The organism is Desulfovibrio desulfopostgatei, assembly GCF_053570645.1.
Genome location: NZ_JBRBQS010000002.1, coordinates 939,221 through 996,891, shown reverse-complemented (window position 1 = coordinate 996,891; position 57,671 = coordinate 939,221). Strand labels below are relative to the sequence as shown.

45 protein-coding genes, 2 tRNA genes and 1 pseudogene (2 of these 48 running past the window's edge) are annotated in these 57,671 nt (G+C 58.6%); 29 read left to right on the top strand and 19 right to left on the bottom strand.

Annotated elements, in window-relative coordinates:
• Positions 1–8,781 carry the 5' portion of an amino acid adenylation domain-containing protein gene (locus ACUZ9Q_RS04420; protein WP_449247404.1) on the bottom strand. 8,043 nt of this gene lie to the left of the window's left edge, so 8,781 of the gene's 16,824 nt are visible here — the first part of the coding sequence; its start codon is at positions 8,779–8,781; its stop codon lies off the left edge, out of view.
• Between the two features lie 237 nt (positions 8,782–9,018).
• Here ACUZ9Q_RS04420 and ACUZ9Q_RS04415 point away from each other — a divergent pair, with 237 nt between their 5' ends.
• The 11 genes from ACUZ9Q_RS04415 (at position 9,019) to ACUZ9Q_RS04365 (ending at position 21,259) form a co-directional block, all read left to right on the top strand.
• The gene (locus tag ACUZ9Q_RS04415) at positions 9,019–10,155 is read left to right on the top strand and encodes a KamA family radical SAM protein (protein ID WP_215647061.1); all 1,137 of its coding nucleotides are present in this window, start codon (positions 9,019–9,021) and stop codon (positions 10,153–10,155) included.
• 9 nt (positions 10,156–10,164) lie between these two features.
• Positions 10,165–10,881: a thioesterase II family protein gene (locus ACUZ9Q_RS04410; protein ID WP_300553123.1), complete on the top strand. Its 717-nt coding sequence runs from the start codon at positions 10,165–10,167 to the stop codon at positions 10,879–10,881.
• A 60-nt stretch (positions 10,882–10,941) separates the two neighbouring features.
• Positions 10,942–11,628: a 4'-phosphopantetheinyl transferase family protein gene (locus ACUZ9Q_RS04405; protein ID WP_449247403.1), complete on the top strand. Its 687-nt coding sequence runs from the start codon at positions 10,942–10,944 to the stop codon at positions 11,626–11,628.
• A gap of 281 nt (positions 11,629–11,909) precedes the next feature.
• The gene (locus ACUZ9Q_RS04400) at positions 11,910–13,043 is read left to right on the top strand and encodes an ABC transporter substrate-binding protein (RefSeq protein ID WP_215647064.1); all 1,134 of its coding nucleotides are present in this window, start codon (positions 11,910–11,912) and stop codon (positions 13,041–13,043) included.
• A 40-nt stretch (positions 13,044–13,083) separates the two neighbouring features.
• A complete protein-coding gene (locus ACUZ9Q_RS04395; RefSeq protein ID WP_192111309.1) occupies positions 13,084–13,707 on the top strand; it encodes a YcjF family protein in 624 nt (207 codons plus the stop codon).
• Between the two features lie 283 nt (positions 13,708–13,990).
• Entirely contained in the window at positions 13,991–15,673 is a 1,683-nt protein-coding gene (locus ACUZ9Q_RS04390) for an ATP-binding cassette domain-containing protein (protein WP_449247402.1), read from the top strand.
• A complete protein-coding gene (locus ACUZ9Q_RS04385; protein ID WP_215647067.1) occupies positions 15,670–16,161 on the top strand; it encodes a hypothetical protein in 492 nt (163 codons plus the stop codon). Before ACUZ9Q_RS04390 ends, ACUZ9Q_RS04385 begins: the two co-directional genes overlap by 4 nt.
• The gene (locus tag ACUZ9Q_RS04380) at positions 16,158–17,468 is read left to right on the top strand and encodes an SPFH domain-containing protein (RefSeq protein WP_449247401.1); all 1,311 of its coding nucleotides are present in this window, start codon (positions 16,158–16,160) and stop codon (positions 17,466–17,468) included. The genes ACUZ9Q_RS04385 and ACUZ9Q_RS04380 overlap by 4 nt, the downstream gene beginning before the upstream one ends.
• 11 nt (positions 17,469–17,479) lie before the next feature.
• The gene (locus ACUZ9Q_RS04375; protein WP_192112106.1) at positions 17,480–17,647 is read left to right on the top strand and encodes a hypothetical protein; all 168 of its coding nucleotides are present in this window, start codon (positions 17,480–17,482) and stop codon (positions 17,645–17,647) included.
• Positions 17,648–17,701: 54 nt separating this feature from the next.
• On the top strand, positions 17,702–18,847 hold the full coding sequence (locus tag ACUZ9Q_RS04370; RefSeq protein ID WP_227117747.1) for an ABC transporter substrate binding protein: 1,146 nt from the start codon (positions 17,702–17,704) through the stop codon (positions 18,845–18,847).
• 9 nt (positions 18,848–18,856) lie between these two features.
• Positions 18,857–21,259 (top strand): MFS transporter, encoded by a 2,403-nt coding sequence (locus ACUZ9Q_RS04365; RefSeq protein WP_449247400.1) that lies wholly within the window; start codon positions 18,857–18,859, stop codon positions 21,257–21,259.
• Here the strand turns inward: ACUZ9Q_RS04365 and ACUZ9Q_RS04360 are convergent.
• Both ACUZ9Q_RS04360 and ACUZ9Q_RS04355 read right to left on the bottom strand, forming a co-directional pair.
• Positions 21,240–22,109, bottom strand: a complete 870-nt coding sequence (locus ACUZ9Q_RS04360; protein WP_449247399.1) for a formyltransferase family protein — start codon at positions 22,107–22,109, stop codon at positions 21,240–21,242. The two genes, ACUZ9Q_RS04365 and ACUZ9Q_RS04360, sit on opposite strands and share 20 nt — an antisense overlap.
• A 95-nt stretch (positions 22,110–22,204) precedes the next feature.
• Positions 22,205–22,906 carry a M15 family metallopeptidase gene (locus ACUZ9Q_RS04355; RefSeq protein WP_449247398.1) on the bottom strand — a complete coding sequence of 234 codons (702 nt, stop codon included), beginning with the start codon at positions 22,904–22,906 and terminating at the stop codon, positions 22,205–22,207.
• 167 nt (positions 22,907–23,073) lie between these two features.
• On the opposite strand from ACUZ9Q_RS04355, the gene selD reads away from it, so the two are divergent.
• The 6 genes from selD to lon all read left to right on the top strand — a co-directional run bounded on the left by selD (position 23,074) and on the right by lon (position 30,572).
• On the top strand, positions 23,074–24,132 hold the full coding sequence (selD, locus tag ACUZ9Q_RS04350) for a selenide, water dikinase SelD (RefSeq protein WP_192111302.1): 1,059 nt from the start codon (positions 23,074–23,076) through the stop codon (positions 24,130–24,132).
• 245 nt (positions 24,133–24,377) lie between these two features.
• A tRNA-Leu gene (locus ACUZ9Q_RS04345) sits at positions 24,378–24,461 on the top strand.
• A gap of 28 nt (positions 24,462–24,489) precedes the next feature.
• Positions 24,490–25,833 (top strand): trigger factor, encoded by a 1,344-nt coding sequence (tig, locus tag ACUZ9Q_RS04340; RefSeq protein ID WP_297894689.1) that lies wholly within the window; start codon positions 24,490–24,492, stop codon positions 25,831–25,833.
• Between the two features lie 97 nt (positions 25,834–25,930).
• Positions 25,931–26,539, top strand: coding sequence for an ATP-dependent Clp endopeptidase proteolytic subunit ClpP (gene clpP / locus ACUZ9Q_RS04335; protein ID WP_192111300.1), 609 nt, complete (start codon positions 25,931–25,933; stop codon positions 26,537–26,539).
• Between the two features lies 1 nt (position 26,540).
• On the top strand, positions 26,541–27,833 hold the full coding sequence (clpX, locus tag ACUZ9Q_RS04330; protein ID WP_192111299.1) for an ATP-dependent Clp protease ATP-binding subunit ClpX: 1,293 nt from the start codon (positions 26,541–26,543) through the stop codon (positions 27,831–27,833).
• A 300-nt stretch (positions 27,834–28,133) separates the two neighbouring features.
• Positions 28,134–30,572 carry an endopeptidase La gene (gene lon / locus ACUZ9Q_RS04325; protein WP_192111298.1) on the top strand — a complete coding sequence of 813 codons (2,439 nt, stop codon included), beginning with the start codon at positions 28,134–28,136 and terminating at the stop codon, positions 30,570–30,572.
• Between the two features lie 103 nt (positions 30,573–30,675).
• On the opposite strand, the gene ACUZ9Q_RS04320 is transcribed toward lon, so the two are convergent.
• The 3 genes from ACUZ9Q_RS04320 to ACUZ9Q_RS04310 are packed head-to-tail and all read right to left on the bottom strand — an operon-like array spanning position 30,676 to position 33,319.
• A complete protein-coding gene (locus ACUZ9Q_RS04320) occupies positions 30,676–31,377 on the bottom strand; it encodes a hypothetical protein (protein ID WP_449247396.1) in 702 nt (233 codons plus the stop codon).
• Positions 31,371–31,934, bottom strand: a complete 564-nt coding sequence (locus ACUZ9Q_RS04315; protein ID WP_449247395.1) for a bifunctional adenosylcobinamide kinase/adenosylcobinamide-phosphate guanylyltransferase — start codon at positions 31,932–31,934, stop codon at positions 31,371–31,373. Before ACUZ9Q_RS04315 ends, ACUZ9Q_RS04320 begins: the two co-directional genes overlap by 7 nt.
• Positions 31,934–33,319, bottom strand: a complete 1,386-nt coding sequence (locus ACUZ9Q_RS04310; RefSeq protein ID WP_227117762.1) for a hypothetical protein — start codon at positions 33,317–33,319, stop codon at positions 31,934–31,936. The genes ACUZ9Q_RS04315 and ACUZ9Q_RS04310 overlap by 1 nt, the downstream gene beginning before the upstream one ends.
• A gap of 247 nt (positions 33,320–33,566) precedes the next feature.
• On the opposite strand from ACUZ9Q_RS04310, the gene thiD reads away from it, so the two are divergent.
• The 4 genes from thiD to truA all read left to right on the top strand — a co-directional run bounded on the left by thiD (position 33,567) and on the right by truA (position 36,968).
• Complete coding sequence (thiD, locus tag ACUZ9Q_RS04305) at positions 33,567–34,370, top strand: bifunctional hydroxymethylpyrimidine kinase/phosphomethylpyrimidine kinase (RefSeq protein WP_449247394.1); 804 nt, start codon at positions 33,567–33,569, stop codon at positions 34,368–34,370.
• Positions 34,371–34,490: 120 nt separating this feature from the next.
• A complete protein-coding gene (gene fliJ / locus ACUZ9Q_RS04300; RefSeq protein ID WP_192111293.1) occupies positions 34,491–34,928 on the top strand; it encodes a flagellar export protein FliJ in 438 nt (145 codons plus the stop codon).
• Positions 34,885–36,189 carry a MotE family protein gene (locus tag ACUZ9Q_RS04295; RefSeq protein ID WP_256185854.1) on the top strand — a complete coding sequence of 435 codons (1,305 nt, stop codon included), beginning with the start codon at positions 34,885–34,887 and terminating at the stop codon, positions 36,187–36,189. The genes fliJ and ACUZ9Q_RS04295 overlap by 44 nt, the downstream gene beginning before the upstream one ends.
• The gene (gene truA / locus ACUZ9Q_RS04290; RefSeq protein ID WP_192111292.1) at positions 36,189–36,968 is read left to right on the top strand and encodes a tRNA pseudouridine(38-40) synthase TruA; all 780 of its coding nucleotides are present in this window, start codon (positions 36,189–36,191) and stop codon (positions 36,966–36,968) included. Before ACUZ9Q_RS04295 ends, truA begins: the two co-directional genes overlap by 1 nt.
• 105 nt (positions 36,969–37,073) lie before the next feature.
• Here truA and ACUZ9Q_RS04285 read toward each other — a convergent pair whose 3' ends face one another.
• The 13 genes and pseudogenes from ACUZ9Q_RS04285 to flgF all read right to left on the bottom strand — a co-directional run bounded on the left by ACUZ9Q_RS04285 (position 37,074) and on the right by flgF (position 49,560).
• On the bottom strand, positions 37,074–38,201 hold the full coding sequence (locus ACUZ9Q_RS04285; RefSeq protein WP_297146589.1) for a methyl-accepting chemotaxis protein: 1,128 nt from the start codon (positions 38,199–38,201) through the stop codon (positions 37,074–37,076).
• Positions 38,202–38,297: 96 nt separating this feature from the next.
• Positions 38,298–38,825 (bottom strand): annotated as a pseudogene (locus ACUZ9Q_RS04280) (MCP four helix bundle domain-containing protein); the annotation flags it as partial.
• Positions 38,826–39,173: 348 nt separating this feature from the next.
• Complete coding sequence (locus ACUZ9Q_RS04275; RefSeq protein ID WP_192111290.1) at positions 39,174–39,593, bottom strand: hypothetical protein; 420 nt, start codon at positions 39,591–39,593, stop codon at positions 39,174–39,176.
• A 142-nt stretch (positions 39,594–39,735) separates the two neighbouring features.
• Positions 39,736–40,731, bottom strand: a complete 996-nt coding sequence (locus tag ACUZ9Q_RS04270) for a hypothetical protein (protein WP_449247393.1) — start codon at positions 40,729–40,731, stop codon at positions 39,736–39,738.
• Between the two features lie 89 nt (positions 40,732–40,820).
• Positions 40,821–41,456, bottom strand: a complete 636-nt coding sequence (locus ACUZ9Q_RS04265) for an HAD family hydrolase (RefSeq protein ID WP_192111288.1) — start codon at positions 41,454–41,456, stop codon at positions 40,821–40,823.
• A 79-nt stretch (positions 41,457–41,535) separates the two neighbouring features.
• Positions 41,536–42,135 (bottom strand): acyltransferase, encoded by a 600-nt coding sequence (locus ACUZ9Q_RS04260; protein ID WP_449248130.1) that lies wholly within the window; start codon positions 42,133–42,135, stop codon positions 41,536–41,538.
• A 180-nt stretch (positions 42,136–42,315) separates the two neighbouring features.
• Positions 42,316–43,086 (bottom strand): 3-deoxy-manno-octulosonate cytidylyltransferase, encoded by a 771-nt coding sequence (locus ACUZ9Q_RS04255; protein WP_022658329.1) that lies wholly within the window; start codon positions 43,084–43,086, stop codon positions 42,316–42,318.
• A 105-nt stretch (positions 43,087–43,191) separates the two neighbouring features.
• A complete protein-coding gene (locus ACUZ9Q_RS04250) occupies positions 43,192–44,106 on the bottom strand; it encodes an NAD-dependent epimerase/dehydratase family protein (RefSeq protein WP_215647080.1) in 915 nt (304 codons plus the stop codon).
• A 2-nt stretch (positions 44,107–44,108) separates the two neighbouring features.
• Positions 44,109–44,900: an HpcH/HpaI aldolase family protein gene (locus ACUZ9Q_RS04245; RefSeq protein ID WP_192111286.1), complete on the bottom strand. Its 792-nt coding sequence runs from the start codon at positions 44,898–44,900 to the stop codon at positions 44,109–44,111.
• 904 nt (positions 44,901–45,804) lie between these two features.
• The gene (locus ACUZ9Q_RS04240; protein WP_192111285.1) at positions 45,805–46,524 is read right to left on the bottom strand and encodes a flagellar basal body L-ring protein FlgH; all 720 of its coding nucleotides are present in this window, start codon (positions 46,522–46,524) and stop codon (positions 45,805–45,807) included.
• 27 nt (positions 46,525–46,551) lie between these two features.
• Complete coding sequence (gene flgA, locus ACUZ9Q_RS04235) at positions 46,552–47,781, bottom strand: flagellar basal body P-ring formation chaperone FlgA (protein WP_192111284.1); 1,230 nt, start codon at positions 47,779–47,781, stop codon at positions 46,552–46,554.
• Positions 47,782–47,920: 139 nt separating this feature from the next.
• Entirely contained in the window at positions 47,921–48,706 is a 786-nt protein-coding gene (gene flgG / locus ACUZ9Q_RS04230; protein ID WP_192111283.1) for a flagellar basal-body rod protein FlgG, read from the bottom strand.
• 59 nt (positions 48,707–48,765) lie between these two features.
• Entirely contained in the window at positions 48,766–49,560 is a 795-nt protein-coding gene (gene flgF, locus ACUZ9Q_RS04225; protein WP_192111282.1) for a flagellar basal-body rod protein FlgF, read from the bottom strand.
• 492 nt (positions 49,561–50,052) lie between these two features.
• Between flgF and ACUZ9Q_RS04220 the strand changes: the two genes are divergently transcribed.
• The 8 genes from ACUZ9Q_RS04220 to ACUZ9Q_RS04185 form a co-directional block, all read left to right on the top strand.
• Positions 50,053–50,139, top strand: a tRNA-Leu gene (locus ACUZ9Q_RS04220).
• A 647-nt stretch (positions 50,140–50,786) separates the two neighbouring features.
• Positions 50,787–51,968 carry a helix-turn-helix domain-containing protein gene (locus ACUZ9Q_RS04215; protein ID WP_449247392.1) on the top strand — a complete coding sequence of 394 codons (1,182 nt, stop codon included), beginning with the start codon at positions 50,787–50,789 and terminating at the stop codon, positions 51,966–51,968.
• Between the two features lie 24 nt (positions 51,969–51,992).
• Positions 51,993–53,066 (top strand): DotH/IcmK family type IV secretion protein, encoded by a 1,074-nt coding sequence (locus ACUZ9Q_RS04210; RefSeq protein WP_449247391.1) that lies wholly within the window; start codon positions 51,993–51,995, stop codon positions 53,064–53,066.
• Positions 53,063–54,178 (top strand): DotG/IcmE/VirB10 family protein, encoded by a 1,116-nt coding sequence (locus tag ACUZ9Q_RS04205; RefSeq protein WP_449247390.1) that lies wholly within the window; start codon positions 53,063–53,065, stop codon positions 54,176–54,178. The genes ACUZ9Q_RS04210 and ACUZ9Q_RS04205 overlap by 4 nt, the downstream gene beginning before the upstream one ends.
• 3 nt (positions 54,179–54,181) lie before the next feature.
• Positions 54,182–54,688 carry a hypothetical protein gene (locus ACUZ9Q_RS04200; protein ID WP_449247389.1) on the top strand — a complete coding sequence of 169 codons (507 nt, stop codon included), beginning with the start codon at positions 54,182–54,184 and terminating at the stop codon, positions 54,686–54,688.
• Positions 54,689–54,702: 14 nt separating this feature from the next.
• On the top strand, positions 54,703–55,101 hold the full coding sequence (locus ACUZ9Q_RS04195; RefSeq protein ID WP_449247388.1) for a hypothetical protein: 399 nt from the start codon (positions 54,703–54,705) through the stop codon (positions 55,099–55,101).
• 11 nt (positions 55,102–55,112) lie between these two features.
• Positions 55,113–55,841 (top strand): DotI/IcmL/TraM family protein, encoded by a 729-nt coding sequence (locus ACUZ9Q_RS04190; RefSeq protein WP_449247387.1) that lies wholly within the window; start codon positions 55,113–55,115, stop codon positions 55,839–55,841.
• Positions 55,842–55,965: 124 nt separating this feature from the next.
• Positions 55,966–57,671: the 5' portion of a hypothetical protein gene (locus tag ACUZ9Q_RS04185; RefSeq protein WP_449247386.1), read on the top strand. It continues 1,288 nt past the right edge of the window; 1,706 of the gene's 2,994 nt are visible here — the first part of the coding sequence; it begins with the start codon at positions 55,966–55,968; its stop codon lies off the right edge, out of view.

The following is a 57,671-nucleotide window of genomic DNA, read 5'->3' as shown; positions in this document are numbered from 1 at the left end:
GCTGGCAAGTTCTGCGCGCTCCCGCGCTGGCAGAATATCCAGTTCGGCCAAGGGTTTTGCATCATCAGCCAGCACGGCGTCCGCAAGGGTCAGCAGGCGCTCCGCCATGCGGCGGACTGTCTGCGGGCTGAACAGCTCGGTGCAGTATTCCACATCCACCGTATAGCCGCCGTCCGCCCGCTCCTTGAAGTAAAAACTCAGGTCAAACTTGCTGCTCTGGTGCGGCAGGGGCAGAGGCTCCATGCACAGGGGCGCACGGCCAAAATTGTTCCAGCTTGCGTCTTCCAGCGCGGCAAACACGTCAAATACGGGATTGCGCGCGGCATTTCTCTCCACCCCCACGGCTTCGATAACTTTTTCAAAGGGGCAGCTTTGCACGGCCAAAGATTTTCTGAATGCGGCATCCACCGTGCCTGCCAACTCGGCAAAGCCGCCCTGCGCGTTCATGCGCGCCCGCACTGCGAGGGTGTTGACAAAGAGGCCCACAACGCCCTGAACCTGCTCATGCTCCCTGTTTGCCGCAGGGCAACCCACAATAATGTCGTCCTGCCCGGTATGGCGGAGCAAAAAGGCATCCACCAGCGCAAGCAGCACGGGAAATACCGTTACCCCGGCCCGCTGGGCCCAGTCCTTGAGGGCGTGGCTGCGCTCAAGCCCCAGATCAAAACTCTGCACGGCCCCTTCAAAACGCTGTACCGCCGGGCGGGGGTAATCCAGCGGCAGGCGCAAACGCTCCGGCAGGGGCGCGAGGTCGCTGCATATCTGCTCAAGCCCTTCCGCCTCCCGCTGCGATTCCCACAGGGCGTAGCTTGCAAAATCCAGATCCAGAGGCCGCCACTGCGGCACACGGCCTTGCAGCACAGCGCCGTAGGCTTCGTTGAGTTCGCGGGTGATAATTTCCGCCGACCAGCCGTCAAATATGATGTGATGGAAGCAGAACACCAGCGCATGGCTGCCGTCCTCCTGCCGGAACAGGGCCACGCGCACCAAGGGCCTTTCCGGCCCCAGAGGCAGGCTCATGCCCAAATAGGCTGCATCGGTAAGGGGCGTATCGTAGCATTCAAGCCGCAGACCGCCAGCAGGGGCAAGGCTTTGCTCCGGTGCATCCAGCGCCACGCGCAGGCGCAGGGCATCGTGCCTTTCCTCAAGCAATGTCAGGGCCTTTTGCAGGGCCACTGCATCCACGGGGCCGCGCAACCGGGCCGCAAAGGGAATCACATAAACCTGACCGCCCTCATGCAGCTTTTGCAGAAACCAGATGCGCTGCTGGGCTGGCGACAGGGGGTAGGCTGCAAGCCCTTCCACTCGCGGAATAACAGCATCCGGCTTTGCCAGACTGCCAATGCGGGCGGCAAGGGCGCGCGGGCTGGGGTAGCCCATCACATCCTCTATGCCCACTGCCACGGAGAGGCTTTTGCTCAACTGCGAGAGCAGACTCATGGCTATCAGGCTGTGCCCGCCAAGCTGGAAAAAATCCGCATCCACAGAATCCACAGGGCAACCAAGCACGGCGGCATAGGCAGCGCGCACGGTTTCCGCCAGAGCCGCCACATCCGGCCCCTGCGGGGCCTGGGCTTGCCCGGCTGCGGCGGCAGCGTCACCGGGCGCATTTTCTACCCCGCCCAGTTCTGCGCCGTCCTGCTCTGCGCCGCCATGTTCTCCTGCGGGCCTTTCTGCGCCTGCCCCAGCGTTGTTCGCCGCTTCTTCCAGCGCAAGGCAGGTACGCGCGCGCCCTGAGGCTGCTGCCGCAAGCACGGCATGCAGCCCATTGCGCAGGGCAAGTGCCCTCTCTTCGGGCAAGCGCTCGGGATCATATAAAAAGCGGAAACGCAGATTCACGCCAGGAATAACCGAAATGCCAAGGGCGTAAGGCAGCTTTTCAAAACCGCGCATGTCGCGCAGTTCAACACGATTGTGATCAAAACTCGTATCCACAGGATAATTTTCAAAGACCATCAGGTGGTCGAGCAGGTTTCTGCCCAGTGTTGCCAGGGGCACATAGCCATAGCGCATCTGTTGCAGGTTCTGCTCTTTCACCTGGGCCAGCAGCGCGCCGAGGGAGTCGCTGGCTGTCCAGCGCGCCCGCAGGGGCAAGGTCTGGATGAACAGCCCCACGGCGGACTCAATGCCCGCCAGCTCCGCCGGACGGCCCGAAGTAACCACGCCAAAGACCACATCGCGGCAGCCATTGTTGGCATTGCCGAGCACAATGGCCCACAGCGTCTGAACAAGGGCGGAGAGCGTCACCGCCTCTGTTTTTGCCAGTTCTTGCAGGCTTGCGCTCAGGGCGGCGTCCAGCTCCAGTTCCACTGTCTGCGGTTCGTCAAATTCCCCGGGGGCGGCAGCGCGGGGAGCCGGTTGGGGCAGCTCAACCACGGTTGGCCCGTTGAAATCCTGCAACAATCCAGCCCAGTAGGCCCGCGCCGCACGCTCATCAAATTGCGCGCGCCAGCGGGAATAGGTCTCCAGCGGGAAAGGCTCCGGCAAACGGCTGTTTTCCGGCCCGCCCTTGGCCCCGGCCAAGGCAAAAAGCTCCCGCAGCAGCACGCCCATGCACCAGCCGTCCATAAGCAGATGGTGGAAGCACCAGCTCATGACCACGCGGTCGGTACCCCGGCGGAAAAAGCGCGCCCGCAGCAGAGGGCCGCGCTGCACGTCAAAGCCGCGCTGCCGTTCCGCGCGCAGCAGGGCCTGTGCTTCAGCCTCGGCCTCGGCCTCCGGCAAGTGGGAAAAGTCGTGAAATTCAAGACTGGTGCGGCCCTTGAGCAATACCACGCGGTAAAATTCGCCCTCCACCGGCATGGGAAAGAGGGAACGCAGGCTTTCGTGCCGCGCGGTGAGCGCTTCCCACGCGCGCATGAGCGCAAAAATATCCACCGGGCCGCGAAAATGAAATTCCACCTGCTGGGTGTAAACCCCTGATTGCGCAAGCAGCGACTGATACAGCAAGGGCGCATGTCCGGCATCCGGCTGCGCAATGCGCTCCACATCCTCCGCACGGCAGCCGCAGGCGGCAAAAATGGCGTCCAGGGTCTGCTGCGGCAGATAGGCGGGCAGGGTCTTCAGAGCCGCAATCCAGCTCTGGAGCAAGCCGGAAACCCAATCATGCGCCAGGCAGTGCGGGCTGAACCACGCCCCGAGGTGCAGGATGCCCTGCTGGTCAAAAAAAACCGAAAGCTCCAGCGGAGCATCCGCCTCCATATCGGCGTGGACAAGCTCGGGGATAAGCCCCGGAGCCAGAGCCGAGAGCATCAGGGAGGCCTCTTCGTCAGGCTGACCCGTCAAACGCCCCAGATAGTTAAAGGCAATCTGGGCCGCATAGCCAAATTCAGCCGGATTTTCCTGCCGCAGATACCCATAGGCATTGCAGTTTTCCGGGCTGAAATGCTGCGCAAGCCACGGGCCGAGGGCTTCGCGGGCCTGCGCGTAGTTCAGGGCAGGCCCAAGCGGCATGGGGCAGACCGCCGTAAACCAGCCAAGGCTGCGGCTGGCGTCAAAGCCCGACAAAAGTTCATCGCGCCCGTGGCTTTCAAGCGTTACGCGCACCGCCGCCTTCTGCCCCTGGGCGTGCAGGGCGCAGGCAAGCGCGGCCAGCAGATCGGCCTTGGCATCGGTGCTGTATTCCTGCCGGAAGCCCTCAAGCTGCGCGGACAGACGGGCACGGCTGGCGGCGCTGTCCCGGCCCCTGTCCCTGCTCTGGGGCAAAAGAGCCCGCAAGGGTTCGCATGGTTCGGCGCAGGCAGCCCGCCACAAGGCGCGCTGTTCCTCAGACGGGAATACCCCGGCGGCGCGCAGCCGCTCAACCTCGCGGGCGCGCAGGGCAAGGCCGTGCGCTTCGCGCTGGGCTTTGCCTGTGCGGCAGTAATGGAGCAAGCCCTGCCGCAGGGTTTCAAGCGAAAGCGCGTCCAGCGCAAGGTGATGCCCCACCAGCAGCAAGAAGCGCCTCTCGCCCTGCCGGGCCAGCATGGCCCCCAGGGTTTTGCCGCATGTTGCATCAAGGCCCGCCGTGATCTCCCCCACCGCCTCGCGCAGCAGGCTTGTCTGCTCCACAGTGTCGGCGAAATCGCGGCAGTGCAGGGTTATTTTTTGCGGTTCGGCCAGCAGCACGGCATGATCCGGCGCAAAGGCCATGCGCAGGGATTCGTGATTTTCCGGCAGGGTTTGCAGCCAGGCTTCAATGCTTGCCGTTGGCACATCCGAGCGAATTTCCAGCGGCAGCAGCATGAAGAACTGCCGCCAGTGGCTGGGATGCGCACCCAGAAAATAGCGGGCAAAAGGCAGCAGGGGAACCTGCTCGCCGGGGGCAACAGGAGTGTAATCCATAACCTGCGTTGCAGATGGGTCGCTGTCGGCGCTTTCCAGCAGGGTGCAGAGGTCGCCAAAACGGGGCATGCGCAAAAAATCCGGCGCGCTCAAGGCGGTTATGCCGCTGCGGCGCAGGATGCCCGTTATCTGGATAGCCTTGATGGAATCGCCGCCATCGCGGAAAAAGTCGCTTTCTTCCTGCACTGCGCTGGAACTGCCGGGGTGCAGTATCTCGCGCCAGGCATCGGCCAATACCTGCCGGGGATTGCGGCGGGCAAGGCCTTCGCTGGCACGTCGCATGCTCTGCGCCAGATCATCCAGCAGGGCCGGGGCATCGGCTATGCAACCCGCGTCGTACTCCAGCACAATGCGCGAAGCCGTGCCTGTTACGAGGGTAAAGCTGGCTGTGAGCTTGCTGGCCCGCAATTCCAGCTCCAGCCTGTTCAGTTCAAGCCCCGGAACTCCCACAGGTTCAAAATGCGCATGCGTTGCCAGAAATTCGGGTACAATATCCGCAGCGCAGTAACGGCTGTGTTCAATGGCCTGCCGCATCTGCCGGGCGGCATCGGCCACTGCGGCGCTGTCTTCAAGGCTGTCAAGGCGCACACGCAGGGGGACGGTGTTGACGTAGAATCCGGCAGCGCAAAATTCGTCCTGCGTTTCGCGCAGCCCCATAGGCACGCCCAGCAACAGTTCTTTTCTGTCAAAGCGGCGGCAGAGTGCGCGCCCCGCCAAGGCCACAAAGCAGGCCAGCACGCTCGCGCCAGAATTTCTTGCCAGAATTTCAAATCCCTGCGCGGTTTCCGCATCAAGATCAACGCCGATCATGGCGCCCTTGCGGCTGGCGGCCCCTGTGGCCGGATTCACAGTGGGCACGGGCGGCGTAAGCACCTCCTGCCAGTAGGCCGCATCATCGGCGCAGGCTGGCGATGCTGCATAGGCAGCCTGCCTGCGGCAAAAAGCCTCCTGCACAGCCAGCAGACCGCACGCGGGCGGCTCGCCCCTCAAGTAACGCAAGGCATTTTGCAGCAGGATTTCAAGGGTTTCGCCATCGCCCGCCACATGGTGCACCAGCACAAGCACCTGAACGCACTGCGGCAAAACAGCGGCCACAAGGCGCACGGGCGGCTCCACACGCAGGTCAAAAGGCGTGTGTATCTGCTGGTCAAAAAATACCGCCGCTTCGCGCGCATCGGCAATGGCCACGCTGCACAGGTAGACCTCGCCCTTGCCCCGCGCAAAATGGGGATTGTCTATATCGCCCGCCACCGTGCAGTGAAAAAGCTCCTGCGCGTTGGCGGCCCTGCGCAGGCCTTCCAGAAAATCCGCAGTTTTGTCGCCCCGCAGTTCAAGCAGCAGGGGCATATTATAGTCAATGGAGCCTTCGTTAACCTGCTGGTAGGCCCAGATGCGGAACTGCCCGGTGCTGAGCGGCGCGCTTTCAATGCCTGCAAGGGCCGACTCCGCACGAACGCCGCCAAGCAGGGATTCCACATCAAACAGCGTTTCACAGATGACAAAACTGCGGAAGGAAATATCAACGTCAAAGGTTTTGCGGATGGCGTGCAGCAACGACATGGCGTTAAGGCTGTTGCCGCCCTGGGCAAAAAAGCTCTTTTCGGGATCATAGGCCCGGCCAAGCACGCGCTCAAATATCTCCAGAAGGCCAGCATGGGGCTTGCGGACACTGCCGCCCTGAGCATCGCCCCGCCGTGCAAGGCTTTGCAGTGCCTTGCGGTCTATCTTGCCTGTGGGGGCAAGAGGCATGGCTTCCAGCACGTGCCAGGCTGAGGGCACCATGTAGGGCGGCAGGCTTGTTCTGCTCCACGAAACCACCGTTTCTATGGATGCGCCGGGCCGCAGCACAAAAAATGCCGCAAGGCTGGCCTGACCTCCCGCATCCTTGACGGCCAGCACAGCCGCCTGACTGACGCTTTCGCAGCTCTCAAGCAGGCAGGCCACCTCGGCCAGCTCCACCCGGTTGCCGCGAATCTTCACCTGATCGTCTGCGCGGCCCAGCAGCAGAATCTCACCCTTGTCCGACCACAAGGCCAGATCGCCGGACGCGTAAAAGCGGGCGTTTCCTTCCTGCGGCAGATGGACAAAACGCTGCTCCGTCATTTCAGGCTTGTTGTGGTAGCCAAGGGCAAGGCTGGCCCCGCCTATCCACAGTTCGCCCGCCATGCCTGCGGGCAGCTCGCGCCCCTCGGCATTGCGGATGGAAAGCGTCACGTTGGGGATGGGGCTGCCCACGCCAATGGGTTGCGGCTCAAAGGGCGAAACTTCCTTCATTGCCGCGCAGACGCAGGTTTCCGTAGGGCCGTAGGCGTTGAAATAACGCAGGCCCTTGGCATAGTGCAGGGCATCGCCCACCACCGGCGGCTCGCCCGCCGTTATGAGCACGCGCAATCCGGGAAAGGGCTCTCCCTCAAAAAGATTGAGGTACGAGGGCGGCAGGGTGACAATGCTGATGTCGTTATCGATCATGTACTGCCGCAACGTCCAGGGGGCGTTGCGGCACTGGTCGCTCACCGGATACAGGGCGGCCCCTGCCAGCAGAGCCATGAACATTTCCGACAGCGAGGCGTCAAAAATGGGCGGCGCAAACTGCAGCACATGGTCATCGGCCTGCACGCCAAAAAGCTCGATCTGCCCCTGGATCATGTTGGCAAAGCCGCCGTGCGGAGCCAGCACGCCCTTGGGCTTGCCTGTGGAGCCGGAGGTGTAGATCAGGTAGGCCCCATCCTCTGCCCGGGGTGCTTGCGGCAAGGGACTTATGGGGGCTTGGCGGTAGGCAAGATCGGCAAGGTCAAGCGTGATGTCTGCCCCGGCGTCTTCCACAATATAGGCCATGCGGTCGGGTGCGGCCTTGGGGTCTATGGGCAGATAGACCGCGCCAAGCCGCTGTATGCCCAGAACAACTTCGGGCAGATTGGCCGTGCGCTGCGCCGCCACAGCCACAATGCCGCCCCGTGCAACGCCCTGCCCTGCCAGCCACGAGGCGCAACGCAGGGAATTTTCGCGCACCTGCGCGTACGAAAGGGAGTTGCCCCATTCGTCCCTGACGGCAACGCGCCCGGCAAAGGCATCCGCCGCCGCGTCAAAAAGTTCGGGCAGGGAACGGATATCATACTTTCTGGCAGGGCCGCTGCGCCATTGCGCGAGTTCCCGCTTTTCTTCTTCCAGCAGATAATCAAGCTGCGGCGGCTCAATGCCAGCGGCAAGCTGGGCCACCACGCTCTCAACGCGGGCGACAAAACGCTCCACATCCCTGTCGCTCAGGTGGTTGCGGCTGTTGCGCACCGTGAGCGAAAAGCAGCCCGAGCGCAGCTCCTGCATGACCAGGGTACCGAAAAGGATCGGCTCCTTGGCGCTGTGCCGCTGCTCCGCCTCGACAATCGGGAATTCTGGCGTGCCGGGAGGTGTATTGGGCAGAAAATTGACAAAGGTATCTGCCAGAAAGGCAAAATTTTTGCCTTCAAGCTGGCGGGCAGCCAGTTGGTAAGGCGTGCGCACATGGCGGTAAAAGGATCCGTTCTGGGCGCTGACGGCCTCCAGCAGCCCTGCAAAGGTATCGTGCGCGGCCACGTTTACCAGCAGTGGCGGCAGCGACATCATGGCCCCCTGCCGCCGGTACAGCACCTTGCGCTCCCCATAGGCCACTGGGGCAAGAGCCACAATGTCCTTTTCTCCGCTCATGAACGACACGATGAGTGCGTAGATGCCTGTAAAAAACACCGCAGGGCTGACCTTGTGGGCGGCAATGAGCGCGGACGTTTCACTCGAGGTTTTTTCTGACAGCACAAACTTCTGGTGGCGGCTCTCGCCAAGCACATCGGGCCGCCCCGGCAGGGCGCGCAGCAGGCGCTTTTCTGGCAGGCGGGCAAGGTGCTCCTGCCAAAAGGTCATGTCTTTCTGAAACCGAGGCGAAGCGCAGTGCGCCTGATCTTCAAGGTAGGCTTCTTCGCAGGAGCACGGCTCGCCAAGTTCTGGCGTTTCACCACGTGCGAGTGCTGTGTAAACGTCCGCAATAACAGCTATGTGAAAAAAGAATGCCAGCCCGTCCAGCACCACGTGCGAGCACTTCATGGCAACGATGCAGCTTGCCTCGCCAGTGATGACAAGGGCATAACGCATAAGGGGATTTTCGACCGGTTCTTCAAAAAACTCGTCGATCATGCGGTCGGCAGCGGCATCGGGGTCCGGCTGCGTAGCGGCGTCCAGGACCCTGAAATCAGGTTCCTGCGGTTCACCCACAAGAAAGTACGGTTCGGCTTCATCCTGACACAGGGAGGCGGCGGGCAGAGGCGTGAAATGCAGGGTGCGCTTGATGGCCTGGCGCAACAAATCGGGATCAAGCAGGGCGTCAATGTGATAACAGCCCCGAATGGAGGTTTCGGCATAGTCGGACAGCGCCGCTTTTGCCGAGAGCCACAGTTCTTTTTGACAACCGGTTAAAGGCACAATCTTTGCCATTCCGTCCCCCACTGCGGCTTTAATGCGCTTAGTGCAATATGGTGGGCAAAATAGCTCACGGCCTGTATATTAGCAAGTTTTACATATACTTTGGGCAGTTTTTGCCGTAAATTCACAAACAGAACGCAAACCGGATATTGAATGCATTTCCTCAACAATAACTCTGTATCCGGTTGTTCTGGAACGTCCAACACACCTGAACAACAGAAAATCCATCCGCAAACAGAGGCCGGAATAATGGACGCTGAACCTTGCTGGAAATGCCTTGACTGGAAAAAGGAACTTGCAAACAACGTCGTCACCATCGACCAGTTGAAGCAATACGCCATCTTCAGTCCACAAGAGGAAGCAACGCTTCGTGAAGTCGCCAAGGTGCACCCGGTCAACATTCCCCGCTATTATCTGAGCCTTATAGATAAAAACGATCCCAATGATCCCATCCGTCGCATGTGCTTTCCTGATGCGGAAGAACTGGTGGTTGCCGGATCCATGGGCGCGACTACTGCCGATCCCTACGGTGATGACAAGCACGACAAGGGCAATGGCGTACTGCATAAATACGACTGCACTGCACTGCTGATCACAACAGAATGCTGCGCCATGCACTGCCGCCACTGCTTTCGCCGCCGTATTGTGGGGCACTCCAGCCAGCAGACCTTGCGCAACTTTGCCGGGGCGCTGCAATACATTGCCGACAATCCCAAGATCAACAACGTCATTCTTTCCGGCGGCGATCCACTGACTCTGGCAACCCCGGTGCTGCAAAAAATGCTGGAGGGGCTGGCCGAGATCGACCATGTGGATTTTGTGCGTATCGGTACGCGCATTCCTGTCACCTACCCGCTGCGCATCTTTGACGACGCCCTCATGGACGCCCTGCGCGCCTTTGCCGAGCGCAAGGCTCTGTACATTGCCACGCACTACAACCATGCGCGAGAGATCACGCTCACCTCGACCGAGGCCATCAAGAGGCTGCGCCTGTGCGGGGCCACCATCAACAATCAGGCGGTGCTGCTGCGCGGCGTCAACGACAGTGTGGAAGACATTGTCGAACTTATGAACCGCCTGCTTTCCATTGGGGTGAACCCGTATTATCTGTACCAGTGCATGCCTGTTTCGCGGGTACGGCACCATTTTCAACTGCCTCTCAAGCAGGGCATTGCCATTGTGGATAAGGCCAAGGCGCAACTCAGCGGCTATGGCAAACGCTTCAAGTACATAATCGGGCACGACATCGGCAAACTGGAAATCTGCGGCATCAGCGAGGGCAATATTGTTCTCAAACAGATGCATGCCCGCATCGGACACGAAGAACAGGCCTCGCGCATCATCATCCAAAAGCTTGCTGACGATGCCGGATGGGTTGAACTGTAGGCGCAACACATGCAACACTCGGCTACAACACTTTTCTGCATTCCCCACGCCGGAGGCAATACCGCCTTTTATGCGAGGTTCAACGAGCTTTTTCCGGCATGGATCACTACAAGACCTCTGGAACTGCCGGGCAAAGGCCGCCGCTGCCGGGAGCGGCTGCTTACCAACATGGAAAGCATGGGGCGCGACCTGCTTGAGCAGATACGCCCCGCCGCCCACACTGGCCCTTACGCCCTTTTTGGCCACAGCATGGGCGGCCTGCTGGCCTTTCTTTGCGCGCGCTTCGCCTGCGATGCGGCACTGCCCTTGCCCAAGGCCCTGTTCATTTCGTCCGCCACCACGCCAGGGCTGATGCGCACCGGGATTTCACGCCCTGTTGATCAGCTTCCCCCAGGCGCGCTGTGGGACTACGTGGCCCGCATGGGCGGCATCCCGCCCGAGATTGCTCAGTCGCAGGATTTCAGAAACTACCTTGAACCTGTGCTCCGCGCTGATTTTATGGCCATCGAGGGCTGGCAGCCCGCCCCCTACAGCCCATTGCCCTTGCCTATCCACACCACCATCGGCAGCCATGACCTCGTTACCGAGGCTGACGCCCTGCAGTGGCAAAACCTGACAGACGCGCAATGCACGGTACGCACCTTCAGCGGCGGCCATTTTTACGTTCAGGACCACTGGCAGGAACTGGCAGACCACATGACCCGCACCCTTCAAACAACGGATTAGGCGGTGCTGGCGCAACGTTTTTGCAATTGGCGCGCGCCGTCCGCCCCGGAAAAATCCATTTTGTGCGTTGGCCTGGAGCTTGAGAATATTGCGGACTGGCCCAGCAAGTGCGCGCCCCACACCACCCCGCAGGAGCAGCAGGAGGCCGGGCGCTACGTACGCATAGAAGATGCGGCGCGGCATCTGGCAGGCAGAGCTTTGGCGCGGCGTTTGCTGCTCGCCGCCTTTGGGCAGAACAGTGCCGCAGAGTTAGCCCGCTCCCCTTACGGCAAGCCCTTCTGCCCCGGAATATCCGCTGATTTTTCCATCAGCCATTCGGGCAGCATGGTGTGGGTGGCCCTTTGCCGCTGCGCAAGCGTGGGCATTGATGTGGAAAGGATGCGCCCTCTGCCCGATGCGGCGGAGCTGACCAGCCAGCTGCATTCGCAGGAGCAAAAAGACCTGCTGTCCCTGCCCCCTGGGGAACTGCAAGCGGCCTTTTACCGCTGCTGGACGCGCAAGGAGGCCGTAATCAAGGCTGTGGGCATGGGCCTGAGCATGCCCTTGCAAAGCTTCAGCGTGCACACCGGGCCGCAAGAGAGCGGCTGGATAGTATCCTTCACTGCAAATGCTGTTCACGGCATGGCTGCAATGCTTGAGGGTGGTGGGCAGTGGACAAGCCGCGACATCAGAATAACAGATGGTTACCAGTGCAGCGTTGCGGCCCATAGCCCCTGCCTGGACGTCGTGGTCCACCTTGCCTGTTGATTCCTGCAACCCGCCAAAAAACATGCAGAAATGCCGATGCGCGCCCCAAATTCATGTGGACGATACCGCTTTTCCTCTGATATGTTGAAACATGCGCGCATGGTTTTGCGCCCGTGTGAAATTCCGGATGGCCCAACGCCGCCAATAGCGCAGATTACCATAAAAAAACGTTTGTCTGCTCTGCACGGATTTTGGAAGAACTCCACTCCAGTTTTGGGGTAGAACCGCCGAGCGGCGGACACTCTGTGTCACCAAGAACGCATCATAGGGTATTTTGTTCCATGAGCAGCAGCCTCGGATCGTTCTTCCCCGCACTTGCCGCAGCACTTTGCTGCGCAGTATGCCTGTGCGCAAATGTGCAGGCAGCCCCCCCGCGCGCGCCTGTGGAACAGATGGCAGCGCCTGCCCCGGCGTCCTCCCAGCCCAAACCCTCGCGCCCCAAGGTTGCGGCCTATTTTGAAGCCGGGCCGTACTGGGAATTTACCCTGCTGCAAAAAGAAATCATCAAGGCCCTGCGGCAACGCGGGGTTGCCGACCGCATCACCCTGCCGGACGAACTGTACATCAGCCCCGGCTGGGATGCCTCTGAGAGCGTTTACCGCGCAGAGGCACGCAAACTGATGCAAAATCCGGATATCGACGTCATCATAAGCATGGGAACAGAGGCCACCAAGGCCCTGCTGGCTGAAAACAACGGCAAAACGCCCATCATGAGCGTTGACGTGGCCGACCCGGCAGGCGCCGGCATTGTGGATCGCGCCACTGGCAAGGGCGCGGCCAACCTGACAATCCGCTACACCAAGGATAAATGGTTCAAGGTCTTTGCCCTGTTTCATGAGGCGCTGCCCTTTCTTCGCCTTGGCATCATGTATCACGACAGCCCCGAGGGCCTTTCATACTCCAATGTGCGGGAAGCGCGCGAAGTTGCGCGCGAGCGTGGCTTTACCCTTGTGGAATACCCCTTTCTGGACAAGGCAGAGAGCATGGAATCGTGCACCAAGGGCGTGGACAGGCTGCTGACCGCTGGCGTGGATGCCTTTTACATTTCGGCCCTCAACTGCTTTGACTGGACGCAGGCCAACCCCCAGGCCATCTTTGACACGCTCAACGCCCACCACATCAAGACCTTTGCGCGCGACGGCAGCGTTCATGTGCGCAGAGGCGCGCTCATGGGGCTTTCGACCCTTGATTATGTTCCTCTTGGCAAATTTTATGCTGACCATATTGCCGCCCAGCTTGGCCTGTTGCCGCCAAATACCCAGCTTGAAACAGCGGCCTACACGCCCAAGATTGCACTGAATCTGGTGACTGCCCAGAAGATGGGCATGGATTTGCCGCTGATTCTGCTCATTTCGGCAGACGAACTCTTTGACGTCACACTGGCGGGCGTTGATAAAACGGCCGTTCCCCAATAGAATTCCCGTAACCCTGAAACCGGCCACAACGAGGTTGCACATGACAAAAGATACGTTGGAAAACAAGGTCGACGGCGTTGAAGATCAGATGGCCTGCCAGGCCGAAACCGCTGCTGAAGCGGAAACGTGCGAACGCGCCTGCCCTTCGGAAGAAGTGGTGGACGCCATCATCCGCAAGCGCGTATACGGCGCTATCGGCATTGGCTTTGTGCCGGTGCCCCTTGTAGATTTTCTGGGTCTCTCCGCCCTCCAGATTGAGCTTATCCACGCACTGGCCGAGGCTCACGGCGTTGAATTCAAAAAAGAACGCGTCAAATCCATCGTTTCTTCGCTCTGCGGCGGTTTTCTGACCACGGCAAGCGTGCCCCTGGCCGCCTCGCTGCTGAAAAGCATTCCGGTCATTGGCTTCACCGCGGGCGCGGCCACCATCAGCATTATGGGCGGCGCCAGTACCTATGCCCTTGGCTGGGTTTTTGACCGCCATTTCAGAAAGGGCGGCAACCTGATTGATTTCAATGCCGAAGAAGCCAAGACCTATTTCAAGGAAAAGGTTGAGGAAGGCAAAACCTTGGTCGGCAAGATCAAGAACAAGATGAAAAAAGAAACCAAGGACGAAGCCGCCGCTGAAGCCCCTGACAAAGAAGCGGGCACCAGCGCGGCCTAATATCGGCGACCTCTGGCGGTTTCGGGAATCGGAGCCTTCCGTATGGGCCGGGCAACTGGCCCTTACGGAAGTGTTGGCTATTACGCTCGCCGTACCCAGCCGCGCTTATGCCCAAATTGGCTGACAGAGCATAACTTTCAGGCCTTGGCAAAGGCCGTGGCTGCCGCTGCGGCAGCGTTGACGCTTGATTTACCAGGCCCCCTGCACTGCAAAGGGGCGCATACAAGACCGCCGGGCATACTGTAATGCGCGGCGCACCTGAACACCGGGGCCACAGAACCACATGCTGCAACTGAAAGAATCTCTTTTTCTGAAACTTCTGTGGGAACAGGCCGGCGAGGAAGGCAAAAAAATTGCCGCCGCGTGCCTCGGCTCAGGCATCATGCAGGGGCTTGCCGTATTTTCGGTGCTTCAGGGCTTGCAGCAGCTTTCTGAAGACGGGCTGGAATTCAGCACTTTTCTTGCTTTTCTGGTGAGCCTCGCCTCCTTTTATTTTCTCTTCCGCTACATCACAGGGCGCTCGGCGCAGATTGCCCTGCGCGGCATCATGGAATGGCGCATGCGCATTGCCGCCAAGCTGCGCGGCGTTTCCCTGCTGGAATATGAAAAGCTGGACAAAAACCGTATTCAGTCCGCCCTGCTGGACGGGCGCGAAATGGTGGTTGAAGCGGCCCGAATGCTGGTTGCGGCCTCGGCCAATACGGTGATGGTTGTGCTCTCGTTTGCCAAGATGGCAACGGTCTCCATTCCTGGTACGCTGGGCGTTTTTCTTTTTCTTGCTATGGGGTTCTGGATTTTTCTGCACCTTATCAACAAGGTGCATGCCCACATGGGGCCAGCCATGCAGGCCGACCAGCGCTTCTGCGCGGGGCTGCGCGACCTTTACGCCGGGCTGCTGCAACTCAAGATGCACAAGCCAAGGACAACGGCGCTGTTTGGCGAGCAGATCATCCCTGACCTTTCTGTGGCATCAGAAGCCCGCGATGCCACAGAGCACAGGCACGCCCTTGGCATATCATTTTTTGCCATGTTCAATCTGCTGATTCTTGGGCTGATACTTTTTATCATGCCCAAGGTTCTGAACCTCGAAACGTCGGAAACTTCCTCGCTGCTGGTACTGTGCATGTTCAGCCTGAGCCCGCTCATCAGCCTGATCACCTCGGTTCCCATGATGGCAAAGGTAGAAATGAGCCTGCAGGAACTTGCAGCCGTGGAATCGCAGATAGACGCCGTGACGGAGCCATTTGAAAACGCGGGGGTCAAGGCGCGCTGGCAGCAGGCCGACCCCACTGTGCCGGATTTTGACTCCATCGCTCTGCGCGATGTGCGTTTTGACTACCATGACCGCAACGGCATGCGGCTTTTTGGCATTGCTGTAGACAGCTTTGAGCTGCGCAAAGGCGAACTGGTGTTCATTCGCGGTGGCAACGGATCGGGAAAGTCCACCTTCATGAAGGTACTGGCCGGGCTGTACGCGCCGGAGAGTGGAGAAATGTTCCTGAACAACGTCATGCTTTCCGATGTTAACATGGAATCCTACCGCAACCTCTTCACCATTGTGCCCACAGACTACCACCTGTTTTCGCGGCCCCTCGGCCTGAACATCACCCCGGGCCAGCTCACGGACGTGCTGCGCACCCTGCACATGGAAACCAAGGTGAGCCTGCTGGAAGACGGCACGTTCTCCACGCTTGATCTCTCCGCCGGGCAGCGCAAACGCCTTGCCCTGGCCTGTGCGCTGCTTGAAAAGCGCCATATCTACCTGTTTGACGAAGTGGCCGCAGACTTCGACCCTGTTTTCCGCCGTTATTTTTATGAAGAACTGCTGCCTGACATCATCCGTCAGGGCGGCACAATACTGGCCATATCCCATGACGACCGCTATTTCCATGTGGCCGACAGGGTGCTGACCATGCGCGAAGGCGGCTTTGTGGAAGGACCCTCAGGCGAAGGGGCGCAGGCATGACCGGTCATTTTCTGCGGCTTGCCCTCCCCCTGACGGCCCTGCTGTGCCTGTGCGCCGCACCCAAGGTAGAAGGCAAGGATCTTACGGGAAATACCAATATCCAGCTTGTGCGCCAACTGTACAACAATGTGCGCGACACCATGCCCTCTGAAGTGAATGCTGCGGAAAACACGCAGACCATTCAGAACAGGCTGAAATGCTACGAAGAAAACCACGATTACGGGCAGCGCATCCAGATTTGCAATAACAAATATGTCAAGAGCCTCGTGCGCCACGCCCGCAAGGGAATCCATTCGCGCCCCAGTCTTGGCGAATTTGTGCTCAATGTTGATATGTGCCCCATTCTTTACAATATCTGCATGGGCCAGACGGAAGACGACAAAGAACGCTGCATTCTGTTTGAAAGGCAGTGCATAGACTATACGCTTGATATGTTCTGGCGCGGCTCCGCGCAATATACACAGCAAACCTACCGGTTGGATCAATGAAAAGCGTCTGTGCAAATATACGGGAAGTGTTGCGCCGCAACCGTCTTCGGATCATAGTCGCGGGCGTTGTTGCAACGCTGCTGCTCCTGTTTCTCTGGCCGAGTATTGTCATTTCCATCAAGCCCGGCGAGCTGGGCGTGCTGTACGCGCGCTTTCGCGGCGGCACACAGTTGCAGCACACCTACGAGGAAGGCATACATTTCATCCAGCCGTGGAACATCATGTATATCTATGATGTGCGCGTGCAGGAAGAAACCCAGAACATCGATGTGCTGACCGTGGACGGCCTGACCATCAACGTGCAGATTTCGCTGCGTTTTCAGATCATCCGCGACCGCCTGCCCAACCTGCATCAGGAGATCGGGCCGAACTACCGCGACAAGGTCGTGATTCCCATCATGAATTCCGCCGTGCGGCAAACAATCGGCAGCTATCGGCCAGACGACCTCTACTCCACCGCGCGGCAGGAACTGCAAGACCAGATGCTGGTGGACGCAGTGGAAGAAATGGGACGCATCCCCGTTCTTATTCAGGGCTTCGTGGTCAAGAGCATCACCCTGCCCGAAGTGCTGCGCGAGGCCATTGAACGCAAGCTCATAGCGGAGCAGGACTACCTGCGCTACAAGTACATTCTGCTTGAAGCCCAGCAGGAGGCCCGCCGCAAGACAATTGATGGCGAAGGCATCAAGGCCTACCAGACGCTTGTCAACGAGAACATGACGCAGAACTTCCTGCGCTATGAAGGTATTCAGGCCACCAAGGAGCTTGCCACATCGCCCAATGCCAAGGTGGTTGTGATCGGCGGCAAGGACGGCCTGCCTGTTATCCTCAATGCAGATTCGCCCACAGGCGCAGCCGCGCCAGATACCGCAAACGCTGGCAAGGCGGCCAATCAGGGGGCGGCCCCCAAGGCTCCCGCGCAAGGCACCCAGCAGACGCCTGCAAAACCAGATATGTCGGGAACAGATTCGGTCAGCCCAGACCAGAAGCGGCCCGAGGATATGCGGCCTGGCCAAATTCAGCCAGGGCAGATGCGGCCCGAACCCGGCAGAACGCCCCCGTTCCGCCCCAATTCACATTCCGGCCTGCGCCCCCAAATCCAGTACGATTCCCAATCCGGGGCGCAGTATGCGCCGAAGTACGGGCCGCGTAGCGACTCAGCAAAGCAGGATTCTGCCGCGTCTGCCGAAGCCCAAACACCCGCCGGGGCTGGCTGGATCGCCCCCGGAGAAAATGTATCGGATTATATCCAGAGGTTGAATAAAACACTGCTGCAACCGCACCGTGGCGGCGCTGTCAGACAGTAAGGGAGGCCGCTGTGCTACTGTTCGCTCTCATACTGGGCATGAGCCTGCTGGTCGGGTTTTTGGGCATCAATTCCCGGCTGGGATTCTGGGGCAATTTTTTTGCCAGTGTTCTGCTGACCCCCCTGGTGGGGCTGCTGCTTGTCATAGCCTCGAGCCCCAAAAAGCCCACTCGCTGCTAGGCTGCATAGGGATACGGTTCTGATGAACACACTCTTTCACGCGGCGCAGTAGGCATGCTTTTTCCAATTACAGCCAATGGCCCATGTCTTTTGCTGCGCCCGCAGAAAAACCAGGGGCAACGGCCCCATGCAAGCGCATTTCTGCAGCGCCTGACCACGCTGATTCTTACCATGCTTTTACTGGGCGGCCTGTTTTTCGTCTTCTGCCAGCCCGCCTGCGCCAATCCGCCCGTAAAACGCATTGGCTATCTCGAAGCCGGGCCGTTCTGGCTGTTTGACAACACCTGGAACGCCTTTCGCGATGGTATGGGCAAGTATGACGACATACGCTGCGAATATCCATCTGACGCGCGCTTCAGCCCCGGCTGGGAACCAGCGCAGATGCGCCGCCTGCCTGAAATGGCAAAACAGCTTTTGCAGCGCAAGGATCTCGACCTTGTGGTGGGCATGGGCACGGCGGCGGTCAAGGCGCTGCTGGCAGTCAACGATGGCCGTTTGCCCATTCTGGGCATGGGCATGGCTGACCCTGTGGCTGCCGGGGTTGTCAAAAGCGCGCAGGATTCCGGCGTGGACAACTTCACCTGCCGGGTGGAAGTTGACCGCTGGTCTTCCATGTTCCGCGTTTTTTACGATGTGGTGCGCTTTCACAAAATGGGCATCATGTTCCAGAACAGTCAGGAAGGCCGCGTGTACGCCGCACTTGGCGATGCCCAGGCCATTGCCTCGGAGCTAGGATTTTCCCTTGTGCTCTATGATGGCCTTTCCTCCGCCGAAAGTGCTGAGGAATGCCGCAAGGGGCTGGACGACCTGCGCAAACAGGGCATGGACGCCTTTTTTATCGGCCCGCTGAACTGCTTTGATATCGGCGGCGAGGGCATGGCCCCGCTGCTGCAAAAGCTGAATCAGTGGAAAATCCCCACCTTTGCGCGTGATGGGTCGGAATATGTCAAAGCCGGAGCGCTCATGGGCTTTTCCACCTGGAATTTCGGCCCCAGCGGCATAGCTCTTGCCGGGCAGGCCCACGCCATACTGGGCGGCACGCAGCCGCGCACCCTGCCCATGCTTGACCAGTCCGAGCCTTCCATCGCCCTGAACCTTGCCACCGCCAAGGCCATCGGCTTTGATTTTCCCTTTGACGTGCTGGTAACGGCGGACGAACTGCACGAAACCATCAGCCAGCCGCACCCCGGTACACCCTAAGGATTTTCCGTGCTTATCCGCGCCACGCGCAAACTGCGCATCAATGCCCTGCTGCTCGGGCTTGGAGTCCTGCTGGTCACCCTGGGCTTTAACGTGCTGCTCTCGGTTTCCACGCTGAATACGCTGGCAACCGACATGGTGCTTTCCGGCTATCGCAGCGGTGCTGAACGTCTGGCCCGTGATATTGAACGCGGCATGCGCTTTGGCAAACCGCTGGCTTCGTTCGCCGGAATGGACGAGATGCTGGCGGAACTGGGTCAGAGCGCGGCGGGCATCAGGCGTGTGACCATTATTGATGCCAGGGGTTCCACTCTCTATGAACAGCCTGCCCAAGATTCAAAGGCTGATAGCACGTTGCCCCCCGGTGCGGCATCCCAAACCAGAGAGGGCAAAGACGGGCCGCAAGGCGCGATCAAAACCGCTGATGGTTATCGCCTGAGCATCCCCCTGAGTAACAAAACGCCTGTGGGCCAACTGCTGGTGGACATTGACGGCAAGCCCATCAATGCGGCTACAGAAGATTTTCTGCGGCTGTCATCCCTGTTGCTGGCAGCGGCCTGCCTTGTGGCGGGGCTGATTCTGGCCGGGCGTCTTGGCCTCTTGACCGGGCAACGCGCTGTGGGCACAAGCCTTTCGGGCATGACCAGAATGCTGCTCGTCATCATCGGCACATCGCAATTGCTCTACGCCTGCGGCACGCTGGTGCTGTTCGATACCTTCGTCAAGCAGGCCGTACGCACCAAGGCAGACATCCTCGCCGAGGGCACAGGGCGCGATTTTGAATACCTTATCCACAAAGGCGTGGATATCGCCAGCCTGCGCGGCAAGGATCAGGCGCTTGAGCAGCTGCTTGCGGCCAACAGCGAGCTTGCGGGCGCGCAGCTGCTGACGCCTGAAGGCAAGTCTGTGGCCTCTGCCGGGCACGTGCCCGACCCGGCGCTCACAGTTGAAAAATCACTGAGCACCTACTGGCCCAGCCGCTTCCGCCAAAAACAGGAAGTGCTGCGCCTGCAACTGGCCGTGCAGCCCCAGGCCATCACAACCCGCATATCGGCGCTGGCCCTTGACCTTGGGGCCTCACTGCTCATCAGCTTTTTGCTGCTGCTGGAGCTTTCAAAACTGCTGGGCCTTATCGCGCAACGCAACCTCCCGCCAGATGCTGCGGCGAACGCCCTTGGAAGCAGCCACCACTCCCTCGCCGTGCAGGCCTTGCGGGCAGCGGGCTTTGTGTTCTTTTTGGGCTACGACATGGGCATATCGTTCATTCCCCTGCTGGCCCGCCAGTTGTACGAGCCGTTCATGGGCCTGAGCCGTGATGTGGCCATTGGCCTGCCCATCTCGGCAGAGATGGTCAGCGCGGGCTTTGCCCTGCTGTTTTCCGGCGGATTTTCATTGCGCTACGGCTGGCGAAAGGTCTTTGCCGCAGGCACTCTGGCTGCGGCCGTGGGGCTGATGATGGGCGGCATGGCCAACAGCCTGCTTCTGCTCATTCTGGGGCGCGTTGCCACAGGCTTCGGCTTTGGCCTTGTGCTCATGGCCGGGCAGATCGGCACACTGGGCAAGGCCAATGCCGGGGCAGGGCTCACCAGCGTATTCGCAGGCATATTTTCCGGCAGCATCTGCGGCTCAGCAGCGGGGGCCATGCTGGCGGATCATGTTTCGTTTCAGGCGGTACTGGCGACCGGCTCCTGCACCATATTGCTGGCGCTGTTCACCGTGATGCTTGGCAAGGAACCCGCAGAGGCCACAGCAGGCAGTTCCGGCAACGCGGTCTGTCAGGGGTCTGGTGCGCAGACCGCCGCGCAGGGGCACATGTTTTCAGGCTGCATGCAATTGCTGCAAGACCCGCGCATGCACATGATACTCTGGCTGGTGGGCATACCCGCCGCCATGTGTCTGACCGGATTTTTGCACTATCTGCTGCCGTTGAGGCTGGCAAACGCCCATGTGGATCAGTCGGATATCGGCCGCATATTCATGCTCTACGGCCTGTGTTTTATTACGGCGGGGCCATTGCTTGGCAAATGGATAGATCGCAGAAAAGACAAATCCCTGTTCCTGACGCTCACGGGCCTGCTCTCCGGCATTACGCTGCTCATTGCGGCAACGGCTACAAATATGGCCGGGGCCGCCGCTGCGGTCATCTCCCTGGGGCTGGCCCAGTGTCTGGCTGCCCCGGCATCCATGATCTGCGTTCTCACTCTTGCTTCGGCGCAAACCCTGGGCCGTGAAAAGACAGCCTCGATTTACCGTGGCCTGGAGCGCATGGGGCAGGTAGCGGGGCCTGTGGTGTTTGGCATTGCCGTAACCGTCATGGCTCCAGCCAGCGCGCTGCTGCTCATGGGCGGCATCGTCTGCGCGCTTTCCTTGCTGTTCCACCTGATGTGGCGGCTCAGGACTCCAGCGAACTGACCAGCGCCCGCAGTTCGGGCATGGCGGGATCTGCCAGGCCCCCGGGCAGAAACCATGACAGCACTTCATGATAATCTTCGGGCAGGACGATTTGCCCGCCCTTCCGGATAAACTTGCGGAACTCGTCTTCGGTGGGATAGCTGAAGTATTTTCGCCCTTCGCTGCTCTGCACATGGGTTGTCAGCTCGCGCCCCGCCTCCAGTTCCGGCAGATGGCGCAGCAGGGCGTCTATACCCGCAAAATAGGTATGCACAAAGTTCCACAGCAGGGAGCGGTCATAGTTGATGGGCCACCAGCCGATCTCCACTATGGGGCCGGTATCCAGCCCTGCGTCAAGGTGGAAAAGCGTGCAGCCAGAGCGTTCATTGCCATGCTCCATCGCCCGAAAAGGGCTGCACAAACCTTGCAGATCAGGCAGCGCGCCGGGATGCATGCCGTAGGTGCCAAGCCGGGGCATATCGATAACTTCAGTGGGAATAACATAGTCGTAGCGGCAGGAGATGACAACGTCAGGCGCAAGGTCGCGCATGGCTTGCCGGGAGGCTGGCGACCGCATGGGCCCCCACATCTCCATATCAATGCCGTAACGCTTTTTCAGGCCCGCATAGGTCTGACACTGCGCCTCATTGCCCTCAGGAAAGCGGGCTTCCAGCCAGGGCAGAATGTGTTCAAGCACCATGTTCCGCTCATGGGCCACAAGGCTTGCCGCATAGGCATTGCTGCACTCCGCGTCCAGCACGTAATCTGAAAGAACCACAAAAACATCGTGCCTGGGGGCAATGGCTGCCAGCAGTCTGTTAAGGGCGACACATCCTGCAAGATCCTTCTTCGCGCAAACGACAACTTTCACGGCATATCCTTTCGAGGAACATTGCCCAGCATGCTACGCCGCAAGGTTATGCATGAAAAGAAGAAATCTACCGTAGTTATGCGCGGTACCTCATTTTATTCCACCGGAAAATTGAAATAGGTATCGGTGTAAGGCTCATTTTTAAGCGTGTAGTGCCACCACTCTTCCTCATAGCGCTTGAACCCGGCATTCTCCATAAGGCCCAGAAGCACAGCCCGGTTGGCCTCCTGCTGCGGGCTCAGCCCCTTGGCCCCGTGGTGCGAGGCCGCGCCAAAAAAGTCAAAGGGGGTGCCCATGTCCACCTCTTTGCCGCTCTGCCTGTCAACGAGGGTGAGATCCACCGTGCTGCCGCGTGAATGCCCGGAGCGCGTGGCAACATAACCCAGATCAAAAACCCGCACCTTGTCCACCTGCGGATAAAAAATCGTCTTCATGCGGGTGTCGGCGGCGTTCATGCCCCAGCGCACGAAATGATCCACTGCTGACTGGGGGCGGTAGGCGTCATAAATTTTCAGGGTATAGCCTTTCTCTTCCGCCGCAGTTGCGGCCTTGCACAGAGCATTCGCCGCAGGCTCGGTCAAGATTGCCTGGGGCGCAAGATATCCGTTGATGCGCTCTCCAACAAAGTTATAGGAAGAAAAATAGCGTATTTCCTGAATAATATTCTGGCAGTTGTCGCTTACATGCACAAAACCATCGTGCATGGCCGCCTGCGCGTGCCAAGGAAACAGCATTCCCAAGGCCAGCACCAACATCTGCAAAAAAAGAAGCGGATCGCATTTACGGCGCGCAATCATGGTCGTCTCCTTAATTTTTTCAGCACCCTGCGCTGACGGCAAAACCCGTTACACCAGTTCGGCATTGCACATTATAATGGTTCAGTCGTCAACATGCCACATTTTGACCTTTTACCTTCAAGAAGGCATACTTGGCGGATGAACACAAAAATACCAGGGAGCGCAGCATGAAACTGCTGGAAAAAGCCCGCGCGGCCGGTTGAGCCGCCAAGCTGGCTCCAGGGGCCCTGGAGCGACTTTTACGCGGCCTGCCGTCTGATACGCGCCCTGACCTTGAGGCCAGGGTTCTGGCTGGTCGCGCCCGGAACGAAGACGCCGTGGTGCTGACCGTTCCCCCTGGCTGCGCCCTGGTGCAGACCGTGGATATTCTTGCGCCCATTGTCAACGATGCCTTTGCCTTTGGGCGCATTGCCGCCGCCAACGCGCTTTCGGATGTCTACGCCATGGGCGGCCAGCCTTGGAGCGCCATGAACGTGGCCTTTTTTCCGCAGGCTCTGGCAGAGGACGACCCGCAGCACATACTGGAAAACATTTTGCGCGGCGGCCTTGACGCCATGAATGAAGCCGGGGCCGTGCTGGCTGGCGGCCACACGGTGCAGGACGAGGAACTCAAGTACGGTCTGGCGGTCACGGGCATCATAGACCCCTCCCACATGGCCCGCAACGATGGCCTGAAACCGGGCCAGACCCTGCTGCTGACCAAACCGCTGGGCACGGGAGTGCTCGCCACTGCGGTCAAGGCCCGCTGGGATGGAGCCGAAGAAAGCGAGGCCGAGGTAACACGCTGGTGCTCCCGCCTCAACAGTGTTGCCGGGGGCGTCGTGCGCGACCTCAAAATCGCCGCAGCCACAGACATAACAGGCTTTGGCCTTGGCGGGCACGCGCTTGAAATGGCCCTTGCCTCGGGCGTTACCGTGGTCTTGAATGCCGAGGCCCTGCCCCTCATGCCGCGGGCCCTTGAGTACGCGCGCGATGGGCTTATACCCGCAGGCAGCCACCTGAACCGAAAATATTGGGCTTGTTCCACTCGTGTGGAAGACGGCGTGGACGAAGCGCTCACGAGCCTCGCCTTTGACGCGCAGACCTCCGGCGGGCTGCTGCTGGCCGTGCCGCCAGAGCTGGTGCCGCAGGCCCGCGAAATGCTGCTGACCGGGGGCGATCTGGCCTGCGAGGTGGGCGAAGTTATTGCACCAAGGCCTGACGGCGCAGCCCTGGTGCTGCGCTGAAGCCGCACGGGTGCGGCCGAAGCTGAGCTGGATATGCGGCGCATGCTGTCCACGCGCCGCGCGCTCCGCACCGGGATGGTAATTTCGGCCAGTTTTTTAAAAAAAATTGCTTGCCGTACCGCCATTGCGACTTATTTATGACGGAGATTTTCAGTTAACGCCCTCCCGCCCGGCACAGACCCGGCATCAGGCGCGCCGCTCACGGCTTGCAGCCCACCGGCAAGTGTGCTATGGAAACACGCTTTGCGAGAGTGGCGGAATTGGTAGACGCACTGGACTTAGAATCCAGCACCACTGGTATGGGGGTTCAAGTCCCCCCTCTCGCACCATCTACCTCACCAAGAAAAGGAGTCCCTCGTGGAATATAGCGCAGAAGACATTTCGCCGGTCAGAAAAAAGGTCGTCATCACCACCGAAGCCCAGGAAGTGGAAGCAGCCATCATGGGCGCCGTGGCGCTGTACAAAACATCGGTGCAGCTGGACGGTTTCCGCAAGGGCAAGGTTCCGGCGTCGGTCATCGAGCAGCGCTTCCGCGACAAGATTTATGAAGAAGCCCGCCAGGATCTGATCAACGTCCACATCAACGACGTGATGCAGAAGCTCGACGTTTCGCCCCTCGCCGGCGTTGACGTGGACGCAAAGGGCACCTTTGAACGCGGTCAGGGCTACGAATACAGCATCGAATTTGAAGTGCTGCCCTCCTTCACCCTTCCTCCTTATGAAGGCATGGAAGTGGAGCAGGAAAAAGTGGTCGTGGACGAAAAGGAAGTGCAGGAAGTTATCGACCGCATCCGCCGCGACCGTGGCGAGCTTGTGCCCGTTGAAGGCGCTGGCCCCGCTGTGGACGGTCAGGTTGCCACCATCGACTTTGCCGCCTTTGAAAACGGCGAGCCCCTGGAAGGCGTAAAGGCCGAAAGCTTTGACCTCGCCCTTGGCGAACGTCAGGCTCTTGAAGATTTTGAAGCCCTGGTGAAGACCATCCGCTACGGCGAAGAAGGCGAAGGGCAGATCACCTTCCCCGAAGATTTTCTTGCCAAGGATCTGGCAGGCAAAACCGTCACCATGAAGGTGCGCGTGCACGCCATCAAGGAGCGCAAGCTTCCTGAACTGAACGACGACCTCGCCAAGACCGTTGGCCTTGAAAGCGTGGAAAAGCTGCGCGAAGCCATCACCGGCAGCTACACCCAGAGCCGCGTCAACCTCAACAAGAGCGCCGCGCAGAAGACCCTGCTTGACCGTCTGCTGAAGATGGTTGAATTTGAACTGCCCCCCAGCCTTGTGGACACCCAGGTGCGCACCCTGCTGGGCGACATGGCAGCCCGCTTTGAACGTCAGGGCCGCAGCCTTGATTCTCTTGGCAAAAGCATGGACGAACTGCGCGCCGAAGTGCAGCCCCAGGCTGACGAACTGGCCCGCTCGCAGGTTCTGCTGCTTTCCATCGCCAAGAAAGAAGCACTTGACGTTACCGACAATGAGGTCAACACTCAGATTTACCAGATGAGCATGCGCACTGGCGAAGATTTCAAGACCCTGCGTGAAAGCTATGAACGCTCGGGCATGATCTTTGTGCTGCGTGACCGCATGCTGGCCGACAAGGCCATGGATCTGATCTACGCCAAGTCCAAGGTGACCGAAGTGGAGCCCAAGGCGCCAGCCGAGGGCGACGCCGCGCCGGGCGCACCCGCCAGCGCTCAGGACTAACTGAAGTATAAGGGAGGCGGCCTTAAGGCCGCCTTTTGGTTTTATTTTGCGGCAACACCGCACCCAACCGGCCCACACGCCGTGCCAAGAGGCTCATATGTCGCTTGTCCCCATGGTTATTGAAACCACAGGCCGCTCCGAGCGGGCCTATGACATCTATTCGCGTCTGCTCAAGGACCGCATCGTTTTGCTTGGCTCCGAGGTCAACGATACCGTTGCTTCCCTCATCTGCGCCCAGTTGCTCTTCCTTGAATCGCAAGACCCCGAAAAAGAAATCTATCTCTACATAAATTCCCCCGGCGGCTCTGTTACCGCCGGGCTTGCCATTTATGACACCATGCGCTTTATCTCCTCGCCTGTGGCGACTGTGTGCATGGGCCGCGCCGCCAGCATGGGCGCATTCTTGCTGGCCGCTGGCAAGCCTGGCATGCGTTTTGCTTTGCCCAACAGTCAGATCATGATTCACCAGCCTTCGGGCGGTTTTCAGGGCCAGGCCACGGATATTGAAATCCACGCGCGCGAGGTGCTGCGCCTCAAAGAACGCCTCAACCGCATGCTGGCCGACAACACGGGCCGTCCCTACAAGGATATTGTCAAAGCTACCGAACGCGATAACTTTTTGACTCCTGAGGAAGCCAAGGAACTCGGCATCATTGACCGCGTGCTTGTATCGCGCAATGAAATGGCTCAGGAAAAGAGCGAGTAATATGGCCAAGAACGATAAACCTACGGTGAGCGAACCCCTGCGCTGCTCCTTTTGCGGGCGCAGCGAGCTTGAGGTTCGCAATCTCATCGTGCAGGACGGCGCCAGCATTTGCGACAAATGCATCAAGGCCTGCAACGAAATTATCGCCCGCGACCAGATGGAAAGCCCCCAGAGCGAAGAACGCCTTCTTTCGCCCCAGGAAATCAAGGATCGCCTTGACCAGTATGTCATCGGACAGAACGAGGCCAAGAAAATCCTTTCTGTAGCGGTGCACAACCACTACAAGCGTGTGTTTTACGCCAGCGCCCTGGGCGACGAGGTTGAGCTTGAAAAAAGCAACATCCTCCTTGTCGGCCCCTCGGGCAGCGGTAAAACCCTGCTTGCCAAAACTTTGGCCCGCGTTCTGCGCGTGCCCTTTGCCATTGCCGACGCCACGACCCTCACGGAAGCTGGCTATGTGGGCGAAGACGTGGAAAACATCCTGGTGCAACTGCTCCAGAATGCGGACTATGATCTGGAAGCCGCCAGCAAGGGCATCATTTATATTGACGAAATCGACAAGATTTCCCGCAAGGGCGATGGCCCCTCCATCACGCGCGACGTCTCCGGCGAAGGCGTGCAGCAGGCCCTGCTCAAGATCATCGAAGGCACAGAGGCGAATATTCCTCCCAAGGGCGGGCGCAAGCACCCCCAGCAGGAATTTATCCGCATGAACACGAGCAACATCCTGTTCATCGTGGGCGGCGCTTTTGTGGGTCTGGACAAGATCGTGGGCGGCCGCATGAGCGGCGGCGCAATGGGGTTTGGCGCCAAGGTGCGCGCCAGCAAGGAAATGCCCCTTGGCGAACTGCTCGACAAGGTGCATCCGCAGGATCTGGTGAAGTTCGGCCTCATCCCCGAATTTGTGGGCCGTATACCCATCATCACCCATGTGGACGAACTGGACGAACCCGATCTGGTGCGCATTCTCACCGAACCCAAGAACGCTCTGGTGCGCCAGTACCAGAAGCTTTTTGAGCTTGAGAATGTTGACCTGCGCTTTACGCCCAATGCCCTCAAGGCCATTGCCGCCAAAGCCATTGAGCGCAAAACGGGCGCTCGCGGCCTGCGCAACGTGATGGAACGCACCATGCTCGACATCATGTTCAAGCTGCCCTCCCTGCCCAATGTGCGCGAATGCCTGATCAATCAGGCTGTTATCGACAAGGGCAAGGAACCGGTGCTGCTGTTTGGCGACAAGGCAGAAAACGCCGATACGTCCAAGGCCCAGGCCGGGGGCGACAAGGCCTCTTAGCCAGCCGCCTGAATTGCGCGCGTTCTGCCATGCAGCAGGCACGTAAAGGGGTACCGCCAATGGCTTGACCCCGCAGGTTAAAGCTGGCGCGTTGGCAACATTAGTGTTGCGGCGCACCGTGCGGGTTTTCCTCAAATCCGCGCTGTGGAATAGATTGCAAGGCGACCCTTGCGCTCTTCGGCCAGCCAGCCGCAGGGCAACAGCAAACACCCCGCCTGACGCAGGCATTTCACGGCAAAAAAGCTCTAAGTTCCGCCGGGCGGCGCAGGCCGCCGTCCGGCTTTTTTTCAGGGGAGAATTATGACAGACGAAATGCGCGGCTCTGACGCTTATATTGAACTGCCCATCATGCCTTTGCGCGAGGTGGTCATGTTCCCCCGCTCCATCATGCCGCTCTTTGTGGGGCGCGAGGCCTCCATCAAGGCCATCGAAGCCGCACAGGCCACCTACAGCAAGCAGATATTTCTTGTGGCCCAGCGCGAGCCGGAGCTGGAAAAGCCCGATGCTCAGGATCTTTCGCCTGTAGGCGTGGTCAGCAAGGTGCTTCAGATGCTGCGCCTGCCCGACGGCACCATCAAGGTGCTGTTTGAAGGCGTATATCGCGCCACTTGGGAAAACCTGCACGAAGACGAGCAGTGCGCCATGGTGGGCGTGCGCCGCCGCGCCGAAAAGCAGAGCCGCCCCGAAGAGCGCGAGGCTCTGGTGCGCGCCGTGCACGAGGCGCTTGAAGAATACGGCAAGAACAACAAAAAGATTTCGCAGGAGGCCGTGCTCTCCATTCTTGCCTTGCAGGAAATCGGCCCTCTGGCCGATGCCATCATCCCGCACCTCAAGGTTGATTACCGCAAAAAGCAGGAAGCCCTTGAGATCGACGACGCCACCCAGCGCCTTGAGCTTGCCTATGAGCTTTTGCAGGGCGAGGTGGCCCTTGCCACGGTTGAAAAGCGCATCAAGAACCGCGTCAAGGTGCAGATGGAGCGCAACCAGCGCGAATATTACCTCAATGAGCAGATCAAGGCCATCAACAAGGAAATGGGGCGCGATGACGACCCCCAGGCCGAAGTTGACGAAATAGAGCAGAAGCTCAAGGCCCGCGATATGCCGGAAGAAGCGCGCGAAAAGGCGCTCTCCGAAGCCAGAAAGCTGCGCAGCATGCCGCCCTCTGCGGCGGAATACACGGTTGTGCGCAACTATGTGGACTGGATTCTGGATCTGCCCTGGAACGACCTCAAGCAGATAGACATCAACCTTGAAAAGGCGCGCGCAATTCTCGACGGCGACCACTTTGGCCTTGAAAAGCCCAAGGAACGCATTCTGGAATACCTTGCCGTGCAGAAGCTTTCCCAGGGGCTCAAAGGCCCCATCCTCTGCTTTGTCGGCCCCCCCGGCGTGGGTAAAACCTCGCTTGCCAAGTCCGTGGCCCGCGCCACAGGGCGCGATTTTGTGCGCCTCTCCCTTGGCGGCGTGCGCGACGAGGCCGAAATCCGGGGGCACCGCCGCACCTATGTGGGCGCGCTGCCGGGCAAGATCATCCAGTCCCTCAAGCGGGTGAAGTTCAACAATCCCCTCTTCTGCCTGGACGAAGTGGACAAGATGACCTCCGACTACCGTGGCGACCCCGCCTCGGCCCTGCTGGAAGTGCTCGACCCGGAACAGAACAATACCTTCATGGATCACTACCTTGATCTGGAGTATGATCTTTCCAAGGTTTTCTTTATCACCACGGCCAACTCGCTGCACTCCATCCCTGTGCCTCTGCTTGACCGCATGGAGATCATCGAGCTCAACAGCTACCTTGAAACGGAAAAACGCCACATCGCCCGCCGCTTCCTGCTGCCCCGCCAGCTGGAGGAGCACGGCCTCAAGGAAGGCAACATCCGCGTGTCGGACAACGCCATTCTCGAGATCATCCGCTCCTACACGCGCGAGGCCGGGGTGCGTAACCTTGAACGCGAAATTGCCGCCCTGTGCCGCAAAACCGCCATCAAGCTTGTGGAAGACGACGACACCGAAAAGTGCGTCAATATCTCCCGCCAGAGCCTGCCTTCCATGCTGGGCGTAAAAAAATACCGCCATGACGAACGCGAAAGCGAACCTCAGGTGGGTGTGTGCGCGGGCCTTGCCTATAACCAGCGCGGCGGCGAAATTCTGCTGGTCGAAACCAGCCTCATGGCAGGTTCCGGCCATGTGGTGACCACGGGTCAGCTTGGCGAAGTCATGACGGAATCTGCCAAGGCGGCCCTTTCGTATGTGCGTTCACGGGCCGAAGTGCTGGGCCTTGATCCCCGCTTCCACCGCAAGATAGATATCCACGTGCACGTGCCTGCTGGCGCAACGCCCAAGGACGGCCCCTCGGCGGGCATCACCCTGGCGACGTCCATCACCTCCGCCCTGCTGGGCATTCCCGTGCGCAACGATGTAGCCATGACCGGCGAAATCTCCTTGCGCGGCAGGGTGCTGCCCATCGGCGGGCTGCGAGAGAAACTGCTGGCAGCGCGCCGCAGCGGTATCAAAAAAGTGATCATGCCCCGCGATAATGAAAAAGACCTCAAGGAAGTGCCGGACGAAGTGCTGCGCGACCTGGAGATCGTTTTTGTTGACCATGTGGATGAAGTGCTGCCTCAGGCCCTTGCAGCAACGGCAGAAGAAATCTTCTCCGGCCGGGCCACGGCGCTGCCCATCAGCCGCATTCTGCGGCCCGAAAAGCACGATGACGACAAGAATCAGCCTGCGCAGTAGCGCACGGCGACAGTGATAAAAAATCAGCGATTAAAAAAGGGAGCCATCTGGCTCCCTTTTTTTATTCCTTGCTGGTGCCTGGTGCGCCAGTCAGCAGAATCTGCTACGGCTCCACAGCGCGGCTTTCTGCCGCCACCTTGCGCAGCAGGGATTCCATATTGGCTACAGAGGTCAGGCGCATCTCGCCGTTAGCGGATGTCACCCGGCCCGTCACGTCATAGGATTCGCCGTTGCCGCCGTCATGCACCACAAAGGGCACAAGCCAGCCATCACCATCGCGCCTGGCCTGCCCCACGTTTTTGATTTCCTTGCGCCCGGTGGAGGCATCGGCAAACAGCGGAGCAAGCAGCCCCTGCGCGGTATTGCCCGAAGGCTTGCGGCCAGCAAATGCGCCGGAAGAAATGCCATTGAGCACAAAGGCCCGGGTTTCGTTCAGCAGCAGGGAGCGCACGTTGCCCTCCTTGGACGCCGCCTGCGTAAAGAGCAAGGCAACCATGGGCGGCAGATCCTTTGCCCCCTCCGGATCCTGCGCGCGGCGCACAAAAAGATTCAGCGCCTGCTCAAGAATGGCGTCCACATCCACCTGCCGCTCAAAAGCGGCCACGTCAGATTTGTCCACAGCGCCGCCAGCTTCCAGAATACACTGGCGCGGATCATTTGCGGCAAAGGCAAAGCCGGACTGCACCACAACCGCCGCCCACAGCAGGGTCGCTGCGAAATAGTAAGGCACACGAGCAAAGCCCCTGCAGCCCGCGTCTTTTACACCCACTTCCACACTGGCGGTCCGCCCAACAAAATTCAGCATATTTCCTCCGGCAACTGGCCCTTGAGCACAAGGGGCAGACCGCAGCTTACAAAAAGTACCGTGCCGCACACGCGGGCCAGCGCCTGATTGGCAAGGCCCAGCGTATCCTGAAAACGACGTCCGAGGCTCGACATGGCAACCATGCCAAGGCCAGCCTCCACGCTCACCAGCGCCAGCGGCAGGGGATAGGCCTCAATGCTGGCGGCCAGAGCCTCCACGCGGTCAAGAATATCCCTTTCCGTCATGTCCGCAGCCATAAGATTGGCTACCCACAGGCTCACGCAGTCAAACAGCACAACCCCCGGCCCCTTGCCGTCGGGCTGGGCCGCAGACATCAGCGATGCCAGAGCGCCAGCCGGGTCAAGCGGCTCTTCAAGGCAATGCCAGCCCTGACCGCGCTCCTGCCTGTGCCGGGCAATACGCGCCGCCATTTCTTCATCGTCCGCGCGGCCCGTGGCCAGATATAGCCGCTGCGGGGCTTGCGCCTCGGCCCAGCGCTGTGCCAGACCGCTTTTGCCGCTGCGTGTGCCGCCAACAAAAAGAACTGCTGCGCCCATTACTGCTGACCGCCCACGCGGGGGGCTGGCGCACGTTCTGTGCCGCCAAGCGAGTTTTCTGCAGGCAGCGCGGGGGCCGCATGCCCCTGCGGCGGGGTCAGCTGCGGGGAGGTCTGCACATGCCCGGCGTTTTGTGCGGCATTAGGGGCCACATTTGGCACGGCATTGCCTGCGCCATTAGGAATCGCCCCCGGTGCGGGGCTTTGCGGCTGGAACGGCGTACCTGTTCCGGCCTGTGCGCTGCGCCGCGCCAGATCGCGCAACACTCCCGCCGAGGCCTGCACCGAAGCAAGGGCCTGAGCGTCCGCGCGCAGGCGGCGGTCAACCCACTGGGCCACAAACAACAGGGAATCATCATCCAGCGTCTGTCCGCCGTTCTGGCGTATGGCCGCAACCAGGGTGCGCTGCAAGGCGGCGCGTTCCTCAAGCGCACGGCGGTACCGGGCGCTCAGGCCGTCCACCCGCAGTTGCGCTGTGGATATCTGCGCTTCGGGAGCATTGCTCTCCCGCAGCTGGTCTACCGCAAACACGGCTTCGGCCATCTGGGCGTTAATTTCCACTACCCCTTGCGCGGATTTGTCCTGCTCGCGCAGGCGGGCATCAAGATTGGGAACAGTGGCCACGCCTTCAAGCGCGCCAGCCAGAATCACAAGACGCCCGGCCAGCGCCATGTGCAACTGGCGGATCTGCTCTGGCGTAAAGCCCTTGGAGGCAGCATCGCGGTTGACGGCGTCCAGAAAGCGGTCCGCATAAAGGGTGTACAGCCCGCGCAGCATGGTGGGGTGAAAGGCATAGCGCAGCAGGGCTTCGCGCCCGCCCTTGCCGTCAGTGACATTGGCAAACTTTGCACCGTAGCGCTGATTGAGCGCCTGCACACTAACGTTCAGCGTGCCGCTCTGCGGGCCGGGCTTGAACCGGGCCACAACAAAGGCCGCCAGATCTTCCACAAATTCCATGCGGATGTGGCTGTCTTCCGTCACCTTCTGGGGCATCTGCGCCCCGTTCTGCTGCGGATACATCCCGGCAGGCGTTGAGCCATCTACAGGCGCACCCACGCTGCCCTGCACTGTTTGCCCGGCCAGAGTGCCGGGGGAGGTGGGCGGGCTGACAACAGAAATGGGCGGGGGCGGCGGCGCATCGCGCAGCACATCACCCACACCGGCCAGCGGAGTGCCGCTGGTGGCATTGTTTATGATGTCGGCGGCTTTGTCCTTCCACTGGTCGCGGGTTGATTTATCGCGTGTAAGCCAGTAGGTCGCGCCGCCCAGCGCCAAAACAGCCAGCAGCGCCAGTACCACGGCCTTGCGCGCGCCCGCGCGTGCGGGACGGGGCTTGGGCATATTCACAATGTCCGGCACGTCCAGAGGCTTTTTTTCCAATTTCATAAAATTCTCCTAATGCGGCAGGCATGGGGCCGTGGCACAACGGGTACAGCCCTGAGCGCCGCAAAAACGGCATACCGAGCCATTATTTCCGTTTATTGCGCGTAAATGCTAGCATTGCTTCCCTGCGCTGTGAAGACATTTTCCAGAGAGTTTCTGGATACGGGGCAGACATTGCCCGCATTGCACCCCAACGGGCGGCGGGGTATAGTAGGCAAATTCGTACGCAGTTTTTTATGAGAGGCTTTTTATGCATACCCCTGCCAACATCCTCACCATTGCCGGTTCTGATTCCGGCGGCGGCGCCGGCATTCAGGCTGACCTGAAAACAATCATGGCGCTCGGCGGTTACGGCATGAGCGTCATCACCGCCCTTACCGCGCAGAACGGATTGGGCGTTACAGGAATTCATGCGCCGGATGCCGATTTTGTGCGCTTGCAACTGCGCACGGTGCTTGAAGGTTTTTCCGTCAAGGCCGCAAAAACAGGCATGCTTTTTTCTGCCCCCATCATCCGCGCCGTTGCGGACGAACTGCGCAACCGCGACTTTCCCCTTGTGGTTGACCCTGTTTCCGTGAGCCAGAGCGGCAGCCGCCTGTTGCAGGAAGACGCCGTGACAGCACTGGTGGAAGAAATGCTGCCCGGCTGCGACCTGCTGACCCCCAACCGCCCCGAGGCGGAAATGCTCACCGGTATGAGCATCAGCAGCCTTGAAGACGCAGAGGCCGCAGGCCAGAAGCTGCTTGCCATGGGTGCGCGCGCAGTGCTCATCAAGGGCGGGCACATGGAAAGCTCCATCGTTGTTACAGACTGCCTGTGCATGCCCGGCGAGCAGCCCAAACACCTCCCTCAGGCCAAGGTGGAGACGGAAAACAACCACGGCACGGGCTGCACGCTTTCTGCCGCCATCGCCACAGGGCTTGGGCGTGGTTTGCCCCTACAGGTTGCTGTAACCCGGGCGCAGGAATTTCTTAATCTTGCCCTGCGTAAAAGCTATGCCCCCGGCAAGGGCTGCGGCCCGGTAAACCACGCTGCGGATTTAAACATCAAATAGGCATTTGCCCGCCTGTCAGCCGCACGGCCCTTTTCCGCCGCCGCATGGCAGGCGGATTGGCCCACTGTTTGCAGATTCCCCCTGTGGATATTCAGGGCGTCAAAATCAAGGCGGTGCGGCGTGCCTTTTCGTTTCAAGTTACAGAAAATACTCGACTACCGGGAACAGCTTGAAGAAGAAGCCAAGGTTGATCTGGCCAACAAGCAGAAACTCCTGGAAGAAGCGCGCGCACTTTTTGAACGCCTGAAGGCTGAACTGCGACAGACCGAAGACCGCTTGTTTGAATCAGCCCTTGTGCCGCAGGCGGAACGCTGGCTGCTGGAGCAGTATGTAAAAGGATTGCGGGGCGATGTAGCCAATGCCGCCTTGCAGACCCGCATGCACGAACAGCTTGTTGACGAAGCCCGCAAACTGCTGGCTGCGCGCGCCATTGAAAAAAAACTGCTGGAAAAGCTCAAGGAACGCCAAAACCAGCAGTATATTCGTGAGGAACAACTGAAGGAGCAACGCGTCAATGACGAAACAGCCACACTCCGCTACAAAGCTCCGGCTCTCTAAGCTATTCCGCTGGCTGGCGGTGCTCTGCTTTATGAAGCTTACCATCCTCGGCCTGTTGCTGCTGGATGTGCCCGTGCCCTCCTGGCTTGGCGGATCGCCCAAGGATGCCACGGTAGCCGTGAACGAGCCGCGCAATGGGCAGGAGCAGGCTGAAACCGTGGCTCCTGTTGCTGATGCGGCCCCCTCTGGTCTGGCGCAAAGCGTCAGTTCTACACTTTCGTCCATGGGTTCGGCCCTTGATTCTGTTGTAGACAACATCAAGGACAAAACTGAAAAGAGCCAGAGCGACCCGCAAGGTTCTGCCGCCGCCCGCATGGCCGCAGCGGTCAAACCCCATGCAGATCAAACCACCAGCGTGACCGATGCCGCCCTGCCCGCACCGCTTATCCGTGCAACGGCCTCAGGCGGCGCACCTGAAACTGCGGCGGCTTCCAAGGCTCCCAGCCAGACATTTTCTCCAAATTTTCCCGAACCGCAGGCCCTGCCTGCCCCACAGGCGGAACCGGGCACATCCGCGCCCTCCGGTAGCCTGATTGTTTCTGCCAGACCCAACCGCGCCAGCGAATCCGAATGGCTGGACGCCCTGGGTCTGAGCAATCTGCCCATCCCCGGCCTTGGCAGCGTACAGGCCGCACACGCGGCAGCGCTGGACATGCCTGTTCCCCAGACGCCCACTGGCGGGCAATCGCCCTTTGCTCCCGCAGAGCAAACCGCCCCGCTGACCATACCCGGCGCACCCCCCATACCGGCAAACATTCCGCGCGGTCAGGGCACGGACGGCGCACCTTTGCCGCCGCGCGGCGCGGCAGGCAACAGCGACGGCTTTTTGCCCCCCTTGCCGCAGGGACAAAGCTCGGGCACGCTGCCCGTCCCCACGGTGCAGCAACCTCAGGGCGCGTATTCCAACGACCCCAACACCAAGGCCCAGGAACTGGCGCGCCAGCAGCAGGATATTCTTGTGCTGCGCCAGCAGATGGATCAGCGCCTCAAGGACATTCAGGAAACTGAAAAGAAAATGCAGGACATGATCCGCGAGGCCAGGGGCATTGAAAACGAAAAAGTTCACCGGCTGGTTCTCACCTATTCCATGATGAAACCCAAAGCAGCCGCCAAGGCTCTGGAAAGCATGGACGAACGTGTGGCCATCCGCATTCTTTCCGGCATGTCGCCCAAGCAGTCAGGCGAAATCCTCACCTACGTTTCCCCGGCCAAGACAGCCAAGCTTACGGAGCTTATCACCCGCATGAGGATACCTGATTAATGCGCCTCAAGCTTTTGATCGCCTATGTGGGCACCTGCTACAGCGGCTGGCAGATACAGGAAAAGCCGAGCCCGCCGCCCACAGTTCAGGGCGAGATGGAAAAGGCCCTGCGCACCATCACAGGGCAGAACATACGCGCCCACGGCTCGGGCCGCACCGATTCCGGCGTGCATGCCCACGGGCAGGTTGTGCACTGCGATGTGCCCGATGCGCGGGCCAACATGGACTGGCGGCGCAGCCTCAACGCTGTTTTGCCCCGCGACATCCGCGTGCTGGAAGCCATGCAGGCCGCGCCGGACTTCCACGCACGCAAGGATGCCCTGCGCAAAACTTACGCCTACCAGTTCTGGCTGGAACAGACCTTTATGCCGCCGCAACTGACGCCCTTTGTGTGGAAATGCGGCCCCATGAATATTGAGGCCATGCGCGCCGCCCTGCCCCACCTGACGGGCCTGCACGACTTTGCCGCGCTGCGCAATGTGGGCACGGATGTGGAAAGCACAGAGCGCACGGTGCTGCAAACCGAGCTGCACGCAATGCCCCCCTGCGAATTTTATCCGCCGCACGCGCCCATGCTGCGCTTTATTGTGACTGCCGATGGCTTTCTCAAGCAGATGGTGCGCAATATGGCGGGCTTGCTGGCTGCCTGCGGCCAAGGCAAGGTGCAGCCAAAGGATATCCCCGCCCTGCTTGCCACACGCGACCGCCGGGATGTGCCCTCCGTCACCGCGCCGCCGCAAGGGCTGGCACTGGTGAACGTGGTGTACCCCGAGGCCTGATAGCCGCACACATTGTTGTGCCCCCTCTGCCACAAACAAAAAGCCCATAAATACAAAAGGCCGTCCATCTCTGAACGGCCTTTTCCTTTTACCAATGACTTTTGACTAAGCCTGATTTTTCATTTTTTCTATAACCCGCTGGAGTGACTGAGCCTGTTGCGTCAGGTCTGCGACAGCACCGGAAGCCTGCTCCATAGCTTGAGCGGTTTGGGCAGAAATTGTCGCCACCTGCTCAACAGACTGATTGATCTCTTCGCTGGCGGCGGATTGCTGCTCGCTGGCGGTAGCAATGGACTGAACCTGATCATTGACCAGATGGACGAGCTCAAGGATTTTCTTGAGTGATTCGCCGGAACGTACCGACATGGTGGTTGCACTTTCAATAGTCACGGCAACCTGCTCGACATTCTGGATATTCTTGCGGGTGCCAGCCTGAATGCCCGTAATGGCCTGACCCACTTCTTGCGTGGCAGACATGGTTTTTTCCGCCAGTTTGCGCACTTCATCCGCAACGACGGCAAAACCTCTACCAGCATCGCCCGCGCGAGCGGCCTCAATGGCGGCGTTCAGCGCCAGCAGGTTGGTCTGGTCGGCGATGTCGGCAATGACCCCCATAATCTGGCCGATGCTCTCCGCCTGCTTGCCCAGAGCATCCATATCTTCCTTGATGGCAATGGACTGCGTGTGGACGGATTCAATGCCCTTAACAGCATCGTCGAGTATCTGCGAGCCTTCCACGGCCTGTTCCCTGGTCTGATGCGAAACATCCGCTGCCTGCTGGGCATTCTTGGCCACTTCCAGCACAGTGGCGTTCATTTCTTCCATGGCCGTTGCGGTTTCACGCACACGGCCAGACTGCTCGTCAGCCCCCCGGCTGGACTGCACAATCTGTTCAGAAAGCGCTTCTGACGCGGACGACACGATCTGCACAATCCCTTCAAGCTGCTGGGCAGCCTGGAGCATGCCTTCCGCCTTGGCCCGCTCTGCCCGGCGAGTTGCCTCCTCGGCAAGAGCGGTTGCTTCCTGCGCGGCTTTAGCCTGTTGCGCTGCCTGCTGCGATTTGCTGTCTGCTTCGGCAATTTTGGCTTTGAGGTTGCCAACCATTTTTATGAGCACACCGTAAACGCCGCCATCGCCGGAATACGGCTTGAATGCCAGATCAAGCTGACCGGCGGCTATTTCCGATGCCACGTGATGCAAATAACCGGGATCCTCGCCAAGCTGCTTCGTCACACCCCTGATAATCAAAATGGAAATAGCTGTGGCAGCGAGCATTACCGCAATTATCAACGAGATCGTAAGCAGCTTCCCTCGCTCGTATGAAGTTTCCGCGTCAGCAGCTGAAGCCTTGCTTCCCTTGTTATTGATATCAATAATAACTTTTAGCTGATCGAGGGCCTCAACATACTGCCCCCTGGCCGGGCCAAGCACCAACTTGACAGCTTCTTCGGTATTATTGCTTTTGGATAGGGCCTCAACCTTCGCGTGATTCTCCGTATAGGCCTTCCATGCCGCAAGAAACTTGGGGAATGCAACTTTTTCCTCAGGCTCAGAGATTAGTTTTTCATATTCTTTAACTTTTTCATTAATACTGCCGGTCAAATTCTGTATCTTGTTTTCATACTGCCGCATCAATGATTCATCTGTTGTGAGAATGTGAACCAACTCGTTGCGCCTGTATTCATTCACCATGCTGTTAATTTCACCAGCAACCTTGATTGTTGGAAGCCAGTTTTCAGAAATATCCTTGACGTCTTTATTTATAGAAGACATTCCAACAACAGAAACAAATCCAATAATTATTGAAAATGCCATCAACAATACTGTAAGAAATACAAGTTTTATCGAAAGCCTCATAACACACTCCTGAATACTGTTGTTATTTTACGTTATTTACCAATTCACATGGCAAGAACATACTTTCTATGGACGTCTCCGACACTTGTATATTTTATCGTCTACATATACCAATACTTTACATATTTTTAAATTATATTTTTTATCTTTATTTAACAGTACGATATAATAAATATACTAAGACAATATACCTAAAATATCCTGCAATTATATTGCATTTTATTGATCTATAATATTGCGAATATTAATTCGTAATTCTAAATAGAATTTAATATTTTACCTATTACAAATGCCAAAGCCCCCGCTCACGGTGAGCGGGGGCTTTGGCGTATATAGGAACCAGCCAGATCAGATGATTTCGCTGAGGCCGGATTGTTCCTGCGCCTTGAACTTCTGTTGCAGCATGAGCGGCAATGATTCAGGATCGGCAGGGTCATACTCAAACATCACGGCAGTGCCGAAGCAGGAAAAATACTTGCTGCCATCGGGGTGAAAGGCCACGTTTTCATTATAGCCCACAATAGCCTGTGCGCCCTTGTTCATGGCCCTTGCCGCCATGCCAAAAAAAGCTTCCTCCGAGTCAAACCCCCGGCAACAGACAAGGCCAAGCACCTTGGCAATACGCCTCCCCTCCACCTGATGCGTCGTCACCACAGGAAAGCGCCCGGCCAGAAAAACCTCACGCACCCTGGCGCTTGCGTCAGAAATGCCCACAGTTCTCTCGGCCTTGCGGCTTTTTTTATCGTGGCCTCCCAGCAAAAAAAACATGCTGAACCTCCAGATCAGATGGATGTTCGGGTATTTGACACCCGTTTACATTCAAACTGCAAAGGCCTTGCCAAACAAACCTAATCATTAAATTACAGCACGTTACAAAAGAGTCAACGCGCTCAGTCAGAACATTGACTCGTCAGCGCATCTGATTGGCAACCTTGACAAAATCATTGTAGGCGGCCCGACTTGCCAGAGCGGCCTTATTCATTTCAAATCGTACAGGAACGTAAAATTCTTCTTCAAGTCCCTGGTCAAAAAGCTGCGCGTAGCTGCCTGCCTGCTTGAGAAAAGCACGGTACTGACGCTCCAGTTCCGGCGCTGCCATAAAGGGAGGCCGCCCGCCGTCTGCAATGGCTGCAGCAAGCTCGTCACGCTGGGCCTTCAGCGCACCTCTGTCGGGCTTGCTGGGTGTAAGCAGGGTTGCAGTTTTGCCAAACACTGCGAAAATGCGTTCCGCAGCCTGAATTTGCCGTTTGAGCGGGTGGTTGCGCAGCAAGATATCTTCTGCCGGGGCAGCCTCGCCCTCCACAATCGCCATATAGGCATCGCGGGCAACAATAAAGGCCGCATGTTCCTTGAGTATTTCCGCAGCCAGGGCCTTGCCCTTGACGCCGTTATCCTGAATGCTCTCGTCGGACACGTACTTTTCGAGCAGGCGATAATCAGCCCGCATGTCTACGATGGCTTTATTCATATCCTGCACGCAGGCGGCCATTTTTTTGGCCTGTTCAGGAGTAAAAAGGCTGACCGGGGGCGTCAGGCGGCGGGCAAGGGCGGCATCCTGATCCGTATTCAGCTCCGGGCGTTTGGCCAGTTGCCACTCTGCCAGGTAATACTTGGTATAGGCCGCCAGCACATCGGCCTGGGCATAGCGCCCTGTTGCCAGCGCCATCGAAGCTGCGTTGGAAAAAGCCACCAGCCGGTCTGCCCTGTCCAGTTCTTCAGGGCTGGGAGGCGGGGTTGCTTCTTCCACAGCTTGTGCCTGAACCGCAGTTTCCGCATTAGGCGCGCTGGAGGTAGATTCGGCAACGGGCTTGCCGTTTGCGCCTTCTTCCTTTTTGCCGGAATCGCAGGCGGTCACAAGCAGGGCCACACTCAGGGCCAGCAGCAGAGCGAGAACTATTTTTTTCATCGGCGTATATGAGCGAACGTCCCGCATTGTAAGGCAGGACGTTCAGTAGCGGTTACATGTGGTTGCAAATCTGCCCGCAGGCTGGATACCTAGGCGCGGGCAGCTATCCAGGCGTTCAGGCCCGTGAGGTCTTCGCCCCAGGGGAACGAGCCGCCCTTGAGTTCCGGCCCCACGCCGTAAAACAGCGTACCCACGGTTTCGGCTGCGTCCCTGTCCGTGGGGGCGTCGCCCACCATGAGCACATCGGCGGGGTCAAGCTTCTGCGTGTTCACAATCTGCGCCAGCAGCACTGCCTTGGCTGGCGGGGAGCCGTGGATGGCGTCAAAATAGCCATCCAGCTTGCGCTCGCGCAGCACGGCCAGCACTTCTTCGTGCGGCGCGCCGGAGCAGACAAACATGGGCAGCTTGCCGCGCCAGGAATCAAGCGTTTCCTGAATGCCGGGTATCAGCTCGCAACGGCGCAGTTCGTCCAGCACATATTCGGCAAAGCGGTTGCCAAGTCCCTCTGATTCCTCAGGGGTTATGGTCTTGCCCAGCACATCTTCATAAAACCACTCAAACTTCTTGTAACGGCTCACGCCGCCGTGCACCTTGTGGTACATCAAAAAGCGGTCGCGCGCCTCGGGGCCAAACGGTTCCATCAGACGGCCAAAGGCCCGTGTTTTCACGGGCACGCTGTCAAGAATGACGCCATCGCAGTCAAAAACAAGGCATTGCAGTGACATAATATTCCTTGAAAAGCTGTTCGAGTCCGGGGCCGCATGGCCTCCGCTAGCCAGAGCATTTCAGCATGAAAGGCTCCCATTAATCCCAGTGCTTCTGACCGCCCTGCCCACGCATGCCTATAAGCTTGGCCGGAACGCCGCCCACAATACTGAAGGGGGCCACATTGCGCGTAACCACAGCGCCAGCGCCCACCACAGCCCCGCGGCCAATGCGCACATCTGGCGTAACGACGCAGTTGGCGCCAATCCACACGTCTTCTTCAATAATAATCTGGCCGGGAACATGCCCCTGATGCATGATCGGCACATCCTGACGCGCAATGCAGTGGTTGGCCGCGCGGATAACCGTTCCTGGCCCCACGGCGGTATGCGCCCCGATTTCTATGCGGCCCGCATCTGCCCCCACATGCACATTGGGCGAGAGGGCCACGCAGTCGTGCAGCACAAGTTCGCCGTCAGAGGCGGTAACAAAACAGCCGCGCCCCATGCGCACACCGTTGCCAATGCGCATGTTGCGGCAGCCCGCAAGGCTCAGGCCCGTGCCAAAACGCGCCGAACCGCAACTTTTGAAAAGCCACCGCCAGGCAAACAGGCGCAAGGCAAGGCCCACCGGCGTGGGGATCCAGGCAAAGCTGGCCAGCCATAATTCTTCAAACGCCGCCGACACCCGGCTGAACAGCCCGGGCCCTGCATGCGGCTTTGGCTGGGCGGCCTTGGCTTCGGACTGGGCAGACTGCCCTGCCGGTGCCGAAGTTTCGGCGGCAGCGCCGTGAGTTTGTGCTCCCACGGCGCTTGCGCCTGTTGAACCGTCTGCGGCATTGTCCCCTTGTGCAGGGGCGGAATTAAGCTCGCCCGCCATTTACTTGCGGTATTCCTTCATAAGATCATCGCCTTCCATGAGGCGGGCCACGCGGGCCAGATCTTCAGGGGTGTCCACGCTCCACGAACGGCAGTCTGTGGGCACCATGTGCACCTTTTCGCCGTGCTCGAGAATGCGCATCATGTCCACGGATTCATAAATTTCCAGCGGGCTTTCGGGCATTTCGTTGAAATGCAGCAGATAGTCGCGGCGGAAGGGAATGATGCAGACCTGCTTGCGCATGGGCACCTTGTCCGACCCCTTTTTGCGCGAAGGAATGGGCTCGCGCGAGAAATAGAGCGCATTGTTGAAGTGGTCCACAACGACCTTGACTTCGTTGGGATCTTCAAATTCCTCAAGGGTATCCATATCGGCCATGAGGTTGACCACGTTGATGGAAGGATCAGCCAGCATGGGGGCCACGGCGGCATCGATCATTTCGGGGCGCACCATGGGTTCATCGCCCTGCACCATGACCACGATGTCGGCCTTCTGACCGGTGGCGGCTTCGATCTTCAGCAGGGCTTCTGCGGTACGCGTTGAGCAGCGCACGTGATGGTCGCCCGTCATGACGCTCTTGAGCCCGGCGTCCTTGCAGTAATTTTCAATGATCTCGTCGCAGGTGGCCACATAGGTGGCGGAAAGGCACTTGCTCATGGCCGTGCGAAAGGCCACATGCCCTACCATGGGAACGTTGTGGATAAGGGCGAGCGGTTTGCCGGGGTAACGGCTGGAACCCATACGCGCGGGAATGATGGCAATGATGTTCATCTGACGGCTCCTTGTGGCCTCAATAATTTGTGTACGTAAAAAACTGCATCCAATCATGCCGCAAACGGGCGGAGGCCCATGCGGCAGCAACTGCCGTTCCCAGGTCTAGTCGTCAGTGGATACGAGGTACCCGCCCTCAGACGCCAGCTCGGGGTGCAGCTCCTTGTGTTCCTCTTCCATCACGCGCAGGATGCCCTGCCCCAGATCAACGGTCAGCGGCGGCACCAGCTTGCGGCCCACCTTGGGCATAAAGGCATAAGGCGTGACCTGATAATGCCCGCTGTTGGGATCATTCTGATAATTGATGGTCAGTTCCTTGCCGAGCATTTCACCGATCATCTTGAACAGATCACCCACGCGCATGGGCTGGTTGCCAGAGATGATGATGTTCTGGTTTTCAAACTCGGGATCAAGCACGGCCAGGGTGGCTGCCGAGGCATCGTCCACGTGCACGTATTCGCGCAGGGCCGTGGGCGCGCCGTAGTAGGTGATGGCGCCGTTGGCAAGCGCCTCGTAAACAAACCTGTTGATGGCGTTGCGGCGGTCGGAACGCGGGCCGTACAGCGAGCCGTAACGCAGGATGGTGTACGGCAGGTTGTGCATGGCCTGATAGTTTTCGATATACAGTTCGCAGGCCTGTTTGCTGCAACGGTAAAAACCGCCGGACTTTCCGTACACGTACAGGGAACTGGCAAAAACATAGCGCTTTACGCCAGCCTTGCGGCAGGCCTCAAGCACCATGACGTTGCCCAGCACGTTGATACGCGCAGTATCCACCGGGCGGTTGTTGGCCTCGCCGATGTCGGCAATGCCAGCATAGTTGAAGACCATATCCGCACCGGCAACGGCGCGGTTGACGGTTTCTTCATCCAGAATATTGCCTGCAAGCATGGTCTGGTCGGGCCGCAGAAATGGCGAGGGATGCAGGTCAACAATGGTGACCGCATGCCCGGCTTCAGAAAGCTTGTCGCAGATATGCGAGCCCAGAAAACCGGACCCGCCAAAGACGGTAATATTCACAGTTATTCTCCCGAATTGGGGCGTTCAGCCGCCCGCCACAAAAAGACCGAATCAATGCCATAAGCAATAAAACGGCTGCCTGCGGCAATCTGCCGCGCAAGCTCCGCTGGGTCAGGCTGCACAATGTGCAGGCCCATGCGAGCGCCTGCCTTGGCGCAACCTTGGGCAATCCGCGCCATGGCAGCTTTGAAATCCGGGTGGTCAAACTGGCCCGTAAGCCCCATGGAACCCGAAAGATCGTAAGGGCCGACCATGATGGCATCCAGACGGGGATGCGCCAGAATGGCCTCCAGATTTTCTACTGCACGGATGTGCTCGATCTGGGCCACCAAAAATATCTCGGGCGCGCGGCTGGCGCGGTACTCGTCAAAATTTTTGCCAAACACGTTGGCCCGGCAGTAGCCCACGCCGCGGTATTCGGGCGCGGTTTCACCCGCAGCTCGCCAGGTGTCCTGCCCCGGGTACACTGAAAGATCAATGGCCCGGTCAAGCTGCGCGCGGCTTTCAATCATGGGGAAGATAAGCCCCTGAGCCCCGGCTTCCAGCGCGGCCTTGATCTGGGTTTTGCTGGCTTCGCCAAGGCGCGCGAAAGGCGCCGCGCCGCCGCATTCGATGGCGCGGAAAACATCCGGCAGCCCGGTGCGGCCAAAAGAGCCGTGTTCCATATCAACAGCAACCCAGTCATAACCGGCGCGGGCCATAAGCTCGGCCACGTCAGGCGAGGGCAATTGCAGCCATGTGCCAACTGTGGCCTTGTCTGCCGCCAGCCGAGCGCGAATTTCATGTACAGTCATATCAAGCGGCATGCCGCCGCAGGGTTGAAGGTTACGACAAACGTCCTTTACTATACGCCCTGCGTCCACCGTGCGCAATACGGCCAGAGGGCCTGCCGCCAGTGGAAATACAAACCCAATACTCGCAAACCCACCGCACTTTGAATCCAATGCAACAGCAGATACCTCGTACTGCCCGTCCAAAGCCATTTTGCGCCAAGCAAACGACAGCAATGCGGCGCTTTTGATAACCAAACCGTTATAAGAATGAAATTGTTACTTTTTTATCAAAGAAGGAATAGAGAAAAGACAGGGCTTGGCGTTTTACCGTGAGCATGCTAATAAAAAAGCCCCCCGTGGGTAACGGAGGGGCTTGGATAGGAACCAGACTGCGGCAGAACAGTCTGGTTCGCAGGAGGAGGCTGGAAAAACAAACAAGAACGTCAACGTCTTATGACGCTGGCACTTGTATATGGACACTCCGAAACTGGCATTGCCAGACGGGTGTTTGAATCCACTCTCCGCCGGGGCTCCTGGATCGCAAGATTCAGGAGCCTTTTTTGTTTTTGCCCACAAATCCCTCGCGGGGCACAGACAAAACAAACAAGGGGCTTCGGCGCAAAGCCCCTGCTCTTCAGCCTACGGGCTCAATGAACTGCGATCAACATAGAATGGAAGAATCCTTAGGTCAAGGAGCTGCGCAATTTTTCACATATTTTTTGCGCATTTCTTTTTATCCGCTCAGATAACTATTTAAATATAATAGTAAAAAAATAACGACTATTTTTCTATAATTTTTTAACCCTTTGCAATCAGGAACTAGGACCTGATTTGCCGTTTTCTGGTGACTTCACGCAAACACCCCGCCAACGCATGTAGCGCTGACGGGGTGTGCAGGTATCATCCCATACGGTGGATGAAGCGTCTAGAAGGGCCAGACGTTATCCATAAGCCGTGTGAACCAGCCGGGCTTCTGCTTGTCGGCCAGCACGCCCTTGCCGTAATATTCAATGCTTGCGTCCGCAATCTGGGTGGAAAGAACGCTGTTGTCGGCGCTGACGTCCTTGGAACGGATCATGCCGCGCACGACCATGTATTCCGTTTCTTCGTTGACGCGGATTTCACGCGCGCCCTCAATCTCCATCAGGCCGCCCGGCAACACCCGGAGCACACGCGTGGCCAGAGAGGTGGTCACGTAGTTCTCACGCTTGGTCTTGCCCGTGGCCGTCAGGCCGCTGGTAGACCCCGTATTCAGGATGGGCAAGCCCACCGCCGGTTGCGGCCCCACAGCGACAAAGGGAATGAAGCCTGCGTGATCCTTGTTGAACATGGCGGAAACCTCGTAATCGTTGGAGCCTTTCTTGTTGGCTGTGGTTTCTGCCTTGTTCTGGGCCTTGGTATTTTCCACCAGTTTGACCACAACAATATCACCGACGCGCCGGGCGCGGCTGTCTTCAAAAAGGGTATCTGTTTCGCTGGCGGCAAAAATCGACCCCGGATTGTTGGCCGAATTGGCCTCCTGCCGATATTCCTGTGGCGGTGTTACCGGCGGATGCAGTGCAGGTCGCCGGGTTGGGCTGCCGCCGCAGGCGACGCAGAACAGATAGCTCAGCGCCAGAACGGGTATTATGTATCGTGCCTGCATATGCTCCTCTCCTTCCACCTTTAAACGCTAGTGGATTTCCACGGTGCTGCCATCTTTGACAATGGCGTATACCTGTTTTTTGGTTTGCAGATTTCGTACCGCAATGGTGGCCCCCGGCTCGCCGTCGGCCAGGGCCTGGGCCTGCGTGGCAATGCGCAGGTTGCCCTTTATATAGATGAGGTTGACCACATCACCGCGCCTTACCATCAACTGGCTCACAAGGTCGCTTTGCAAAATTGGCTCGCCGGTATTCAGCGCGCGGTTCACCTGCCAGGGGCCGCCGCGCCCATCCCACGGCAGATCACGCAACTGGCTGGCGTTGACCTTCATAAAGGTGACGGACTCTGCCGCCAGGGCTTCCCCTTTGTTCATGGGGCGCGATGCCGCAGGAGCCGTTATCCAGAGCGTGAGGTTGACCGTGCCGGAAATGCGCCGGAGCACATTGCCGTCCACTTCCTGCACAGCAAAGCGCAAGGGCACGCGGCCGGGCGACAGTTTGCCCGGTTCAAGCTGCACCCGCTGCTGCGCATGGGCCAAAAAAATGTAATCCGGCAGCCGAAAATCGCTCAGCTCCACCTGCCCCGGCATGGCGGACAATTGTGGTGTCAGACTTTTGACCACGTAGGAGCGCAGGTCTTCCTCATGAAACACCAGCCCCCCGCGCTGAATCACCAGCGAAGATGGTAAAATGCACCGCCCGGCAACATCCTTGCCCAAGGCCTGCCGCAAAGCCTGAGAAAGGCGGGAATGACTGATCTGCAAGGGTTTGCCTTCTTCCGGGGGCGCAGGCCAAAGCTGCTGCGCGCGCAGTTGCGCCCAGGTATCCTGCCCCATCTGCCCCAGCGGAACAGCAATATCACCCAGCAAAACCATATCTGAATTGGTGACCGCTGCTGAAAGGATTTTGAGCCGCCAATCGTCAGGGCCAAGCATGTTCAGCTGTCCATCCTGCGCCACGGGGGCTTCGCCTGCGGCAAGCTGGTTGCGCGCCTTGGCGGCCCGCTGATCCTGCGCATCGTCCGCAAGGGGCATTTGCCCTGCCTGCGCCTGCGGAGTGCGCAACTGTGTGACTATCTGATTGGGCGAACGGCGATGGTTGCGGTCATTATCCTGCCATGTGGCGCTGGGGACGCCGCCCTGCGGAGCCGCCACGGAAGCCGTAGCCCACAGGCAGCACACCAGAGCCGCAGCCAGAAGTGCGCGCAAAGGCAGCACCTGACCATCCCGCACTGCACATATGACCTGCAAAAACCGCATGACGCATACCCCTAAAATCTTTTCACGCTCAAATACCTGCATGACGACGGCAGCATTGCTGCCATTTCCCAGTAAGCCTTGCGTGGCGCGGATTTTTTCAAAATCAGCGCAACACAGACATTTTCAACAATAATCAGCCCTAGCTGCGCTTGAGCTGCACAGCGATGCCCAGCATGGAATCTGATGTCTGGATGGACTTCGAGTTAACTTCATAGGCGCGCTGACCCACAATCATATTCACCATTTCGTCCACAACTTCCACGTTGGACATTTCCAGAAAACCCTGAGCCAGGGTGCCCACATTGTCTGTGCCGGGTACGCCTTCTGTGGCATCACCCGAAGCCTGGGTGGGCGTGTAGAGGTTGCGCCCGCGGGCATCAAGGCCAGCCGGATTGATAAAGGTGTAGAGCGGCAATTCGGCCCCGGCCAGTTCCTGCCCCTGCGCATCCAGAGCCGCCATGTGGCCCGAGGATGAAATGGAGATGGTCTTGGTTTGCGCGGGCACGGCAAACTGCGGTTGCAGAATATAGCCGTTGGCGGTGACCACTGTGCCGTCCTGATTGAGCTTGAAGGAACCGGCGCGCGTGTACATGAGCTCGCCGTTCACATCCACCTGGAAAAAGCCGTCGCCTTCAATGGCTACGTCGAGAGTGTTGCCGGTGTTCTGAAAATCGCCCTGCGTAAAAAACTTGTGCACAGCCGTGGGACGAGCGCCCATACCGACCTGAATACCGACAGGCAGGCGGTTGTCACCCTCGGTGATGGCGCCGGCCATACGCATGGTCTGGTACATGAGATCTTCAAACTCGGCCCTGCTCTTTTTAAAGCCCGTGGTGTTGACGTTGGCCAGGTTGTTGGAAATCACGTCGATATTGAGCTGTTGGGCCACCATGCCGGTGGCGCCTGTCCAAAGCGATCGCATCATGGGAATTTCTCCTTATACATAACCAGCGCGGCTGCCGGTTGCTGCTAAACCATCACCGGTTAACCCTGGCGGCGGCCCACTTTTTCGTTGGCGGCGCGGTCCAGCGTGTCTGAGGTCTGCATGACCTTTTGATAGGCTTCAAACTGGCGCTGCACTTCGATCATGTTGACCATTTCGGACACGACTTCCACATTGGCGGCTTCCGTAAAGCCCTGCTCGACGCGCGCGCCATCGTCGTAGGCATTGCCTTCGACAATCTGAACTCCATCACGCGGGCGAAAGAGATTACCGCCCATTTTTTCAAGATTCTGCGGGTTGTTCACGCTGACCAGGGCCAACTGGTCAATAACGTTGCCATCGGCAAGTATCTGACCATCGCCGCTGATCTGCAAATGACGCGTACCAGCCGGAACGTTGATAACACCGCCAGCGCCTTGCACGGTGTAGCCCTGCGGCGTCATAAGGACGCCATCGCCGTTGAGCACAAAAGCCCCGTTGCGCGTGAGATACTGCCCCGTAGGTGTAGTGACCCGGAAAAAGGCATTCTCTCCATTAATGGCAACATCAAGGTTGTTGCCGGTATATTGCATGGAGCCTTGCGAAAAATCAGTGTTCGCCACAGATAAGCGGACCCTTGCGGCATTCATCGGTTCGGGAAACAGGGGCGTAGATTTGAGGTTCAAAATCGGCTCCCGAATCTCGTCAAAGGCAAAGGTCGGCATGGTATCTTTGAACGCCACTGTCTCACGTTTATAGCCACGCGTGTTCACGTTCGCCAAATTATTGGCGATGAAATTCATGCGGTGTTCCGTGGTCAATGCGGCAAAAAGTCCGCTAAACATGCCTGCTTGCATAAGCAGCTCCTTGTGTTGGCAGCAGCGCTAAAGATGAAGCGCCGCCGTCTACCTCGGGCCTGATGGCCCTTGCCAGAGCTTTTGCAATATGCGGGCCAATGCCTGTACATTTGGAAACAACCTCTGCGTGCTCGCTCAGCCCCGAAAAGGCACAGAAGACACAGGTGGCGGCACGCAGAGCTATCAGCCCAGGGGAGCAAGCATGGTGCCCAAGCGTTAATCAGCCAATTCTGAGGTCGCCCCCCATTATTGATAAAAGAGTGTACGCGAAGCGCCCCCGCCAAGGCGGCTGAACTGCCGCAATCACAGACAGCCCTGACGGAAACAAAAGCGACTTTTACACGCCCCCGCCCTGACCAGCCCAAAAATCGGCGTCAAGAGCCAACTTTTTAAGAAGCCGAAGCCTATCGTACTTGCCGCAATAAACTTTTTTTGCCGAAATCCAAAAAAATACTTGCCAGCCACCCCCTGTTGGCGTAAACACATCTTCGCGCCGAAGTGGTGGAATTGGTAGACACGCTAGGTTCAGGGTCTAGTGCTCGCAAGGGCATGGGAGTTCGAGTCTCCCCTTCGGCACCATAAGAAAATCAACGGGTTAGAAGAAAAAGTCTTTCTTCTGACCCGCTTTTCTTTTTCCCAAATCGCGATTCTCCCCCACTATGCCCCCACCCCTGGAAATTTGTTAAAATTTCTTGGGGTACCCACTTGTCGCTGCCCCCACCTTCCGTGGGGGAGTGCAGCGTTTACTATACTCCCTTCCTTTTTAAAGCTCCTCCGGGTCATTCGTATGGAATGCCCTGGCGGAGCTTTTTTGTTTTCTCAGTCCCAGTCTCCTTTCACGGCACTCACTCCCTCACAAAAAATTCGCCCCCCTCCCGTGTTCACGGAAGAAGGGCGAAACCTCGCGCTCTTTGCTTGCGGCTCTACGCCACAGCAGCAGGGGAACTTGCGTCATGCAGGTGCGGGGTCGTCGTGGGTGGTGCCCACGGCCTGACGAGCCAGCCGCTCAGACAATCACCTCAAGCAAAGGAAACACGTTGAGGAAAACCAAGGCCTAGAAAGGCGAAAAGCCAATACGTTGGCGCGTATCGGCTTATCAGCAGAGTGAAATCTCTCTTTGCAATGAGATGACACTAAACCGCAAGGTTCCTCTTTGTCAAGTGCATCGAGTCTGCTTGTTTTTGCTTTTTTTCGGCCTACCCCGCTTGGGGAAGAGAGCGCGAACCATGCAGACATTTGCACCAAGAGGACGGATTCACGGGCCGATTTTACCGCAATTTGTGTTGGAAACTTCAATCAGTTTTGGAGCCAAAATTATGTATGCCCTGCTGTGCAATTACGCTTCGGACAACGACCGCTGCTGGCCCTCCCAGGCCAAGCTGGCCGCTCGGCTTTCGTGCAGCGTGAGCAGCGTTAAGAAGTACCTAGCCGAGTTGGTAGGAATCAAGCTCGTGCATGTTCGGCGTGAGCAATACCGCTCATCCGTTTATTATATGTTGGAACCGGCTGCGTTGAAGTCGGCCAGCCATGAGCCAAATCCTGCCTGCCGTCAGGCAGACTCTGCCTGCCCACAGCCAAAAGTTGGCTACATAAATACTCTTAACAAGCAAAGAGAAATACAAAATCCCCCCTTACCCCCCGTGCGTTCTGCGTTGCCAGATTTTGCGGCCTCGCCTCTACCTTCCGTGTCAGGGGGCGGGGGTGTGTCTGTCTCTGATTTTGAAAAAGTATGGGAACTTTACCCCAAAAAAGAGGCCAAGGGCCTTGCCCGTTCTGCTTGGCTACGTCTCCAGCGAGAGGGTTTGTTGCCGCCTCTGCCTCGAATTGAATCCACCATCCGGCATTTCATGGCCACGGACAGTTGGCAGCGTGAACAAGGCCGCTTTGTGCCGCAGATGAGCAACTGGCTAAAAGGTCAACGCTGGCTGGATGATGACGTGATGGCAGCCGCCAATGAGGCAGAAGCCAGACAGCGATCTGTCGCTGCCCTTCAGGCTATGCAGCAAAAAGAGGAAGCCAAAAATGCTGCACGAGCCAGAGAGCGCGAAGCTCTCAGACCCCGCTTTGATGCCTTTGCCGAGAGCTTTCAAATTCACGACAAGCCCGGGATCAGGCCAATGGCCTTTGGTCTGTGGATGCACCTGCACAACACACATCGTGCGCCCACGCCTTCTGACGTGCCTGCCGACAATCAGCTTGGTATTGGCGAATTTCTGCAAGCCTTCAAGCGGCGTTGCGAAGAAGCGGCATGGCGGAAACCTGTCGTGCCGGAACGCACGGCACAGACCGCGTTTGGGGCGTTCACTGAGCCACGAGGCAACAAGCTCACCGCCTTCGGTGCTCTCTTGCCGCATCACCCAATGTTTTCACGACAGCCTGTGTCTCCGGCCCTGGCCAGAGCCATGTGACGATTGCAATCCAAGGAGATTTCAGTGAAACGACAACACATTTTTCGTCTGCTCCCGGCACTACTTGTGCTGCTCTGGGGAAGCATGGCCTGGGCGGCGGAACAGCCGCCTGTGCCTGTGGCACCACCTGCCCCCGTCATCGGGCAGCAGGGCATTGTCCTAGGTCAAACGGACGCTCAAAGACCTACAACGGCAGATCCTGTCACGGCTACCCCGGCTGTGCCTCCAACTCCAGTTGCGCCTGCCGTTACGGCTGCTTTGCCCCAGGAAGGCAAAAAGCCCGATGCCCAAACGCTGTTTCAAGAAAGCCTGCGTCAGATGATGCCGCTGGATGACAGTCAGATTCAGGAGTACCGGGAGCGGTCGGATCAGCGCGATCGGGCTTTGTTGCCGGTGTCGCCTTCACTGGCCTCGCGTACAGCGCGGGTGTCGCTGGAACCTGGCAGTGCGCCGGTGCGGGTGTTCACCACGGCCAATATCGCCACCTCGCTACTGATCCACGATTCCACGGGGCAGCCCTGGCCCATCACCTCCGTCACCAACGGTGGCCCTTCGTTTTTTCAGGTGCTGCGCCCTGAACTGCCGGACGGCAACCTGTTGAACATCACGCCCATACAGGCCTACGGCACCACAACCCTGGTCGTCACGCTGGAGAAACAGGACATTCCGCTGGTCATCCGGCTGGAATCGGATTCTGTGCGCGGGCCGGAGCGCAAGGCGGACGCTTTGGTGCTCTTTCAGATTTCCCAGCATGGCCCACGCGCCAAAGTGCCGGTCATTGAGGACATCAAGGAAACCGTGAACTCCTCCATGTTAGCCTTTCTGGATCATGTGCCGCCAGCAGGGGCCGTTCGCGTGCGCATGGAGCCCACGCCGGACAAGGTGCAGGTCTGGAAGCTCGGCGCAAATCACTACGTCCGCACCAGTCACAGCATGATGTGGCCTGCTTGGACGGCGGTGGTCAACGGCGCGGGCAACATGAAGTGCTACGAGGTGCCTGTTACATCACGGATCATGCTCTCCGTGGGCGGCACAATGCAGACCCTGGTGCTGAAAGACCCGGAACCCGGCAAGGCGCATGGGGAGGTGAAGCCATGAGAGTCACCAGCACGGAAAAGAAACGCCGTTTCGTCATGTTCGCCCTTTTGGGAGTGGCTGTGACCGTTGTCCTTGCGGTGGGCTACATGGCGCTGTTCGCGCCGAAAAAGCCTTCGGCTTCGGCCACGCTGGCCTCGGCCCGCACGGATTCCGTCAAAGGGCAGGCGGGCGGTGAAGGCTCGGAAGAGTACAACAAAAAGCTGGAAGCTCACGACCTGCAAAAGGCCAACAGTGCCCTTGCAGCGGGCGAGAGCTTTATTCCCACGCCTGTGGGCACCAAAACCCCGGCAGTAACACGAAAGCAAGACACCCCCCCGCCTCCTCCGCCGGTCACGCCTCCGCGTGTGGCTCCTATACAGGCTCCGCGCACGGACAACACCCTGCAAAAAAGGATGTTGGAAGACCTAGCGGCTCTGGATGCCAAATTATCCTCGGTATCTGTGGAACAGGGAAAAGTCGTTTTTGTGCATGATTTTTCCAAGGACAAACCCCTCCCTGCCCCTGCGTTTGTGTCCAGCGATGGGGAGTCACCGGCATCCAACACTCTGACTTTGAAGCCTGGCGATCTTCTCTACGCCGTCATCGACACTGGCGTAAATTCTGACGTTCCTTCTGCCGTCATGGCCACGGTGGCTTCGGGCAAGCTCAAAAACGCACGTCTCCTTGGCAAGTTTCAGCGTTTTGAAGAACGGCTGGTACTCGCCTTCACCAGAGTCATTCTGCCGGATGGTTCGGATGCCCAGATTGAGGGCTATGCGGTTGACCCGGCCACGTCTGAAGCCTCTGTGGCCTCTTCGGTGGATACGCATTTCTTCAGCCGCTGGGGAGGGCTTATTGCCACGGCCTTTCTGGAAGGTCTGTCCAACGCCAAAAAGTACAGCGGCGCACAGAGCACCATCTACGGAAGCTATGGGGGCGGGATGAACGGCCAAACCACGGATCAGATGGTCTGGAACACTTATAGCCCTGCGGATCAGGCCTGGATTGCGGCGGGCAAGGTGGGAGAAAAGGCCGGGAAAATCTTTGAGAAGAATTTTGAGCGCCCTCCCACGGTCTACCTGGAAAGCGGTACGGTGGTGGGCATTCTTGTGCTCAACGTGAAGGCGAGGTGATGTATGGAGAATTACGTCGCCAACGTCATTCCGCATTTGCAGCAATGGTGGCCCGTGGTCATTGTGCTGGCCTACCTCATCGGCATTGCCTTTGCGATGGTATCGCTGGCGCAGAGCATTAGCCATAAGCACCGTTTCAACCGCAGTACCGCCGTCTGGTCACTGTGGGCTTCTGTCCTGCTCCTGAACATCCCCGCGCTCATGGATTCTCTTGCTATGACCGTTTTCAACCAGACTTCGGAACAGGCCTTGAGCTATTCGCCTCCGGCATCGCCGGGCTCTGTCTACATTCAGTTTGCTGTCTACGGCATCGCCACGGTGGGCATTATTGGCATCATTCGGGGGCTGTGTCTGCTCAGAGATACTCCCAACCAAAGCATGAACTTGAGCCGCTGCATCGTGCATCTCTTCGGCGGCATTATCGCAGTCAACCTCGTCACATTCCTGCGCGGCATCGGGGCCACGCTGGGCGGTGATGTGCAAACAACCATCGCAAAAATCATCGGGTAAATAAGGAGAATTGTATGAAAACCTGTTTTTCTCTTGAAGCTGTTTCCCCTGTCCGCTTCACAGCAGCGGCTCTGTCTGCCGCCGCTGTGTGGCTTCTCGTGCCGGAGTTGGCCCTGGCTGCCGTAACCTTTGGCGACATCGGCCAGAACGTGGCGGACAGTGCCAAGGGGGTAGCCAAGGGCGTTACAATGGCGGGTTTTGCCTCCGGCGCGGGCATGGGGGTTTGGGGTTGTATTGACCTTTATAAGGCCAGCAAAAGCCAGTCTGGTCAGTCGGGCAACTACGCACCCGGTGTTGCCAAGGTGGTCATTGGTGCTCTGGCCCTTGGCATCGGGGAGTTTCTTGGTTCCGGTTCAGCCACTCTGTTTGGCTCTGACCAGACTACTGGTCTGGATGAACTCGGTCTGCGGTAAGCGGGGGGGATATGAACTGGTTCAAAAAGAAAAAACCTTTACCGGAAGATGTGCAGACAGCACAGCCTTCGGAAATGGTAGAAACAATGGCAGAGGCAAGCGAAAGCCCGCCTCCGACCTACACTGCCGAAACCATCATTGGCGGCTTGGGCTGGTATCGCAGTCAGTACCAACGCGCCATGAAATTGGCCTTGGGACTGGTGCTCGTGCTCATCGTGTGCATTGCGGTGGTTGCGCTGCTCATTTTGAAGCAACCCACGCCGCGCTATTTTGCGGCCACGCCAGATTTGCGACTTGCACCGCTCATTCCCCTGGATAAGCCCGTTCTCAGCCAGCAAGGGCTTTTGAATTGGGTCACAGAAACCATCAGCAATGCCGTATCTCTGGATTTTCTGGAATGGCGGGAAAAACTCTCTAATACCAGAGAAAACTTTGAAGAGGCAGCCTACAAATCATTTCTGGCGGCCCTCCAATCTTCCGGCATTCTGGACATGATCCGCGACAAGCGGCTTTCCGCCTCTGCCGTGGTCACTCGTGCCCCGGTCATCAGCGCATCGGGCCTGGTGGGCGGCATCATGACTTGGAGGGTCGAGTTCCCCCTCATCCTTTCCTACGAATCCAGTCAGGGTGTGGAAAGCACCCAGCGTCTCATGGCCACGGTGCTGGTGGCCCGCGCATCCACAGTGCTCACGCCGCGCGGCGTGGTCATTCAGCAAGTTGTGCTGAAGAGGGGGGAATAATGAAATTGTTCATCCCTCTTCAGGCGTATGCGCGAGACGCCCGCTACGAAGGCGTAGGCGGAATTCACTTCCGCCGTATGCGCCGGAGTAGGCGCAATCATTTCATAAGTAGGGGGGAATAGCGATGTTGGACTCCCTCGTACACGGCATTGATCGCGGTATCCGCGCCTTATCCGAAACTTTTTACGGCCCGGTGGGCAGCTACTGCAAGCTGGAAACGGTAGACAGAGGCGTATTGGTGGCCGATGACGGCAGCCTGATTACTGTCTTGCGGCTGGAAGGGGCACTCAAACAGGTGGGGGTAGAAGAGTACACCACCATCGTGCGCGGCCTGACAGAAAAACTGCAATCCACGCTCTCACGGCCAGGTCACTGCATTCAGGTGGTGTTTGAATACGATCCGGAAGCCAGCGGAGGGCGTATCCGCGAAATGCTGCTGCCCTCGCGCCGCACTGCCCAAAACCTTGGCCTGCACATCGGCCCCTTGCTGGAAAATTGGGGGCAGGCTCTTGAACGGTATTGTTCGCATGAAACCTGCTGGCTGGTCTTATGGACGCGGCCAGGCGTTCTGTCGGAGGGCTTGCGTAAAACCGCGCTTCAAGAGCGTACCACCTCCATGCGCAAAGCGCCCATGCAGCCTGGCTGCCAGCAGATTTCTGCCGCCATTGCCGCCTTGCATGATGCGCACAGCGGTTTTGTGACCGGTGTGCTGGACGCCTTCCGCCAAGAAGAGCTTCTGCTCTATCCGCTCACACCTCATGAGGCATTGCGGGACATTCGCATCTGCGTTGACCCGGAGTTCACCAGCAGGGAGTGGTTGGCTCGCATTCCGGGTGACGTCTTACCTCTACGCCTGCCTGACCCCGGCTCGCCACCTTCTGCGCTTTTGCACAATGTGGTCTACCCAGATTTCAAAACCCAGCTCTGGCCGCGTGAGGGGCATTTGCTTTCCCGCAGTGCCATTACGGTGGGGGATCGGGTGTTCGGCCCGCTTATCATGACCCTCATGCCTCAGACCCCCAAGCCCTTTCAGGAGTTCTTCCGGGTGCTGTCGCGTCGGGATGAACGCCTGCCGTACCGCATGTCGTTTTTGCTGGAGCCGGGCGGCCTGCACATGGGCATGAAGCCGCTGCTTTCGGGCATTCTGGCCTTTGCCAGTTCGGACAACAAACGCTTCAATAATGCGGTGGCAGCCCTGACCGCTTTGGATTTGGGAGGGGTGTGCTGTGTGAAGTTCCGCATCTGCTGCGGGACTTGGGCAACTATTGGCACGGCGGGGCTTTCGGAAAAAGAGGCCCACCTGCAACTGCGGCGGAGCATGGCAGAACTCACCAAGGCCATTCAGGGCTGGGGCACCACGGACGTGTCCGAAGCCGTGGGCGATCCGCTGCTGGGCCTTGCTGCCACAGTGCCAGCCATGATGCCATCAAGCCCGGCTCCGATCACTGCGGCTCCCTTGCAGGAGGCCATCGGCATGTTGCCGCTGCGCTCTGCCTCGCCCTGGAAGGAAGGTTCGCTCCTGCTGCGCACCCAGGACGGCAAGCTCTTTCCCTTTGCGCCCAATTCTTCGGAACAGGCGGCATGGATTGATTTGGGGGTAGCCCCAATGGGCGGGGGGAAATCGGTGTTCCTCAACGCCATGAACTTCGCCTTTGTAACCCAGGCCGGGCTTTCGCGCCTGCCGTGGGTCTCCATTATCGACGTAGGCCCGTCCAGTTCGGGATTAATCACGCTTATTCAGGAGAATCTGCCGGAAGGCAAAAAGCACCTGGCAGCCTATCACCGGCTGCGCATGACCGAAGACTTCGCCATCAATCCTTTTGATACGCC

Coding starts and splice junctions, on each gene's coding strand:
- ACUZ9Q_RS04415 (WP_215647061.1), top strand. CDS start 9,019: ATGGACGCTGAACCTTGCTGGAAATGCCTTGACTGGAAAAAGGAACTT.
- ACUZ9Q_RS04410 (WP_300553123.1), top strand. CDS start 10,165: ATGCAACACTCGGCTACAACACTTTTCTGCATTCCCCACGCCGGAGGC.
- ACUZ9Q_RS04400 (WP_215647064.1), top strand. CDS start 11,910: ATGAGCAGCAGCCTCGGATCGTTCTTCCCCGCACTTGCCGCAGCACTT.
- ACUZ9Q_RS04395 (WP_192111309.1), top strand. CDS start 13,084: ATGACAAAAGATACGTTGGAAAACAAGGTCGACGGCGTTGAAGATCAG.
- ACUZ9Q_RS04390 (WP_449247402.1), top strand. CDS start 13,991: ATGCTGCAACTGAAAGAATCTCTTTTTCTGAAACTTCTGTGGGAACAG.
- ACUZ9Q_RS04385 (WP_215647067.1), top strand. CDS start 15,670: ATGACCGGTCATTTTCTGCGGCTTGCCCTCCCCCTGACGGCCCTGCTG.
- ACUZ9Q_RS04380 (WP_449247401.1), top strand. CDS start 16,158: ATGAAAAGCGTCTGTGCAAATATACGGGAAGTGTTGCGCCGCAACCGT.
- ACUZ9Q_RS04370 (WP_227117747.1), top strand. CDS start 17,702: ATGCTTTTTCCAATTACAGCCAATGGCCCATGTCTTTTGCTGCGCCCG.
- ACUZ9Q_RS04355 (WP_449247398.1), bottom strand. CDS start 22,906: ATGATTGCGCGCCGTAAATGCGATCCGCTTCTTTTTTTGCAGATGTTG.
- clpP (WP_192111300.1), top strand. CDS start 25,931: ATGTCGCTTGTCCCCATGGTTATTGAAACCACAGGCCGCTCCGAGCGG.
- clpX (WP_192111299.1), top strand. CDS start 26,541: ATGGCCAAGAACGATAAACCTACGGTGAGCGAACCCCTGCGCTGCTCC.
- lon (WP_192111298.1), top strand. CDS start 28,134: ATGACAGACGAAATGCGCGGCTCTGACGCTTATATTGAACTGCCCATC.
- ACUZ9Q_RS04320 (WP_449247396.1), bottom strand. CDS start 31,377: ATGCTGAATTTTGTTGGGCGGACCGCCAGTGTGGAAGTGGGTGTAAAA.
- ACUZ9Q_RS04315 (WP_449247395.1), bottom strand. CDS start 31,934: ATGGGCGCAGCAGTTCTTTTTGTTGGCGGCACACGCAGCGGCAAAAGC.
- ACUZ9Q_RS04310 (WP_227117762.1), bottom strand. CDS start 33,319: ATGAAATTGGAAAAAAAGCCTCTGGACGTGCCGGACATTGTGAATATG.
- thiD (WP_449247394.1), top strand. CDS start 33,567: ATGCATACCCCTGCCAACATCCTCACCATTGCCGGTTCTGATTCCGGC.
- ACUZ9Q_RS04295 (WP_256185854.1), top strand. CDS start 34,885: ATGACGAAACAGCCACACTCCGCTACAAAGCTCCGGCTCTCTAAGCTA.
- truA (WP_192111292.1), top strand. CDS start 36,189: ATGCGCCTCAAGCTTTTGATCGCCTATGTGGGCACCTGCTACAGCGGC.
- ACUZ9Q_RS04275 (WP_192111290.1), bottom strand. CDS start 39,593: ATGTTTTTTTTGCTGGGAGGCCACGATAAAAAAAGCCGCAAGGCCGAG.
- ACUZ9Q_RS04270 (WP_449247393.1), bottom strand. CDS start 40,731: ATGAAAAAAATAGTTCTCGCTCTGCTGCTGGCCCTGAGTGTGGCCCTG.
- ACUZ9Q_RS04265 (WP_192111288.1), bottom strand. CDS start 41,456: ATGTCACTGCAATGCCTTGTTTTTGACTGCGATGGCGTCATTCTTGAC.
- ACUZ9Q_RS04255 (WP_022658329.1), bottom strand. CDS start 43,086: ATGAACATCATTGCCATCATTCCCGCGCGTATGGGTTCCAGCCGTTAC.
- ACUZ9Q_RS04245 (WP_192111286.1), bottom strand. CDS start 44,900: ATGACTGTACATGAAATTCGCGCTCGGCTGGCGGCAGACAAGGCCACA.
- ACUZ9Q_RS04240 (WP_192111285.1), bottom strand. CDS start 46,524: ATGCAGGCACGATACATAATACCCGTTCTGGCGCTGAGCTATCTGTTC.
- flgA (WP_192111284.1), bottom strand. CDS start 47,781: ATGCGGTTTTTGCAGGTCATATGTGCAGTGCGGGATGGTCAGGTGCTG.
- flgG (WP_192111283.1), bottom strand. CDS start 48,706: ATGATGCGATCGCTTTGGACAGGCGCCACCGGCATGGTGGCCCAACAG.
- flgF (WP_192111282.1), bottom strand. CDS start 49,560: ATGCAAGCAGGCATGTTTAGCGGACTTTTTGCCGCATTGACCACGGAA.
- ACUZ9Q_RS04215 (WP_449247392.1), top strand. CDS start 50,787: ATGCAGACATTTGCACCAAGAGGACGGATTCACGGGCCGATTTTACCG.
- ACUZ9Q_RS04205 (WP_449247390.1), top strand. CDS start 53,063: ATGAGAGTCACCAGCACGGAAAAGAAACGCCGTTTCGTCATGTTCGCC.
- ACUZ9Q_RS04200 (WP_449247389.1), top strand. CDS start 54,182: ATGGAGAATTACGTCGCCAACGTCATTCCGCATTTGCAGCAATGGTGG.
- ACUZ9Q_RS04195 (WP_449247388.1), top strand. CDS start 54,703: ATGAAAACCTGTTTTTCTCTTGAAGCTGTTTCCCCTGTCCGCTTCACA.
- ACUZ9Q_RS04190 (WP_449247387.1), top strand. CDS start 55,113: ATGAACTGGTTCAAAAAGAAAAAACCTTTACCGGAAGATGTGCAGACA.